Genomic DNA, 56,147 nt, shown 5'->3' with positions numbered 1-56,147 from the left:
GGCCGCGACGGAGACCAGCAGCCAGCCCCAGGTCATGCCCTCGGAGAGCTCGTCCAGGGGGACGGGCACGACATCGGTCTCCGCGACCTGGACGTCGGTGAGGACCAGGCCGCCCCAGGGCATGCCGCGCAGCCCCATGCGCGGGATCTCGTACCGGTGGACGCCGGGTTGCCGCAGGTCCACGAACGCCAGGCACCAGTCGGGACCGTCGTCGCCGGGCCCCTTCTCCCGCCGGGCCAGGGTGACGGCGAGATCGGCGTCGGGCGCGTTGGTGATCCGGGATTTCTCCCCGTTGACGACGAAGCCGCCGCCGGGCGGCCCTGCGCGGCGCACGGTCGTGCGGTAGGTGCCCGCGTCGCTGCCCGCACTCGTCTCCACCACCGCGAAGGCGGCCAGGAGGCGTCCGGAGAGCAGGCCGTCCAGCAGCCGCGCGTGTGTGTCGTGATCGCCGTAGGTGGAGATCAGGTTGGCGCACAGCAGCGCGGACACGGTGGCCGACCAGTAGGTGCTGGGACAGGCCCGGGCCAGCGCCTCCATAGCCGCCACCTGGGCGGGGCCGTCGGCACCCGTGCCGCCGATCTTCCGCGGGTGGAACAGCCTCAGGTATCCGCTGTCCGCGATCTCCTTCCAGTTCTGTGCCGGTATGCGGGCCGCCGCGTCGGTGTCGGCGGCCCGCCCGGCGATGCCGGGGAAACTCGGTGCGGCGTCGGTGCCGCTTCGCTGGACGTTCATGTCGGTAGCTGCTCCTTCGTGTCGGTAGCCGCTCCTTCGGGCCGGCCGGGACCCGAAGTGCCCGGGCCCCGAGGGGGCCGGGTAAGGGGAGGCCGGGAGCCGGGACCCGCCCGGCGGGCGGGCCGGTCGAAGCGCCGGGCCCGGCCAGGGGCTCAGCCCAGTTCCAGCTCGGACGCCGCGATCACCGGCCGCAGCACCTCGTCGCCGCCGCCCACCGTGGCCAGGAACAGCGCGTCCCGGTGGGCTCGTCCGATCAGGCCGTCGCCACCGGTGAGGAGCCCGGCAGGAGCCAGGCCGGCCGCACCCTCGACCACCGTCCGGGCGGCCCTGGCCGTGAAGAGACGGGCGCTCGCCGCGTCCCGCTGCGAGGGCCGCCCGCCGCCGTCGAACTGCTCGGCGGCCCGGTGGAGCAGTACGGCGGCCAGCTCGCACCGTGTGGCCATGTCCGCCAGGGTGAGGCGCGCGGACTGGCCATGGGACAGCGGTCGGCCGAAGAGGCGGTGCTCCCGGGCGTGGTCCACGGCGTCCCGGGTCAGCGCACGCATCACCCCCAGCCAGGGAGCGCTGCAGAACACCCAGTCCAGCGCGGCGAGCAGGGGTTCCACCTCGGTCGCGGCGCCGCGTGGGGTACCGAGGACGGCGTCGTCCGGGACGTGGCAGTCGTCCAGCGTCAGCCGGCCCCAGGGACAGGTGCGCATCGCCTCGGACCGGGTCTCCGTCACCCGCACTCCGGCCGTGGCGCGGTCCACCACGAACGCGGTACGGCCGCCACCGCCGAGTTCGTCGGCGACGATCAGGAAGTGGTGGGCCTGCGGCGCGCCCGCAACCAGCTCGAGTTCGCCGTTGAGCACCCGGCCGTCCGCCGCGGAGCGGACGGTGACCGCGGGAGCGAGGGCGGCACCCTGCGTCTGGTGCAGGGAGAGGGCGCCCCGCCACTGGCCGGAGGCCATCCGGGGCAGATAACGCTGCTGCTGCCGCGCGGTGCCGAAGACGCGCAGCGGCACGGTGGCGAGGACCGCGTGCACGGCCGTCGCGAGGGCGAGACCCGGATCGCGGGCCCCCTCGCCGAGGCCCTGGAGCAGGGCACACGTCTGGACGGCGGACAGGCCTCCGCCGCCCAGGTGGCGCGGTACGAGAGGACCGGCGAGGCCGGGCCCGGTACGGGCGCCGGCCAGCTCGGCGAAGAGGGCCGGGTCCCACTGACGGGCCCGGTCGCGGTCGGCGGTGGTGGGACGGGCGACACGGTCGGCGAATTCCCGGGCTTTTTCGGCCAGCGACGGCTCCGAGCCGGGTTCTCCAGGAGAATGCGGAAACACCATGGTATCCCTTCTCTGCCCTTGTCCAGGGGTTCCGTGTACGGCCGGACGGAAACACGGAACGAAATGTTCGGGTGGTACCACGTTAGTCATCCGGGAGCTTACCGGGGTGTTCCGTCGGGTGATTTTTCGCGAGCCCCCTCAAGAATTGCCGGAGATTTCCCTTCATAACATTCCGACACAGTGCTTGACGTACCTCTGACATGGGATCCGTTGTTTCCTCACACGGACCCCTTTCAAAATGTTCACCTATCCGCACCGCATCACCTCCGTTCGTGGAGCGGAAAGGAGAGCGCAATGGAAACTGCACAGCACGAGGGCGGTCCCGGGCAGGGAACGCCGCGTCTGTCGGACGCCACGCTCCGGGACTCCGCGCACATGGCGGGTGTCGAGTTCGGCCCCAAAGACGCCGCCGCCATCGCCCGCCTGCTGGTCAGGACCGGTATCGAGCTGGTCGAGGTCGGAATGGTCTCCGGCCCGAACTCGAAGGACGCCGATCTCGTCCTGGCCACCCATGAGGCCGTCGGTCCCGAACGCAGCATGACGCTCGTGGTCGTACGTGACCGCCAGCAGGTCGCCAAGGCGCTCGACGAGGCCGAGCGGCTGGGTGTGCGCCACATCATGTACTCCATCCCCACCTCCGAGCAGCACGCCGGACTCAAGCTGGGCTCGCCCAGCCCCAAGTTCCTTCAGGCACTGGCCCGTTCGGCGATCTCACAGGCCAAGGAGCGCGGCTTCCACGTCACCTTCAGCGGCGAGGACGGCGCCCGCACCCCCAGGGAGCGGCTCGTCCCGTACGTCACCGCCGGCTTCGAGGCCGGGGCCGACCGGTTCCGCCTCGCGGAGACCGTGGCGTACCTCTCGCCCTGGCAGATGGAGCGGGTGATCTCCGACCTCACCGCGATCGACGGCTCCGAGATCGAGATCCACTCGCACAACATGCTGGGCATGGCCGTCGCCAACTCGCTCGCCGCCGTCCGCGCCGGCGCGCAGTGGGTCTCGGTCACCGTCGGCGGCATCGGCGAGCGCGGCGGCAACGCCCCGCTGGCGGAGCTGCTCACCGCCCTGCGCGTCATCCACGGCGACACCCGCTTCGACCTGAGGCACCTCACGGAGCTGTCGCGGATCGCCCTGAAGGGGGCCGGTCTCGGCGACGCCTTCCAGTCCGGGCCGACCACGCCGCACGCCTTCGCCTACGAACTGCCGGGCCAGCTCACCCACCCGGAGGCGTACGAGACGCTGCCCGCCGAACTCGTCGGCAACCAGCGCGAGCTGCGTGTCCGCACCCGCCTGACGCCCAGCCTGGTCACATGGGCGCTGAGCGGATCCGGAATCCCCGTCGACCCCGACGCCCTCACGCCATGGCTGATCGAGCGGCAGAAACGCGACGGCCGTCCGCTGCTCGACCGGGACGCCATCCGCAAGGCCGCCGTCGACTTCCAGGCCGCATGACCCCGTCTTCCACCGGGTCGCCGGCGTCCTCAGCGCCTTCCCCGTCCCACCCACATCACCGATCCCACCCACACCACCCACCTCACCCCCACCGGGAGTCGTCCATGTCCACCGCCGCCCTTGCCGGTTCCTGCCCCGAGTGCGAGACCGACCTGACCGTGCCGCCGATGGTCCACGGCGAGACCCTGTCCTGCCCCGAGTGCATGCTCACCCTCCGTGTCGAGGACGTGCGCGACGGCGTGCTCACCCTCCAGATGGTCGAGGTGCAGCTGCGCGACTGGGGCCAGTGAGCGACAACCCGCGGAGGAGACGATCCATGGGTACCACCATCGCCATCGTCGCGGACCGGATCAGCTGGGAGGAGCGCCGGCTGATCCAGGTCGCGCCCGAGGCCGGTCTGACCGTCGAGTGGGTCAACGACGAATCACTGTGCCTCGGCGACGCGGACCCCGCGTCGCTGTCCGGGTACGACGCCGTCCTCGTCCGGAGCCGCAGTTACACCCGGGGCGGCCTGGTCGCCACGCTGGCCGAGGCGTCCGGCATCCGCACCGTCAACTCCGCCGCGGCCATCCGGGCCTGTGAGAACAAGCTCGAGCTGCGCACCGTCCTGCGCCGGGCCGGCGTCCCGGCCGCGCCCTTCCGGCTCGTGCTGTCCCGCCGGGACTTCGAGCGGGCGCTGGAGGACATGCCGCCGCCCGTGGTGCTCAAGCCCGTCTTCGGCGGCATGGGCAAGCGGGTCACCCTGATCCGGGACGCCGACACGGCCCAGTCCGTCTACGACTACGTCGAGGACCTCGGGCACGGCTTCGAGCAGGCCGCGCTGGTGGAGCCGTACCTGGACGGAGGCGCCTCCGTCCGGTGCTTCGTCGTCGGCCGCGAGCTGGTCGCCACCGCGCGGTTCGCGAGCGCCGGCGGGGACTGGCGCAGCAACGCGGCACTCGGCAATCAGAGCCGGGCCCTGGACCACGACCCCGCCATCACCAAGATCGTCGACGGTGTGGTGGACGCGCTCGGCGCCGGCATCTACGGCATCGACCTGTTCGAGACCCCCGAGGGGCACGTCGTCAACGAGGTCAACCACGCCCCCGCGTTCAAGGCGGTAGCCGAGGCGACCGGGGCGGACATCCCGCGGGCCATCACCCGCCACCTGCAGGAGGCACTCACGTGATCCGGGTAGGAGTCGTCGGCGCCTCCGGGCTGGCCGGCGGCGAACTCATCAGACTGATCACCCAGCATCCCGACCTGGAGCTGACCTTCCTCGGCGGCTCCTCCAACATCGGCAGGCGCCCGGCCCAGCTGCACCCGGGCCTCCGCCTCGACCTGGGCCTGACCGTGCAGCCGGTCACCACGGACATCGCCGACCGGGTCGACGTCGTCCTGCTGGCGACCCCGGCACCGGTCTCGGCGGAACTGGCCGCGCTGCTCGCGGACCGGGTTCCCGTCGTGATCGACCTCAGCGGCGCATTCCGCATCCGCACACCGGAACTGCACGACCGCTGGTACCCCGGGGTGAAGCGGCGCGACGACCTCGTGGACCGCTTCGTGTACGGGGTGCCGGAACTGGTCGGCGACCAGATGGCGGACGCCTCGCTGATCTCGCTGCCGGGCTGCTACGCCACCTCGATCACCCTGGCGCTCGCCCCCCTGACCCTCGGACTGGGTCTGAACCTGAAGACCGTGGTGGTGGACGGCAAGAGCGGCTCCAGCGGCGGCGGCCTGCAGTTGCGCACCGCGGACCTGCACCCGCTGCGCAACGGCGCCATCGCACCGTACGCGCCCGTGGGCCATCGGCACGCCGCGGAGGTCGGCGACTTCCTGGACCGCGGCAAGCCGGGCACCGTCGGGCACCTGTCGATGTCCGCCTACGGCGTCTCGCACGTCCGCGGCCTGCTCACCAGTTCCTACGTCTTCACCGACGAGGACATCGACCAGCGCGAACTCCAGCGCGCGTACCTGCGGTTCTACAAGGAGCACCGGTTCGTGCGGGTCAGGCGGCACACGGAGACCCTGATCCCGGTGCCCGACCCGCAGGCCGTGCTCGGTTCCAACTTCTGCGACGTGACGGTCCTGCGGGACGAGGACGACCGGGCCGGCGGCCGGATCGTCGTCCTGGCCGCCCTGGACAACCTCGTCAAGGGCGCCGCGGGCCAGGCCGTGCAGGCCGTGAACAAGCGCTTCGGCCTGCCCGAGGAGACGGGTCTGGCGATGCAGCCGGTGATGCCGGCATGAGCGGACCCTCCCGTGAGCGGATTCCCACCGTCGTGAAACTGGGCGGCAGCTGCCTCGACGATCTGGCCGAGTCCTGGTGGGACGACCTGGCCCGGCACGGGCGGGAACACCCGCTGGTGCTCGTGCACGGCTGGTCCAGACCCCTCAGAGAGCTGAACCCCCGCTACCGCGACCCCTCGGCGATCCTGCGTGACCGGTACGGCAACCAGAGCAGGTGGACCACTCCCGAGGTCATCGCGGACATCAGGACCGTCAGCGCACGGCTGGGCGAGGAGGTCATCGGCCGGCTGGAGCGGTACGGCATCACCGCGGAGCGGCTCCTCGGCAGCGACGGCCTGGTCCACGCCGGCGAGGGCGAGCGCTGGTGGTGGCGGAACAAGCAGCTGGTCGAACTGGAGAACCTGGTCGGCCCGATCACCGCCGTGGACCCCTCACGGCTGAAGAACCTCCAGCCCGGTCACGCCTGCCTGGTGACCCCGCTGGCCCGCGACGCCGAGGGCCGGGAGGTGAACACCGACGCCGACCGGGCGGCGGCCGCCCTGGCCGCCGCCACCGGTGCCACCGACCTCGTCCTCGTCACCGACGTCGCCCATCTGCTGATCGACGGCGAGCCGGTGTCCCGGATCGGCGCACGGGCCGCGGCCGAGTTCCGCGACAAGGGCGCCACCGGCGGCATGCGCAAGAAGCTGCGCGCGGCCGGCGAGGCCCTCGACGGCGGAGTGGACCGGGTCGTCATCGGCAGCGCACCGGTCACCGACCTGCTCGCCGGCCGTACAGGAACCGTCATCACCCGTACGTGAGGAGTCCCGCGCATGGCGCAACCCCGTGTACTCGTCGTCAACAACGGCACGTTGTCCCTGAAACAGCTCCGCGCACGCTTCGAGAAGCTGGGGTCGCGGACCGACGCGGTGGACGTGGCGTCCGTGCCCGCCACCCTCGGCGGCCGCTACCAGGCCATCGTGTTGAGCGGCACCAAGGTACGGGCCTGTGACACCGCGTTCTACCGGCCACTCGTCGACCTCGTCATGGGGGCCGGCGTCCCGGTCCTCGGCATCTGCGGCGGTATGCAGCTCATGGCCGTGGCGGCGGGCGGCCGGCTGGCGGAGGGCCCGCAGCGGGTCGGCGGCTACGACGCCCAGGTCGACAAGGAAGAGCCGCTGTTCACCTACGTCAAACCCACCGTGACCGTCTTCCACCGCCACACCCTGTACCTGCGGGAGGCCCCCGAGGGCTTCCGGTCCATCGGCCGCTCCGGGCACGCACCCGTGGAGTTCCTGCGCTCCGACGACGGGAGGATCTTCGGCTCCCAGGCGCATCTGGAGTTCCGCAGCGACGGCCTGGAGATCCTGCGCGGCTTCGCCCAGCTCTACCGGTGACCGCCGCCGGCCGCGGACGCGGACCGGCACGCCCCCGTACTCGTCAACGCACCTCACCTACGCACCGAAGGACTTGGCAATGAGCGTTGTGGAAAACCCGCAGGATCCGGCGTTCACCGTGCGCCTGAACGGCAGCGGCGGCAGTCTGAAGGGCTGGGTCGTCGTCGACACGCTCGTCGACGGCCTGGCGATGGGCGGCACCCGTATGACCACCGGGGTCACCGAGGAGGAGGTCGCCGGCCTCGCACGGGACATGACCGAGAAGTTCACGCTCGCCGGGCTGCGCATCGGCGGCGCCAAGGCCGGCATCGTCTCCGACGGCAGCGACCGCGAGGAGACCTTCCGCACCTTCGGCCGTACCGTCAAGCCCCTGCTGCACGGCGGCATCCACCTCGGCATCGACATGGGCGTCACCCCCGCGGACCGGGCCGTCTTCTTCGCCGAGGCCGGTTACGACCCGCGCTACCGGCTGGGCGCCCCGGACATGCCGATCGACTGGCGCACCTACTACGAGCCGCTGATCGACGCCACCGGGCACGGCGTCGGGGTCGCCGCGCTCACCGCCCTGGAGGCGGGCGGCCGTATGGCCGCGGCGCGTGTCGTGGTCCAGGGCTTCGGCGCCGTGGGCCGCTCGGTCGCCCGGTTCCTCGAAGAGCGCGGGCACGTGATCGTGGGTGTCGCCGACGTGCACGGCACCATCAGCGCGGACCGGCTGCCGGTCGCCGACCTGGTCGCCGTCACCGACGAGTTCGGGCAGATCGACCGCTCCCGCCTGCCGCAGCACGTCACCGTGTCCGCCGAGCCGGACGCCTGGCTCGGACTCGACGCCGACGTGCTGGTCCTCGCGGCGCAGAAGCACGCGCTCAACGCCGAGAACGCCCACCGCCTGCGTGCCCGCCTGGTGGTGGAGGGCGCCAACCTCGCCTCGAGTGCCGAGGCCAAGGAGAAGATCCGGGCCGCGGGCACCACCCTGGTACCGGGCGTGATCGCCAACATCGGCGGAGCCGCGTCGGCCGCCCTGGCCGTCACCCGGGTCGTCCCGTTCGATCTCGCGGCCGACGCGCGCAAGGAATGGGTCTTCGGCTGGGTCGCCGACCGGGTGCGCCACAACACCCGGGCCCTGCTGGAGATCGCCGCCTCCCGGGCGGGCGACCCGCTGTCCGAACTGCTCGCGGTCCGGCGCGGGGAGCTGCGATGACGCCCACGACCACGGCCGTCCTGGCCACGGCGTCGGTGGCGGACCGCATGGCCGAGTACCGGCGGCGCGGATGGTGGCGGGACTCGACGTTCCTCGACGACCTGCGCCGTCAGGCCCTGGAGCGGCCGCGCAAGCTGGCCATCGCCGGACGCCGGCTCGGCGAGGCCCGCACCGACACCCTCGACTACGCCGAACTGTCCCGGCTGACCGACCGGTTCGCCGGAGCGCTGCTCGAACTGGGCGTCCGGCGCGGCGACATCGTCGCCGTCCAACTGCCCAACCGGTGGGAGATGGTGCCGCTGATGTTCGCCTGCATGGCGGTCGGCGCGGTCATCTGCCCCATCGCGCCGGTCTGCCAGGAGGAGGAGCTGCGCCACCGCCTCGCGCTCACCGAGGCCAGGGTGTGCGTCACCCTGCCGGAGTGGGAGGGCTACCCGCTGGCCGAGGCCATCAGCGCGCTGCGGGACGAGTTGCCGCTGGAGCACGTGGTGGTCGTCGACGGGCACGCCCCGCAGGGAGCGGTCGACTTCCACGACCACTTCGTCTCCAGGCACTGGGAGAAGCAGCGCACGGGCGACCTGGAAGGCCGCGCGCTGCGGCCCGACGAGCCGTTCGTGGTGCTGTTCACCTCGGGCACGACCGGTTTCTCCAAGGGCGTGGTGCACAGCCAGAACACCGTGCACTCGGGCGTGCGCGGCTACGTGGACACGTTCATGCTCCGCGACGACATGGTGGCCGTGGTCACCACACCGCTGGTGCACTACTCCGGCTTCGGCCAGGGAGTGCTCGCCGGAGTGATGCTCGGCGGGACGATCGTCTTCCAGGACGGCCACGACCACACCGGCCTGCTGGACCTGGTGGAGAGGTACCGCGGCACCCTGCTGTACGGACCGCCGCCCACGCTCTCCGGTGTGGCGGCCGCCCAGCAGACCGATCCGCACGACGTGTCCAGCCTGCGTCACACGGTCACCGGAGCGGCGCCGGTGCTCCAGGAGCTGGTGGACGAGCTGCGGGACACCTTCGGCGCCCGTACGTACTCGGTGTGGGGCATGTCCGAGTTCGGCCCGGTCACCATCAGCCGGCTCGACTACAACCAGGACTGGGCCGCGCACAGCCACGGGCGGCCGATCGACTCCATGGAGATCCGCATCGACCTGTGCCACGACCCCGGCAAGCGGGCCCCGGTGGGCCGGCTGCGGGTGCGCGGGGCCTCACAGGCCCTCGGCTACCACAAGCAGCAGGACGCCTTCGACGCCGAGACGACCGCGGACGGCTGGTTCGACACCGGTGACGTGGCGCGTGAGGACGGCCGCGGCGGCATCCGCATCCTGGGCCGGGCGAGGGACACCATCCTGCGTGACGGGATCGTCGTCCCGATGGCGGAACTGGAGGCGATCATCTCGCGGCACCCGAAGGTGACCGAGGCGGCGCTGGTCGGCCCCACCGGCAAGGTGGACGACCCGATCCTGGCGGTCGCCGTGCCCTGCGGCGGCGCCCGGCCCACGCTCCAGGAGATCCGGGACCACCTGCGGGACCACGGGCAGGACCCCCGGTTCCTCCCCGAGCGGCTGGAGGTCGTCGACGCGCTGCCCAAGACCCTGACGGGCAAGGTCCGCAAGGTGGAGCTGAGACGGCTCTACGCCGCTCGGTGACCGGGCCGGCGGACGTCGCCCCGCCCGTCCGCCGGCCCCGCAGAACGACCCCGTGCCGCCCCGGAGCCTCCCGTCCGTCCGGACCGGGGCCCCTCCGCCCGCCCTTTTCCGTCCGACCGGCCCCACCGCCGATCCGTCTGGAGGAACACCATGCTCGAAGCCCCGCCGGTGACCTTATCGGCGACACTGGCCGCCGACGAGGCGCTGGCCCGCCGGCGCGGTGCCGGAGAACGGGTCCTGTCCCTGGCGAGTGGGGAGATCGGCCTGCCGGTCCTCCCCGCGCTGCGGGAACGGCTCGCCGCGGCGGCGGGCCGCAACGCCTACGGCCCGGTCGCCGGCAGCCCGGCGCTGCGCGCCGCCGCCGCCGGGTACTGGGCGCGGCGGGGTCTGGAGACCGACCCCGGGCTGGTGGTGTGCGGGCCCGGCAGCAAGCCGCTGCTCTTCGCGCTGCTGCTGGCGATCGGCGGCGACGTGGTGGTGCCCGTGCCGAGCTGGGTCAGCTACGCGGCGCAGGCGCGGCTGGCCGGGGCCCGGCCGGTTCCGGTGCCCATCCTGCCGGGCCAGGGCGGTGTGCCCGATCCGGAGGCGCTGCGCGAGGCGGTGGGCCGTGCCCGCGCCGCCGGGCGCGACACGCGCTGTGTGGTGGTCACCCTGCCCGACAACCCGACCGGAACCGTCGCGGCACCCGCCACCGTGCGGCGCCTCGCGGAGGCGGCCCGTGAGCTGGATCTGATCGTCGTCTCCGACGAGATCTACCGCGACCTGGTCTTCGACCCGGCGGACCGGACGCCCTCCCCGGCCGTCTTCGCGCCCGAGCGCACGGTGGTCACCACCGGCCTGGCCAAGAACCTGGCGCTCGGCGGCTGGCGGGCAGGGGTCGCCCGGCTCCCCGAGGGCCCCCTCGGCCGCGGGACACGCGACCGGCTGGTCGCCGTCGCCAGCCAGATCTGGTCGAGCGCCGCCGCCCCGGTGCAGGCCGCCGCGGCCTACGCCTTCGAGGAGCCGCCCGAGGTGGTCGAGCACCTCGCCGCCGGCCGGCGGCTGCACGAGACGGTGGTGCGCGCCGTGGCCGAGCGATTCACCGCCGTCGGCGCCGAGCTGCCGCCCGTACGCGCGACCTGCTACCTGTACCCCGACTTCGAGCCGCTGCGCGAACACCTCGGCCGGGCGCACGGGGTGCACGACAGCGGCGGACTCACCACCCTGCTCGCCGAGCGGTACGGCGTGGGACTGCTGCCGGGCGCCGCCTTCGGCGAGCCCGAGCGGCACCTGCGCGTCCGTGCCGCCACCGGCCGGCTCTACGGCGAGACGGAGGCCGAACGCACCGGCGCCCTGTCCGCCGCGGACCCGCTCCGGCTCCCGTGGATCCGGGAGTCCCTGAACCGCATCGACGAGGTCCTGGGCGCCCTGGCGCGCTGACCGACACCCCTACCCCGACTCCACAGGAGGTCCTTACCAGCCATGTCCACCATCTTCGAATGCGAGTACCAGGGCCGGCGGTACGCGGGTCTGGGCATACCGGTCCCCGGCGAACCCCACACCCTCCACCGGGTGGCCGACGGCCGGCTGGCCGCCGCCCTCTTCGCGGGCGGCGGGCCCGAGGCCCTGAGCGCCGCCGTGGCGCGGGAAACCGAGACGGTCGAGGTGACCCTCGGCGACCCGGAGCTGCGCTTCCTGCCCCCGCTGCTGCCCACCGCCCCCGACGGCGGCCTGATCAACGGCTTCATGGGCACGCACCGCTCCAAGTTCGACCGCGACCCGGAGCCCGACGAGGAGTTCACCGCGCCCAACTACTACATCAAGGGCTTCGGTTCATGGCTGCGCATGCCGGACGAGCCGCTGACCACGCCCTCCGATCCGGTCTGGCTGCTGGAGGAGCCGGAGGTGGCCCTGGTGTACGTCAACGACGACCGGGGCGTCCCGCACTACGCGGGCTACACCTTCGGCAACGACCTCAACGACATCGGTCTGCACCTGAAGAACCCGTGGGCCTGGACCCCGTACGCGAAGCTGTGCGAGACCTCCCTGACGCCCTGGCTGTTCCTGGGACCGCCGCCGCGGACCGCGACCGGCCGGGTCGTCATCGAGCGGAACGGCCGGCCGGCCTGGGAGGGCCCCTTCTCGTGCGGCACCGACTCCCTGTTCCACCGCGTCGAGGACATGACCGGACACCTGTTCTCGTATCCGGCGCTGCGCCGGCCGGGCCTGGTCAACTACCTGCTGCTCGGCGCGGACAAGGCCACCTACCACGACGGGTTCCGGATCGAGGACGGCGACCGGATGGTCATCGACGTGACCAGCCACGGCGTCGTGCTGGCGAATCCGGTCCGATACGGTCAGGCGGAGACGGCCAGGCCGTAGTCCGCGACCGCCGGCCGCTCGGGCCCGCCGGCTCCGGCGGGCCGCTGGGCCCCGCGCACGGCCTCGAGGTAGTCGGAGATGGCGTCCCTGCTGCGGATCAGGCACTCGATCCGCTGGGTCATCCGCTCGCGCTCCCGCTCCAGCGTGGTGATCGTCTCCAGGGTCGCCCCGGCGACGTGGATGGCCCGGGGCTGCTTCAGGCACGGCAGGATCTGCTTGATGACCCGGGTCGGCAGCCCGGAGTCGAGCAGCCCCCTGATCTGCAGCACCCGATCCACACTGCGCTCGCAGTACTCCCGGTATCCGTTCGGCGAGCGGTCCGGTACCAGCAGGCCCTGTTCCTCGTAGTAGCGCAGCATCCGGCGCGGCGTCCCCGTCCGCTCGGCCAGTTCACCGATCCGCATGTGACCCACCTCACAGGAAATCGACTTGACCTTCACACAAATGTGAGGGTTGGAGGATAACAGGCATGTCAACGTCCGAAACAGACCTGCTGACCGGCGAACCACCGGCCCCGAAGCAGCAGAAGCTGCCTCTGTCACCGCTGCTGGCCCTGTGCACGGCGGCGTTCATGGGAATCCTCACCGAGGCCCTGCCCGCCGGCGTGCTGCCGGAGATGGCTCGCGATCTCTCCGTGAGCGAGTCCGCGGCGGGGCAGACGCTGACGATCTACGCGATCGCCACGGGCCTCTCGGCCATCCCGATGTCCGTGGCGACGGCCACCTGGCGCCGCAAGAGGCTGCTGCTGCTCGCCGTCACGACCTTCGCCATCGCCAACGTCGTCACCGCCCTCTCCTCCAGCTACGCCCTGACGATGGTCTTCCGCCTCGCCGCCGGTGTGGCCGCGGCCGTCGTGTGGGCCGAACTCGTCGGTTACGCCCGCCGTCTGGCCCCACCGCATCTGCAGGGCCGGGCGATCGCCATCACCATGGCCGGCATCCCGCTCGCGCTCTCCCTGGGCATTCCCCTGGGCACCTTCCTGGGCGAGCTGTTCGGCTGGCGGCTGACCTTCGGCCTGGTGACCGTGGTGTCCGTGCTCCTGCTCGGATGGATCTCCGTGTCGGTTCCCGACTACCCCGGCCAGCAGGCCGGGAAGCGGGCCCCGATCCTGCAGGCGCTCAGGCTGCCCGGTGTGGCGGCGGTGCTGTTCGTGGTCGCCGCCTACGTCCTGGCGCACAACATCCTCTACACCTACATCGCCACGTTCCTCGACGAGTACGACATGACCGCCTCCCGCGACGTCGTCCTGCTGGTCTTCGGGATCGCCTCCATGGTGAGCATCTTCATCACCGGCGCCCTGGTCGACCGCCGGCTGCGGGCCCTGACCATCGGCAGCACCGTTCTGTTCCTGGTGGCCGCCGGCATGCTGGCGGTGCTGGCCGACAACGCGGCCGCGGTCTACCTGGCGATGGTGCTGTGGGGCCTCGGCTGGGGCGGTGTGGCCACACTCCTGCAGACCGCCGTCACCGACGCGGGCGGCGACCGGGGACAGGCCCTGCTGGTCACCACGTGGAACTCCTTCATGGCCGGCGGCGGTGCGGTCGGCGGCATCCTGCTCGACGGCCTCGGCCCCACATCCTTCCCGTGGAGCGTCCTCCTGCTGCTGGTCCCCGTGCTGCTCGTCGTGGTCGGCGCCCGTGCGCACGGCTTCCCCGCCAAGCGCCCGAGCATGGTGACGACGGACTGACACCGCGTCACGGCAACCGGGTACCACCGGTCCGGCACCCCACCCCCGCGTGCCGGACCGGTTCCGTTCCCTCCGGCGGCCGGCCCCGGCCCGGTGGGAGCGGCCGGGTGGGAGCGGGCCGGGGCGGAACGCCTAACCCTCCCGGGCCGCCCCGCCGCCGTCCAGCCCCGCCAGCACCAGCGGCAGCCGGGAGGCGCCGTCCGCCGTGACGCGTACGGGCACGCCCCAGTCCTGCTGGTGGACGTGGCAGGCCGGGTACTCCGTCGCCGGGTCGTCGTCGCAGGATGCGGCCATCGCCGAGACGTGCAGCACGCCCTCGGTGACGCCGTCGGCGAGCACCAGCTCCCGGCTGAGGTCGGTGCCCCGGCCCGCGCCGTCCGCCAGCAGCTCCGGAGGCGTGGAGTCGACCAGCAGCCGGGTGGCGGGGCCGTAGCGCGTGTCCAGCTTCTGGCCGGGCGGGGCCTGGAAGACCACGTCCAGCCGGAGCGTGCCGGGCGCCACCTCGGTCGCCTCGCGCCGGGTGCGGTGGGCGACGGACTCCACGCGCACCGCCTCCTCGGGCAGCCGCAGCCGGGTCAGCCGGTGGCGGGCGGACTCCACGACCACGATGTCGTCCTCCACAAGGACGGCGTCCGACGGCTCGCGCAGGTCCGTGGCGAGCGTGGTGACCTCGCCGACGGCCGGGTCGTAGCGGCGCAGGGCGTGGTTGTAGGTGTCGCAGACCGCCACCGAGCCGTCGGGCAGCGCGGTGACGCCCAGCGGATGCTGGAGCAGGGCCTGGCCGGCCGCTCCGTCGCGGTGGCCGAAGTCGAACAGGCCGGTGCCGACCGCCGTGCGCACGGTGAAGCCCGTACCTCCGCCGTCGCCGTCACCACCGCCGTCACCACTGCCTTCGCCGCCGCCGTCGCGCTCGATCCAGCGCAGTGCCGAGGTCTCGGAGTCGGCCACCCACAGCCGGTCCCCGGCCGCCGCGAGCCCGGAGGGCTGCGCGAACCACGCCTGGTCCGCCGGGCCGTCCACCAGGCCCTCGTTGGTGGTGCCCGCCGCGACCGAGACCGTGCCCGCCGCGGGGTCGTACGCCCAGAGCTGGTGGACGCCCGCCATCGCGATCCACAGCCGGCCCTCCCACCAGGCGACGTCCCACGGCGAGGACAGGTCCACCTCGCGCGCCGGGCCGGAGACGGGCGAGCCCTGCCACCACTGGCGGCCCGTGCCGGCGAGCGTGGTGACCCCGCCGCCGTCCGGGTCCCACGCCCGCAGCGCGTGGTTGACGGTGTCGGCGACGGCCACCCGGCCGTCCGGCAGCAGCGCCAGGCCCTGCGGCTCGTTGAAGCGGGCCTTCTCCTCCGGACCGTCCGCCAGCCCGCGCGTCCCGTCGCCGATCCGCCGCACCACCGTCTCGCCGTCCGGCTCCAGCTCCACCAGCCGGTGCCGGGTGGTGTCGGTGACCAGCAGGTTGCCCGAGGGCAGGACGAGCGCCTTGCCGGGGAAGCGCAGATCGGTCGGCTCCGGCTCCGGCGGCACATACGGGCCGTCGCCGCGCCGCAGGGTGCCCTTGGCCTCGTGCTCGGCCTCCAGCTCCGCCACCAGCTTCTCGATGGCGTGCACATGGCCCTCGCCCGCGTGCTGGGCGACGACGTACCCCTCGGGGTCGATGACGACGAGGGTGGGCCAGGCGCGCACCGCGTACTGCTTCCAGGTCGCCAGCTCGGGGTCGTCCAGGACGGGGTGGTGGACCTCGTAGCGCTCGACGGCGTCGACGACGGCCCGGTGCTCGGCCTCGTGGACGAACTTGGGCGAGTGGACGCCGACGACCACCACGGTGTCCCGGTGCCTCTCCTCCAGCTCGCGCAGCTCGTCGATGACGTGCAGGCAGTTGATGCAGCAGAAGGTCCAGAAATCAACAATTACGCACTTGCCCCGCAGGTCGGCGAGGGTGAGTTCCTTGCCGCCGGTGTTGAGCCAGCCACCCTTGCCCACCAGTTCCGGGGCCCGTACGCGTGCGCGCTTCGTCATCCGTCCATCGTGCCTGATGGCCGGCGGGCCCCCGGACGCCGGGGCGGTCCGCCCCGGCGTCCGGGGGGGGGGAGCAGCGGTGCCCGGGGGGAGCAGCGGTGCCCGGTTTCGCGCGGCGCGCGGAGGGCGGCCGGTCGTCCACCCCGAAGCCGGGGCGTCAGGGCGTCAGGGCCTCGTGCGGCTTCCTGTTCCCTCGGGCACCCGCGCGGAGGGCGTCCAGCGACCAGCGGCCGGGCCCGAGGGCGGCTATCAGCAGGAAGGCCCAGCAGAACAGCGCGGAGGGCTCGCCGCCGTTCTCGATGGGGAACAGGCCCTCGGGCTGGTGGACGACGAAGTACGCGTAGGCCATCGAGCCGGAGCAGACCACGGCCGCGATCCGGGTCCCGAGGCCGGCCGCCACCAGGAGGCCGCCGGCGAGCTGGATGACCGCGGCCCACCAGGAGGGCCACTGGCCGGCGTCCGGGACGCGGCCGCCGTGCGGGCCGCCGAGCACGTCGAAGAGGGTGGCCGCGCCGTGGCAGGCGAAGAGGAAGCCGACGACGACGCGGAAGAGCGCGACGACGTGGTCGCGGCCTCCGTCCAGCAGGGCCAGGGGGGCGGCGGCCGGGACGGTGGTGGTCTGCCTTCGCATGGTGCGCTCCTGGGGTGGGGGGTCCGCGAGCTCTCCGGACATGCGACGAGGTGCGCCCGGACGGTGCCAGACCGGCGGGCATTGGTCTAGACCTAGCGCACCGTAGACCCGTGCCCGCCGGTTGTCCAGACCACTCGCGCGTACGTTCCTCCCTCTGTGCCGCCCCCTGCCACCCCCTACGGGCCCCGCGGGCAGCGGCCGCGCCGGGGCTCCGGTGCGGCCGCTGCCCGCGTGCGCCTCAGGGCGTCGGCCCGGCGGCCTTCGGTGTCCGGCGGGCGAACACGGCCAGCCGCAGCACCAGGAACCGCACCACGGTGACCGTGACGTACGCGGCGGCGAGCACCAGTGCCTCCGCGGCGGGGGTGGGGTCCTCCGCGATCTGCCGGTAGCCCAGGACCGCGGCCCCCGTCAGCAGATAGCCGAACACGAAGAGCAGCCCGGCGCCGACGTGGGCACGGACCGGGCCCGTGGCGGACCCGCGGAAGGTCAGCCGCCGGTTCGCCTCGGTGTTGGCGAGGGTGAGGACCGTCTGCGCCACCAGATTGGCCACCAGCGGCGGCCACCAGGTCCGCAGCAGCCAGTAGAGCAGGGCGTGCCCGACCGTCGAGGCGATCCCGATGGCGATGAAGCAGCTCAGTTCCCAGGTCAGGGCGCCGCGGCCGCCCCGGTCCGCGACGACGGCGTCGGGGTGCTCGGCCACCGGTCCGGGGCGGGGCGGCAGCTCCGCGACCGCCTCCCCCGCGGACTTCATCCGCGCCACGCGCCACAGGCCCCGCAGGTCCTTGACCGCGGTGCCCACCAGGTCGACCCGGGTGTCGAGGTCCTCGACCCAGTCGACCGCCACCTCGTGCACCCGCAGGCCGTTGTGGTCGGCCAGCAGCAGCAGCTCGGTGTCGAAGAAGAAGCCGTCGTCCCGGGTCAGCTCCAGCAGCGGCCGCAGCACCTCGGTCCGGGCCGCCTTGAAGCCGCACTGGCCGTCGCTGAACCGGACGCCGTGGGTGAGGCGTATGAGCGCGTTGTACGAGCGGGAGACGAACTCGCGGCGCAGCCCGCGCAGGGTGCGGGCGCCCGGGGCCAGCCTGCTGCCGATCGCCAGGTCGGAGTGGCCGTTGGCCAGCGGGGCTATGAGGGGCAGCAGACCGTCCAGGCCGGTCGACAGGTCCACGTCCATGTACGCGACGATGTCCGCGTCGCTGGCGCCCCAGACGGTGCGCAGCGCCACCCCCTTCCCCTTGCGGTCGAGGTGGACCACCCCCACGCCCGGCAGCTCGTCGGCCAGTTCGCGGGCCACCTCCAGGGTGCGGTCGGTGCTGGCGTTGTCGGCGACGGTGATGCGCCAGGGGTAGGGCAGCTCGTCGCGGAGCCGTGCGTGCAGGGTGCGCAGGCAGCCGGGCAGGGCCCGCTCCTCGTTGTACACCGGGACGACGATCTCGACGGTGGCGGTGCCCCGGGCGGCGCGGGGGAAGCGGACGGAGCTCTGGAACGGCCCCGGCCGTAAGTCGGCCGACTCGGAGACGGCGGACTGGGAGAGGGCGGACTGGGAGAGGGCGGACTCGGGGACGACGGGCTGGGAGGGGCCGGACTCGGAGGGTGCGGGCCGGGAGGGGGCGGGCCCGGACGCGGTGGCCGGCCGTCCGGCGGCTCCGGCGGCGGTGGTGCCGTGGGAGGTGTTCACCATGACTCCTCGTGTGGGTGCGGTGGACGTGCGGGTCTGCCGCGTCGAAGCCGGAAGGGCGGGGGCCGTTCGGCCCCCGCCCTTCCGTCGCCTCCGCGGAGGAGCGCGGGATCGGCTCCCGGCTCCGTGCCCGCTCTGTCAGGTGGTGCCGGCTCCGGCACGCTCGTGGACGGTGTCCCCGCCCTCCCCGGACCCCTCCGGGGCGCGGCCGTGCCCGGTGCCGTCCGCGGAGGACGCGGAGGACGCGGGGGAGGCGGGGGGCGCGGCGCCGTCCGCGTCCGGCAGGTTCCTCCTGATCCACAGGGGCCCGAGGGCGAGCAGCGCGAGACCGGTGAGCGGGTACGCCGCGGCCACCACCTGCTCCCACGCCGCCAGGGCCATCGGGGCCGGCGGGGACTCCTGGATGCCCACGAGCATGAAGACCCGGACGGTGAAGACGGCCACCAGCGCCGCCGTGGCCGCGGCCAGCGGCAGGGAACGCGTCCGGTGGGCCCGGACGGCCAGCCAGATCAGCAGCGGGATCACGTAGACCCAGTGGTGCTCCCAGCTCACGGGCGAGACCAGCAGGCCGGTGACCGCGATCGCCGAGAACCCCAGGAGGTCGGAGCCGCGGCGGAACGCGAAGAGGGCCACGGCCGTCCCCCACAGCCCGACCACCGCCATGACCAGCAGCCACCAGCTGGTGAACTGCTCGCTGGACAGCGCCCGCGCCATCGCGCCGGCCAGGGACTGGTTGGGGGTGTCGAAGACGCCGCCCGCGCGGGAGGAGTGGAACACCAGGCCGCCCCAGTACCGTGCCGCGTCCCCCGGCAGGACCAGGAAGCCGACGGCCACGGTGACCAGGAAGGCGGCCAGCGCGTTGCGGGCCGCGGCCCAGCGCCGGGTGACGAGGAGGTAGACGATGAAGATCAGCGGGGTGATCTTCAGTCCCGCCGCGATGCCGATGCCGACCCCTCGCAGGCGGTCGGAGCGGCGGCTGAAGTCCAGCAGCACGAGCAGCAGCAGGAACATGTTGATCTGGCCCGCTATGAGCTGGATCCGCACGGGGAGCAGGCAGGCCGCGAGGACGAGGCCGACGACGGTCAGCACCGACCGGGTCCGGTCGTCGCGCACGCCGGCGATGCCCAGCGACAGCCACACCACGGCGCCGAGGGCCACCAGCGAGGCGCTGTTCCAGACCAGCGAGGCGGCGCCCACGGGCAGGAAGGACAGGGGGACGAAGAAGAGCAGTGCGGTCAGGGGCGGGTACAGGTAGGGCATCTCCCCGTACAGGGGGGAGATGATGACGAGGTCGTAGAGGGAGGCGCCTTCGCGGACGGTCTCGCCGCTGGCCAGGTAGACGGTCAGGTCGACCGTCCACCGCCGGCTCCAGTAGTCGTCGCGGGTGTAGATCCAGGACGCGGCCAGGGCCAGCGCCACCGAGACCGCGACGACGGCGGACCAGGTGAGCAGTGTGCGGCGGTCCCTGCGGCGCTCGGGGGACACGGGGGTCGGGGTCATCGTGCCGCCTCTTCGGGTTCCGGGTCCGCCGCGCTCAGGCGGAGACGTCCTGGCCGGCGGCGTCGGCGACGAGCGAGCCCCTGGCCGTGGTGTCACGGCTCTCGAACAGTCGCGGGTGCGCCCGGCGTATGCCGCCCACGACCAGGTCGTAGGGGAAGTCGTCGAACTCGCCGTGCGAGCGGATGAACTCCATGTGCCTGCGCCCCTCCTCGTCGTAGGGGTGGTACATGCTGTCGCCGCGGCCGTCGAACTCCAGCGGCTTGATCTTGTAGAGGCGGCACAGCAGCGCGTTGAACACGGGCGTCACCTTCACCCACTTCCCGTCCAGCAGGAGGGTGGTGAGGCTGTGGAAGGTGAAGACCCGTCCGCCCATCAGCTCCTCCAGCTTCGGGGAGGCCAGATGGTTGCGGACGTCGCCGTAGTAGAGGCGGCTGGGTACGCCGACCGCCCGCATGGCCGCCGCGTACACGATGGACTTGTGGACGCAGAAGCCCATCCCGCGTTCGATGACGGAGCTGGCCTTCAGGCCTTCGCGGGAGAGGTCGGCCCCGTAGACCTCGTAGTGGATGCCGTCGCGCACCTCGTAGTAGAGGGCGCGGGCCCGCTCGATGTCGCTCATACCCCTGCCGCCGTCCGGCAGCACCCGGTGGACGAGGGCCTGTACGGCGTCGCTGTCGTGGTCGAGGAACTCGGTGGCCCGCAGCAGGCGGTCACCGGCGGTCGGTGCGGTCATGGCGGTGTCTCCTCACAGTCCGATCATGGTCGCGATGCGCTGGCGCTGGATCTCGGAGGTGCCGGAGTAGATGGTTCCGGCGACCGCGTTGCGCAGGTCCTTCTCCAGGCCGTACTCGGCCGTGTAGCCGTAGCCGCCGAAGATCTGGACGGCGGCGAGCGCGGTACTGACGTTGCTCTCGCTGGCCACCAGCTTGCTGATGGCGATGTCGACGGTGGCGTTCTTGCCGGAGTGGAGCTTGTGCGCCGTGTCGTAGAGCCACTTGCGGGAGGTCTCGACGGCCATCGTCATCTCGACGATCTTGTTGGCGACCGACTGGTAGGAGCCGATCGGCTGCCCGAACTGGGTGCGCGTGCGGGCGTACTCCACACAGCGCTCCAGCCGGTGCTGCATCTCGCCGAGGTTGATGACGAAGGAGCACAGGATCTCCCACTTCATCACGTGGTCCAGGATCAGGAACCCGGCGCCGGGGGACCCCACGACGTTGGCCGCGGGGACGCGGCAGTCGTCGAGGAACAGCTCGCTCAGCGGGGAGGTGCGCAGCCCCATCTTGGCGATGGGGCGGCCCACCGACAGGCCCGGTGTGCCGCGCTCCACCAGGAACGCGGTGATCGCCGCCGGGCTGCCCTTCCGGCCGGTGCGGGCGTAGACGACGAACACGTCGGCCACCGGGCCGTTGGTCACGAACGCCTTGCCGCCGTTCAGCACGTACTCGTCGCCGTCGCGCACCGCCGTGGTGCGCATCGACATGACGTCCGAGCCGCCCTCCGGCTCGGTGATGGCGTGGGCGCCGATCAGCGAGCCGTCGCAGACGCGCGGCAGGAAGCGCCGCTTCAGTTCCGCCGAGCCGAAGCGCTGGAGCGGGATGCCCGTGCTCACCATGTGCGTCGAGGCGGAGAAGCTCAGGCCGCCGTCCCGGCAGGCGTTCCCCAGCCCCTCCAGCACGTACATCGTGGTGGGCAGGGACTGGTCGAGACCGCCCCACTCGGTGCCGAAGGGCAGCCCCAGCAGGCCCGTCTCCCGCAGCAGTTTCCACGCGCCGGCGGAGAACTCGCCGCCGGCGTCCCGCTCGACGTGCCCCTCGCCGAGCACCGGGCCCAGCCGCTCGGCCGCCGCGCGCAACTCGCGCTGCTCGTCGTTCCACGCTGTCACTCCGCATCTCCTTCGTCGGTTCCGTCGGTTCCGTCGGTTCCACCGGTGCGCCGACTCCCTGGTGCCGGCCGGGCGGCGCCGGCGGGGCGGTGCCTGCGGGGCGGTCCCGCGCTCACGCGGTGGCGGCCGCGCCCGGGGCCGGGGCCGGGGCAGGTTCGGGCGCCGGTCGCGGACTCCGGGCCCGGCGCAGCGCGTTGCGGTCCACCTTTCCGGTGGAGGTCACGGGCAGCGGCTCGTCCGTGATCTCGAAGACCGCGGGGATCGCGGTCCTGGGCAGCGCGGCCGCGCAGTGGACGCGCAGTCCGAGGCTGTTCAGCCCCGAGCCGGGCGTACGGCGCACCACGGCGTGCAGGACGTTGTCCCCGGCGGCGTCCGGCACCGCCAGTACGGCGGCCTCGCCGACCTGGGGGTGGTCCATGACGACCCTCTCCACCTCCGCGAGGTTGGTGCGCACCCCGCGGACCTTCACCTGGTGGTCGCCCCGGCCGGTCAGGAACACCAGCCCCCGCTCGTCGCGGCGCACCAGGTCGCCGGTGCGGAACCAGCCGTCGCGCCACCGCTCCCCGTCCGGCGTCCGGCCGAGGTAGCCGTGCGCCTGGAAGGGGGTCGCCACCATCAGCTCCCCCGAGCCCGCGCCGGTCACCGTCCGGCCGTCGGCGTCCACGATGCGCGCGGCGACGCCGTCGACGGGCCCGCCGATCGGCACCGCGCCGCCCGAGCCGATCTCCTCGGGGGTGATGCGGTGCAGGAAGCTGTCGTTGGTCTCGGTGCAGCCGTAGACGTTCCACAGCCGCGCGGCGGGGAACGTCGCGGCGATCCGCTCCAGCAGGCCGGGCGGGGCGGCGTCCCCGGTGAGCAGTACGTCCCTGGCCTCGGGGAAGACCAGGCCGCGCACGGCCGCCACCTCGGTGACGAGCCGGAAGAACAGCGGCACCGCCTGGAGCACGTGCGGTGCGCGGGAGACGCACAGGTCGGCCAGGCGCACCCCGTCCACCCCGTGGTCGGGGTCGACGAGTTCGGCGCAGCCGCCCGCCGCGAGCGTGGCCCACACGTCCAGCAGGCAGAGGTCGAAGTTGAGCGGGGCGTAGTTGAGCACCCGTGTTCCGGGGCCGATGCCGAAGCGGCCCGCCGCCCAGGACATGAAGCGGTCGGCGCCCGAGGAGTCGAGCACCACCGTCTTGGGCGTGCCGGTCGACCCCGAGGTGGTCAGCAGCAGGCCGGCGCCGGGCGGGAGGTCACCGCCGCCGCCCGGCGCGGCGCCGGACGGGCGCGACACGACGGCGGGAGGGCCTCCCGGGCCGCCCTCGCCCGCGCTCAGGACGTGTGTGCAGCCGGCCCGCGAGCACAGGGAGGCGAGCGCCTGCGGGCCCAGACCGGCGGACGGCAGCAGGACCCGCCGTCCGGCCCGGAAGCAGGCGATGAGGAGCGCGACGGTCTCCGGCGACTTCCGCGCGGGCACGCACACCGGCGCGCCGTCGGCGATCCGCAGCGACACCAGCTCCGCGTGGGCGGCGTCGGCCCACGCGGCCAGCTCCGCGTACCGCAGTACGCGGCCGTGCCAGGACAGGGCCGGGGCGTCCGGCCGGGTCCGCGCCTGTTCGGCGAAGAGTTCCACGAACGATCGGGACGGCATGGGGGTCTTCCCTTCACGTCGGACGGGCGTGGCGGAGCGGCCCGGACGGACCGGCGGGGCGGGCCGTCCGGGCGGGCTCGGCCGGGGGTGCGGGACGCCGGCTCACACACCGGCTCACACACCGGCTCACACCGCGGCGGCCGGCCGGCGGCCCAGGAGCCGGCCGCCCCCGGGCACGGCGGCGTCCAGCCCTGTCAGGTCGAGCAGCTTCCACAGGCACGCCTGGTTGGACGTCACCACCGGTACGCCCAGCTCGTCCTCCAGCGGCTCGACCGCCTCGAAGGAGCGGAACCCGCTGCCCGGTATCAGCACGCCGTCGGCGTCCTTCGGGAACCTCCCGGCGACCTGGCGGCACACCTCGTCGGGGCGCACCTCCCAGCGGCCCCCGCGGTCGAAGAGCTGGTGGCGGCGGACCTCCCGCCACTCCTCGTCGAGCTGGTACTGGAGCAGGTCGGCGGCGCCCCTGCCGGCCGCCTCCAGATAGCCGCGCGCGGCGGCGAAGGTCGGCGCGGTGAACCACGGCGGCACCACGACCAGGGGCCGTTCCACACCGGTGGCGGCGAGGGCGCCCACGATCGCCTGGCCGGCCGTGTACACCTCGGTGCCGCCCGCCAGCTCGCGGGCCGCGGCGGTGAAGCCCTCGTCGAACTCCGGGCCGCCGAAGAAGCTGGCCGAGCCGAAGCACAGGCAGATCGCGGACAGGTCCATCCGGCCGAGCTGGCCCAGCCCCCGCCGGACGTCCGGCGACTCCACCATCTCCTTCCAGGAGGTGCCGGTGTACTCGGCGCCGCCGCTGGTCGGGCTCTCGAAGCGGGCCGCGTGGACGGTGACGCCGTCCGGCGCCATGGCCCACAGCTCGGCCTCGACCACGGGGTCGTTGTGGATGACCAGGACCCCGAGCTGCGCCACCCAGGAGTGCCGTCTCATGACAGCCTCCCTCCCTCGGGGGAGGCGGCGACCGCGCCCTCCTCCTGGGCGGTGTCCCGCCCGGTCCGGGCCGCGGAGGTGCGCGCCAGGCCGAACCACGCCAGCGCGGCGCCGAGGAGGGCGGCCACCGCCGTGGCGAAGAACGCCCGGCCGAAGTCGTCCTGACCGGGATCGATCCCGAGCACCAGGACCAGGACGGCGATGCCGAGCGCACCGCTCATGTACTGGGCGGTCGTCATCATCGCGCCCGCCACGCCCTGGTTGCGGTCCTCCACGTCGGCCGTGCCCGCGATGAACATCACCACGTACGTGACGCCGTGCGCGAAGCCGGTGACCAGCAGCCCGGGCAGCAGGTTCGCCACATAGCCGTCCCCGCCCACCTGGGCCGCGAGCAGCAGCAGGCCGGCGGCGTCGGCGAGGAAGGCCAGGGTGAGGGTCAGCCGCACTCCCAGCGCGTCGACCAGACGCGCCGCCACCGAGTTCGCCACGGTGATGGCCACGGCCATCGGGAGGAACGCCAGTCCCGCGGAGAGCGGGCCGTAGCCGCGCAGCTCCTGCAGCAGCAGCGTCACCACGAAGAACATGTTCCCGACGCTGGCCATGTAGAGCGCGGTCGAGCCGCAGCCCACCAGCAGGGACCGGGTGCGCCGGATCGCCGGGTCCACCAGCGGCCGCTCGCTGGCCCGCTCCCGCACCACGAACACGGCCAGCAGCACGGCCGCCGTCCCCAGCCCGGCGATCGTGCTCCAGTGGGACCAGCCCTGGCCGGACGCCTGGGTGAGCCCGAGGGCCGCGGCGAGGACCGTGCCGGTGCACAGCGCCCCGTTGGGCACGTTGAGGGTGGTGCCGCGGCGGGGCACCGCCGCCGACTTCGGCAGCAGCCGGGGCGCGGCCAGGACGCACAGCACCGCGATGGGCAGGTTGATCAGGAAGACCCAGCGCCAGGAGACGGTGGTCAGCAGACCGCCCGCCATCACGCCGGCCGCCAGGCCGGAGGCGCCGACGGTCCCCCAGACCGACAGCGCGCGGTTGCGCGCCGGACCCGCCTCGAACGAGGTGTTGATCAGTGCGATGACGGCCGGCTGGAGCATGGCCGCGGCGATGCCCTGGGCTCCGCGGGCGATCAGCAGGACGGCCGTGTCGGAGGCCAGTCCGCCGGCCAGCGAGGAGACGCCGAACAGCAGCATCGCGGCGACGTAGAGGTTGCGGGGGCCGAAGCGGTCCGAGGCCCGTCCGCCGACGATGAGGAACCCGGCGAAGAACACCGCGTAACCGCTGACGACCCACTGGACCGAGCTCTCGGTCAGGCCGAACTCCTCGCCGACGCTGGGCAGCGCGATGTAGACGATGGAGTAGTCGAGGGCGAGCAGGAACTGCGCCACGGCGAGGATCGCCAGTGCGGCGCGGGTGGCGCCGCGGGATGCCGCGGCGCCGGTGGTACCCGGTGAAGTCATGTGGATCATCCCTGGTCGGAGCCGAGTGGAAGGGGGGTGGGTGCGGTGGCGGCCGAGAGCGCCGCGCGCAGCTCGCCGACCGAACCGGACACCGACAGCGCGCCGGCGTCCGTCAGTTCGCGGGGGGTGGCGACGCCGAACCCGACGCCGAGTGCCGCCATGCCCGCGCCGCGCGCCATGCGCATGTCGTCCACCGCGTCGCCGACGACGAGGCAGTGTCCGGCGGACACGCCCAGCTCGCCGCAGGCGAGCAGCGCGAGGTCCGGGGCGGGCTTGCCCCTGGGGGTCATGCCGTGGCACGAGAGGGTGTCGAACCAGTCCAGCAGCCCGGCGGCCTCCAGCAGTTCGACCGCGCTGCGCCTGATCTTGCTGGTGACGACGGCCAGCGGCAGGCCGCGCTCGCGCAGTTCGGCGAGCATCCGCGGCACTTCCGGGAAGACCAGGTCGGCCGCGGCCGGGATGACCGTCTCGGTGAACAGGCGCCGGGCGCGCTCCACGGCGTGCGCCACCTCCGCGTGCTCCTCGGGAAGCCCGAGGAGGGTGGCGAACGAGGCCGCCAGGGGGCGGCCGACCGTGGCGCGCAGCCGCTCCCGGTCCACCTCCCGGCCCGTCTCCCGCACCACCGCGTCCAGCACCTTCGTCATGCCGCCCGGGGTGTCCACCAGGGTGCCGTCGACGTCGAAGAGCACCGCGCGGTACGGGCCGCTCACGCGGCACCCACCGGTGCGCCGTACCGGCTCATGGCGACGGCCACCTCGGCCGCGAGCGCGCTGGTGGACAGCAGCACGGAGCGGTTCGCCTCGGCGGTGCGGCCCTGGGTCGCGGCCGAGACCGCGCTCAGGATGCGCGGTGTCATCGCCGGGCCGCTGACGCCCTCGCGCTCGGCCTCGGCCTGCTTCTCCCGGATCAGCGCGTAGATGTGCTCCGAGGGCAGCGCGTCCTGCTCGGCGATCGGGTGGGTGACGAGGAACCCGCCGCGGTTCCCGGCCTCCCAGTGCAGGCGGACGGAGGCCGCGAGCTCCTCCATGTCGTCCGTGCGGCGCGGGTTGGGCCGTCCGCTGGAGACGCAGTAGTAGGCGGGGAAGTCGTCGCAGCGGTAGCCGACCACCGGGACGCCCTGGGTCTCCAGGTACTCCAGCGTCAGCGCCGGGTCCAGCACGGTCTTCGCCCCGGCGCAGACGGTGACGACCCGGTGCCGGGTGAACTCGATCAGGTCCGCCGAGACGTCGAAGCTGTGCTGGGCGCCGAAGTGCACCCCGCCGATGCCGGCGACCGCGAAGACCTCGATGCCCGCCCGGGCGGCGGCCACCAGCGCGGCGGAGACGGTCGTGCCTCCGGGCCCCTTGGAGGCCAGGGCGGGGCCGATGTCCCGGGTGCTGACCTTGGGCAGGTCCGGGGTGGTGGCGAACCGCTCCACCATGGCGTCGGACATGCCGACCACGAACCGCCCGCCGAAGAGGCCGATCCGGGCGGGTACCGCGCCGCCCGCCCGGATGGCCTTGTGCATGTCGAGCGCGGTCTCCAGGTTCATCGGGTACGGCAGGCCGTGGGCCACGCCCGAGGACTCCATCGCGACCACCGGCAGTCCCGACGCCACCGCGTCGGCCACCTCGTCCGATATAGAGAACAGTTCGGTCCGGTCGTGTGCGGACATCGGTCCTTACCTCCTTGCTCCGGCCCGTCGTCGGGCCCTGGGATGGGAAGCGCTGGTGGCTGTTGCGGTGGGTGGCCGGTGCGCCCGGGGAGGGAGCGGGCGCACCGGCCGGCCTCGCGGAGCCCCCGTGCCTGCCGGGGGCGGGTCCGCCGCCGGATCAGTAGTGGGAGTACTCGGCGGCGTCGAAGTTGTGCCGCTCGTCGCCCCGCAGCGGCGGGTTGAAGACGCTGACCAGTTCCAGGTCCCGGTCGGGCGCGGCGATCAGGTAGTGCTTGTCGTGCTCGTCGAGCGCGTAGAGGGTCCCGGGCCCGATCTCGTGGACCGTGCCGTCCTCGGTGACCACCTGGCCGCGGCCGGCGATGCAGTAGCAGGCCTCCAGGTGCCTCCTGTAGTGCAGGGGCGACTTCGAGCCGGCCTTCACGACGGTGTGGGCCACCGTGAAGCCCATCCGGTCCTTCTCGACGAGGAACCGGTAGCTCAGGCCGTTGCCCCAGTCGACGCCCTCGACCTCTTCTTTCCCGCGGACAATCATCCTTCTTCTCCTCTTCATGGTTCCGGACGCGACGGACCGCCGCGCCGAGTCATCCGACGCGCGCACTCCGGACGAAATCCGCAATGGCTTCGACCGAGCTGAACTGATGCGGCGCGATATCGAGGTCGGCGACCGGAATCCCGTACTCGTCACCGACCCAGGTGATGAGGCGCAGCAGACCGAGGCTGTCCACCACTCCGTTCTCCAGCAGATCGAGATCGGAGGAGAGCTGGTCGGCGGGGACATCGGGGAGGAAGTTGCTGATGACGAACCGCTTTATCTCACCTTCTGTGGACACGGTTCTCCTCTCGTGGTTTTCGCGGAGCCGGGCGGGTGCCGTGGCCATGGGCGGCGGTTCACGGCCGGCGCGGGAAGGAAACCCGCCGGTCAGGGAGGTGTGGCGAGCGCCGGCACCAGACGGTGCGGACGCTGGGCCGGGAGCGGGAAGAGGCGTCGCTCCGGGCGGGGAGAGCGGGGGCGAGGGGGATCCGGGGAAGATTTCCGCCGGAATCCCTGACGTTCGGGACCCCGGGGCACAGGTGTGCCGTGAGAAAAGCGTGACACCTCTCCCGGGCGCCCGTCAACAGCTTTCGAAATATTCCCCTGTTCAATTTTCCGGCGATTTTCCGGGCATACGGAAGGAATCCGTGCCGGGAAAGACCCCATGCCGGATCCGCTTTACGGAGTGTTATCCGATCCGCCTCAGCGCTTTCCCTCCAGAATCTCCCGGATTTCCTCCAGGTCGTACTCCGCGCGTCCCGGCCGGCCGTAACGGGTCAGTTTTCCGCGGCTGGCCCACTTGCGCACGGTGGCCCGGGACACCCCGGCCGCGAGCGCGGCCAGCTCCGTGGGCACCGTGCACCGCGGCCTCGCGGGCCGCCCGGACCTCCCGGACGCCACGGGCGTCACGGGCGTCACGGCGCGCTGCCCGAGGACGCGGCGGCGGGCCGCCGTCCCAGCAGGAGCCAGTGCCGGGCCTGCCAGGTGTGCCCGGCCTCGCAGCGCACCTCCGGCCGGCTGCCGGCGGCCGTCGCGCGTACCACCCGTCCGCAGCCGGGCACCGCACACGTCCCCATCTCGCGGTCCCGCGGGGCCGGCTCACGGTCCAGGACCGCGCACAGGGCCGCGTTCAGCTTCGCCGTCTCCCCGGCGAAGTCGGCCCCGGCGGGGTGCCCGAGCAGCCAGTCCAGGTTCGTCTCCAGGAACCCCACCAGTGACGGCACCCGCGCCTCCGGGGGCACCGGCACCGCCCGTTCGGCGGCGACCATCCCCGCCCAGGAGGTGAGGACGGCCAGCACCTCCGACCGCACGGACACGGCCCGGTCGTCCAGGGCGATGCCGCGGTGCCGGTGGGTACGGCGCCGGCCGGCCACGCGCTCCGCCGGCGGGCGGGCGGCGGACGCCTGCGCGGCGATGCTCTCCTCGTACAGGTCCCGCAGGCGCAGCAGGTCACCTCGGACCGTGTCACGGCCGGCCGGTGCCCGGAGCGGAGTGTTCGACATACGCGTGTCCTCACGACGGAACGGTTGGGGGGATGGGGCGCGGCCGTGGGACGCGTCCGCGCCCGGGTGGAACACACGGGAGGAGCTGGGGTGCCGCGGCCGTCAGCCGGGCGAGAGGGCGCCGAGGCCGTGGCGCAGCGCGGCCCGGTGGATCCGTTCCGCGAGCGCCACGTCCAGCCTCGTCTCCGGGGCCGTGCCGCTCAGGAGCTCCACCAGCAGAACGTGGTCGGCGCAGGCGCGGCCGGGGTGTTCGCCCGTGAAGACCTGCCGCAGGTCGGCCTCGACGCCGAGGCGGCCTCCCGCCGGAACGGGAACGCACCCGGCCACGGAGCCGGGGCAGCCGGGCCTGGGCCCGGCCCCGTCCAGCAGGCCGAGGTCGTCGACGTAGACGGCGCTGACGCAGCCCGTCGCCTCTTCCCTCAGACTGCGGCCGGTGGCGTTGACCAGCACGGACCCCGGGGCCAGATGTCCCAGGCACGGCTCGTTCACCACCGGTTCGGTGACGACGACCAGGCTGGCGCCGAACGTGGCCTCCTCCGGGCTCGCCGCGACGGTCAGCCCGATGCCCGTCGCCTCCAGGACGCCGGCGGTCCCGCTGTCGACCGGCGAGGCGTGCGGGCCTCCCGGCGAGTGGACGGCGACATGGCTGACGTCCGGTACGCTGCGCGCGATCACCAGCAGCTGTATGCGCCCGGCGGCGCCCGAGCCGATCAGCGAGGCGGTCACCACCCCGGGGTCCAGGAGCTGGTTCGCCGCCAGCGCGGTCAGGGCCGCGGCCCGGCAGGCGTACAGGCCCGACGCCGGCAGCGCGCACAGGTCGCCGCCGCCGGGATCCCGTAACACCGCCGTGTCACCGCGCAGTTCCAGTAATCGCCCGCCGGGTCCGGCGTGCCGCCCGGGACCGCCGTGCGGATGCGCCAGCAACTCCTCGGCGGCCGTCTGCGCGGAGTCGAACTCGGAGACGAGGGCGCACAGGTCCTCCGTGTCCAACCTGAGAAAGCGGCTGTCCATCAGTCGTGGCCTCCTCGCGTCCGGAGATCGTGCACACGACAATGAGGAGCAGGGCTCCCGATGCTCTGTCGATCCGCTCCCGGTGCGCTGAGTGCCCGCCGGGAGCGAGGGGATGGCGATTCGATGGAATCCTGCGCTCCACTCTTCTCACCGAACCGCACCACCACCACCGACCGGCACCATGGAGGGAAAAACATGTCCGCCAGACGCCGTTTCACCGCCACGCTCCTCGTCGCGCTCGCGGCCGTCCTCGGGCCGACCGCAGCGGGAATGGCGTCCCAGGCAGGTACGCAGGCAGGTACGCAGACGTCGGCGGCCGGGGTGTCGGCGTACGGCTGCCCCTCGGACGCCCTGGGGAACCCGCTCCCGGGCGGCTGCACGGATGACACCCACTGGTGATCCCCGGGCCGGTGCGGGCACGCGCCGCGCGTGCCCGCACCGGCCAGGCTCACACGGAGGCGGGTCCGCCGACCTCCGCGCCCGAGCCGAGCAGCTCCCCCGCCGGCAGGTCGGGGTGGGCGGCCCGCAGCTCCGCCAGCAGCTTCGCGGACTCGCGCGAGTCGACCGACGACAGCAGCCGTACGGCGCGCTCCAGGTCGTCCTGGGCGGAGGCCTGTCCGGCACGGACCTCCGACAGCAGGACGAGGGCCTTCGCCTGCCACAGCACCGAGCCCAGCTTCCCGAAGATCTCGTGGGCCGCCCGCAGGTGGCCGGCGGCGCTCGCCTCGCCTCCCCGCGCCAGCGCGATCTCGCCGAGCGCGTACAGCGCCTTCGCCTCGATGAGCTGCTCCCCCACCCGGCGGGCCAGCCCCAGGGCGTGCGCGAGGGTGGTCTCGGCGGTGTCCAGCCGGCCCTCGCGGTGCCGCAGCAGCCCCAGGCCGTAGACCACGTGCACCTCCCCGATGCGGTCACCGGTGTCGCGGACCATGCGCAGCACCCGGTGCAGCGCCTGGCGGGCGAGATCGATCCGGCCGGTGGCCATGTAGACCTCGGCGAAGCGGTGCACGACCTGCACCTCCATCCTCGGGCACGACACCTCCCGGCAGATGGCCAGCGCCTCGTCCAGCAGCTCGCCCGCGGTCTGCGGATCCCCCTCGCCCAGGTGGAACTTGGCCAGGCTGCGCAGGATGTGCGCCTCCCCCACGCGGTCGCCCACGGCGCGCATCGTCCGCAGCGACTCGTCGTACCTGTCGAGCATCCTGGGGATGTCGCCGTACAGGCCGTCGACGTGCGCGGCGTTGCGCAGCACCAGGGCGCAGCCGTGCGCGTCGCCCTCCGCCCGGAAGGCGGCGAGCGCGGCCTCGAAGCAGTACCGCGCCTCGGCCATCTGGGTCTGGAACATGTGCAGCGTCCCCAGCGAGTACAGCATCGCCGCCGTGCCCGTGCGGTTGCCGGCCCGCTCGGCGGCCTCCCTGGCGACCGTGGCGCACTCGCGCCAGTCGTCGAAGTAGCCCTTCGCCTCGAACAGGGTGACCGCGGTCAGCGCCAGGTCCCAGCACAGCTCGTCCAGCCCGGCCTGCGCCGCCTGCCGCACGGCGGCCGTCAGGGCGCGCCGCTCGGCCTCCCACCAGCACGCCGGCTCGCCCATGCCGTCCGGGTCCCAGCCCTCCGCCGGGCGCCAGCGCGGAGCGCTGCCGTGCAGGATCGTGTAGTCCCCGCCGTACTCGCTGCGGTGCGCCTCCTCCGCCAGGGCCAGCCAGCCGCCCAGCAGGCGGGACAGGGCCGCCGCGCGCTCGTGCCCGTCCTCCTCCGCCGACAGCCGCTCCCCGGCGTAGATCCGGATGAGGTCGTGGAAGCGGTAGCGGGGCGAGCGGGATCCCGGGTACACCACGACGTCCAGGAGCTGTGCGTCCACCAGCGTGTCCAGGAGCTCCCTGCCCTCGGCCGGCGAGACGTCCAGCAGCGCCGCCGCGTTCCAGTCCGGGAAGTCGAGGACCCTGACCATCGACAGACGCCGGAACAGCCGGGCCGCCGACTCGCCGAGCCCGCGGTAGGCCAGCTCCATGTTGGACCTCAGCTCCAGCCCGTGGTGGGCCAGTTCGTCCAGCCTGCGCGCCTCGTCGCGCAGCCGCCGCACCAGGCCCTCCATCTGCCAGTGGGGCCGCGAGGCCAGCCGCGCCCCGGCGATCCGCAGCGCCAGCGGCAGACCGCCGCAGGACGTCACCAGCTCCACGGCCGCCTCGCGCTCGGCCTCCACCCGGTCCTTGCCGACGATCCTGGCGAGGAGCTCGATGGACTTGTCGGTGTCGAAGACGTCGATGTCGAGCCGGTGGGCGCCGGTCAGGCCCCCCAGGCGCTTGCGGCTGGTGACGATCACCGCGCACGTGGGACTGCCGGGCAGCAGGGGCCGCACCTGCTCCTCCGAGGTGGCGTCGTCGAGCACCAGCAGCAGCCGTCTGCCCGACAGCTTGCTGCGGAAGAGCTCGACGCGCTCGTCCGTGTCCTCGGGCACCGCGGTGCCCGGAACGCCCAGCGCGCGCAGGAAGCGGGCCAGGAGGCGGGCGGTGCGGTCCTCGCCACCGGGGGTGCGCATGTCCGCGTAGAGCTGCCCGTCGGGGAAACGGGCGCTCAGTTCGTGTGCGGCGCGCACCGCGAGGCTGGACTTCCCCACCCCGCCCTTGCCGGAGATCGCGACGATCGGCACGCTCCAGCGCGCCCCTCCCTCCTCCCCGCCCTCCGTCAGCAGCCGCTTGATCTCCTCCAGGAGGTCCTCGCGCCCGGTGAAGTCGGCGACGCTGGGCGGAAGCTGCTGGGGGACGAGCGCGTTCCCTCCCGCGCGCGGCGCGGTGGAGCGCTGCTCATGTGCGCCGGGACCGGAGGAACGGGGCGGGGGCGGGCGGAGGTCCGCGGGCAGGTCGAGCGACGGATCGCGGTTCAGGATCGCCCGGGTCAGCTCCTGGAGCTCCTGACTGGGCTCGACGCCTATCTCCTCCACCATCACGGCGCGTGCCAGGCGCCCCGCCTCCAGCGCCTCGGCCTGGCGGCCCGCCCGGTACAGCGCCAGCATCAGGAAGCAGTGGAGCCGTTCACGTAAAGGGTGCTCCGCCACCAATGCGCGTAATTCATGACAGATCTCCTCGTGTCTGCCCAACGCGAGGTCGAGGCGCACGAGTTCCTCGACGGCGGCCAGCCGCCGGTCCTCCAGGACGGTGGCCTCGCGCCGCACCATCCCGCTGGGGACGCCGGCGAGCGCGGCCCCCCGCCAGAGGGCCAGGGCCTCGCGCAGCACCGCGGCCGCCCGCTCCTCGCATCCCTCGTCCGCGCGCGACCGGGCCTCGGCCACCAGGGCGGAGAAGCGCAGGACGTCGAGCTCCTCGGAGCCGATCACCAGCATGTACCCCGGCTGGCGCGTGGCGATGGCGTCGGGGTGTCCGGCGTCGCCGAGGATCCTGCGCAGCGCGGAGATGCAGGTCTGGATCTGCCCGCGTGCCGTGGAGGGGGGAGCGGTGTCCCAGACGGCGTCGATGAGCTGCTCGACGGGGACGACCCGGTTGGCGTTGAGGCCCAGAACGGCCAGTACGGCCCGCTGCCTGGGGCCTCCGAGGTCGACCGACCGACCGTCCACCACAAGATCGACCGGGCCGAGGAGCCTCAGACCCATTCAGCACCCCCCGTGCATGGCGAATCCGTGGCCGAGACCACCTTGACGGGCTTTGACGGTGCCCCATCTTCCGGCCCCTGTCAACGACGCCTCCGGGTGCCGGACGGGGCCCTTCCCGCCCGTCAGCGCCCTCGCCGGTCGTACCCCGGCCCGGAGGGGCGCGGCCCGGGGTGAACGCGCTCCGGGGTGAGCGCGATCCGGGCCGCGACCGGCAGGTGGTCGCTGCCGGTCGCGGGGAGGGTCCACAGGCGGGTGACGGCGGCGCCGCGGGCCATGACGTGGTCGATCCGGGCGACGGGGAAGGCCGTGGGCCAGCTGAAGGAGAAGCCGTCAGCCGCCTCCCGGCCGGTGGAGTCCACGCCGTTCAGGACGGGGGCGAGCCCGCGGTCGTCCAGGGTGGCGTTGAAGTCGCCCAGCACGATCACGCGGGGCAGTTCCTCCGTCCGCAGAGCCTCCCCCAGCAGAGCGGCGCTCTCGTCCCGCCGCCTCGTGTCGAAGCCGTTCGCGCGGATGCGCACCGAGGGCAGATGGGCCACGTGCACGGCGACGTCGCCGTGCGGGGTGCGCACGGCGGTGCGCAGCCCGCGGTTCCAGTCGGGGCCGAGGTCCGCGGGGCGGATGTCCAGCGGACGGGTGCCGGTCAGCGGGTGCCTGGACCACAGGCCGACGGTCCCCGCCACCGCGTGGTGGGGGTACTCCCGCGCCAGCGCCTCGCCGTAGGCGGGCAGGGCGGCGGGGGTCAGCTCCTGCAGCGCGACGACGTCGGGACCGGCGGCGGCCAGGGCCCGCGCGGTGGCGGCCGGGTCGCGGTTCTCGTCGCTCGCGTTGTGCTGGACGGCCGTGAGGAGGCCGGCACCGGCGGTGGCGCCGGCCGCGTCCCCGCCCCGGGGCGCCAGGGCGCCGTGGAAGAGGGCGAGCCAGACCGCCGACGGCAGCGCCAGCGCCGCCAGGGCGAGGGCCGAGCGGCGTACCAGCGCTGCGGCCAGCAGCACGGGGACGGCCAGGCCGAGCCACGGCAGGAAGGCCTCCAGCAGGCTGCCCAGACCGAGTACGGCGCCCGGCACCAGGGGGTGGAACGCCGTCGCCCCGGCCGTGAGCACGGCGAGCGCGGCGGGGACGCGGCCCCTGCTCCATGCGGTGCGGCCCGTGGCGTCCGCGCCCCGCCACCGCCGTGCCCCCGCCGTCCGTGCCACGCGCGCCCCCTCCCGGCCCTCCGGGCCCCACGGCCTCCCGGGAGCATGGCACGCCGCGGCTGCGCGGCCGGGCGGCGGGGTGGGGGTGGGGAGCCGGGGTCGGGATCGGGCAGTGGCTCGGGCGGGGCACGGCTCACAGGTTCTTGGGATCGAACGGGTCGTGCTCGGTGATCAGCTTGTCCAGCCGGGCCTTGTCCACGCGGGTGGTCACCTCCTGCATCTCCTGCCGGTCCCGCACGCACTTGGCCAGCGTGAAGGTGGAGGAGATCAGGAAGAGGACGCCGATCGCCAGGAAGCCGCGCTCCCACGGCCCCATCGGCATGTAGGCGACGCCGAGGCCCACGGCGAGCAGCGAGAGCGCGAAGGAGGCGACGGCCTGCACGAAGAACGCGGCCGTGGTGGGCCGCTGCACTGGTGTGGTCATGGCCACCACGGTGGCGCGGCCCGGCGGAGTCCGCATGAGTACGGCTACTCAGCATCTCCTGGAACGCGCGGGACGGGGGCGGGGCGGGGACGGGGGCGGGACGGCGGGTGGAGTGGACGGCGGGGGCGGGCGCCCGGGCCGGGGGCGCTCAGCGCAGCACCCGGTCCCGCAGGACGGGGAAGTCCTCGCGGACCTCGGCGACGTACGCCGGGTCCAGCTCGGCGGTGACCACCCGCTCCTCGGCGTCCGGCGCCTCGGCCAGCGTCTCGCCCCAGGGGTCGATGATCGCGCTGCGGCCCGCCTGGGGGACGCCCGCGTGGGTGCCGGCGGTGCCGCAGGCCAGTACGTACGCCTGGTTCTCCACGGCGCGGGCGCGGGCCAGCAGGGACCAGTGGGAGGCGCGGCGGGCGGGCCAGCCCGCCGGGACCACCAGTGCGCGGGCGTCCGCGTCGGTCAGCGCGCGGAACAGCTCGGGGAAGCGCAGGTCGTAGCAGGTGGCCAGGCCCAGGGTGATGCCGGGCAGGGCCACGGTGACCGGCTCGGCGCCGGCGGACATCAAAGTCGCCTCGCCGCGGTCGAAGCCGAAGCGGTGGATCTTGCGGTACACGGCGGCCCGCTCCCCGTCGGGGGAGAAGACCAGGGAGGTGTTGTAGAGGGCCGTGCCGCCGGCGTGCTCGGCCCGTTCCACGACGGACCCGGCGTGCAGCCAGACGCGCGCCTCGCGGGCCGCCTCGGACATGGCGCGCGCGGTGGGTCCGTCCAGCGGCTCGGCGCCGGACTCGAAGGAGTCGAAGGCGAAGGCCCCGACCGTCCACAGCTCGGGCAGGACGACCAGGTCCGAGCCCGCCTGCCCGCGTACGAGCGAGGCGGCCCGCACGCGGCGCGCTTCGACCGTTTCGTCCGGGTCCACACCGATCTGGATGAGGGAGGCGCGCACCGTACCACCGTCCATGGGTTCGAGGGGGCCAAACGCCGGTCGAAAGCCGGTCGAAAGCAGCCTACGATCGTCACCCGAAAGGCCTGTCAGGCTGCCCGCCCGCAGCGTAACTTGAGAGCACCCAGTCCGCGAACCCACACCATCCACACGTATTCAGCACGTATCCGAGGGGTCCTGTTGACCGACCACCCTAGCCTTCAGCCCTACGCCGACGCCTGGGCCCACTCCATCGAGGCGATATCCGAGCTGGTCTCCCCGCTGGTCGAGGGCGAGTGGAACCGCGCGACCGAGTGCCCCGGATGGTCGGTCCGCGACATCGTCTCCCACGTCATCGGGTCGGAGTGCGAGATGCTGGGCGACCCCCGTCCCATCCACTCCCTGCCGCGGGACCTGTTCCATGTGAAGGACGAGGTCAGCCGCCGCGTCGAGGTCCAGGTGGACGTGCGGCGCTGCCACACCGCGCCGGAGATGACCAGCGAGCTGGAGTACACGATCATCCGCAGGTCGCGCCAGTTGCGGAACGAGAAGCGCGACCCGTCGACGATGGTGATGACCCCGCTCGGCCGGGAGATGACGCTGGAACGGGCGCTGCGGCTGCGGGCGTTCGACGTGTGGGTGCACGAGCAGGATCTGCGCCGCGCGCTGGGCAGGCCGGGCAACCTGGACTCCCCCGGCGCGCACGTCGCGCGGGACGTGCTGCTGGAGGGGCTGCCCAAGGTGGTCGCCAAGGACGCCGGGGCGCCTCCGAACTCGGCGGTCGTCCTAGATGTGAGCGGGCCGCTGGAGTTCATGCGGACCGTGCGCGTGGACGCCGAGGGCCGGGGCACGGTGGACGGCAGCGTCTCGCTGGGGCCGGCGGTCACGCTGGCGACGGACTGGGAGACGTACCTGCGGCTGGCCTGCGGGCGGGTGCGGCCCGCGGCGGTGCGCGGGAACCTCAAGATCGAGGGCGACCAGGCCCTCGCGGACGCGATCCTCGCGCACTTCGCCGTCACGCCCTGAGCGTCCGGGGCGCGGGCCCGGAGTCCCGCGCCCCGCGGTCCCGGACCGGCACGCCCCCACACCGGCGCGCACTCACACCGGCACGTGCACCGCCTCGACGCGGCTGGCCACCACCCGCTCGCGCTCGCGGCGGTGCGCCCGGCCCCGCAGCCGGAGGATCTGGGCGGTGCCCAGCGCCTGGAGGACGAAGAGGGAGGCGAACGCGATCCGGTAGTCGTCGCCGGTCGCGTCCAGCAGGACGCCCACCGCCAGCAGGGCGGTCATGGAGGCCGTGAAGCCGCCGATGTTGACGATGCCCGAGGCCGTGCCCTGCCGCTCGGGCGGATTGGCGGGGCGGGCGAAGTCGAAGCCGATCATCGAGCCCGGACCGCAGGAGCCGAGCACCACGCACATCAGGACCAGCGCCCACAGCGGGGCCCGCCCGGGCCAGCACAGCACCATCGCCCAGACGGCGGCCGTGGCCAGCACCGTGCCGAGCGCGATCGGCGCCCGTGCGCTGTGGTGCCGGGCGATGACCTGGCCGTAGACCAGGCCGATGGCCATGTTGGAGAGCACCACCACGGTCAGCAGGGTGCCGGCCTCGGCGCGGGTGCGGCCCTGCGCCTCGACGAGGAACGGCATCCCCCACAGCAGCAGGAAGACCATGCCGGGGAACTGGGTGGTGAAGTGCACCCACATGCCCAGCCGGGTGCCCGGCTCGCGCCACGCCTCGGCGAGCTGGCGGCGTACGTAGCCGCGCTCGCGCACCGGTTCCGGCCCGGGCGCGGCGGCAGCGGGTACGGGGGCAGCGGATACGGGGGCGGGTACGGATGCGGGGGCAGGGGCCTCGGGCCGGTCCTTGAGGAAGACCAGGACGAGCACCAGGACCAGCACGCCCAGCGCGGCGCTGCCCGCGAAGGTCGGCGTCCAGCCGAAGGCGGCCAGCAGGCGTGCCAGGACCAGTGTGGTCAGCAGGTTGCCCGCCATCCCGAACAACGCCGCGACCTGGGCGATCAGCGGACCGCGGCGGGGCGGGAACCAGTTGGAGCCCAGCCGCAGCACACTGATGAACGTCATGGCGTCGCCGCAGCCCAGCAGCGCGCGGGCGGCCAGCGCCATGACGTAGGAACCGGAGAGCGCGAAGGCGAACTGGCCGGTGGTGAACAGCACTATGCCCAGGGTCAGGACCTTCTTGGTGCCCCAGCGGTCCACCAGCAGGCCGACGGGTATCTGCATCCCGGCGTAGACCAGGAGCTGGAGGATGGAGAAGGTCGACAGGGCCGAGGCGTTGACCTGGAAGCGGTCGGCGGCGTCGATGCCCGCGACGCCCAGGCTGGTGCGGTAGGTGATGGCGGTGAAGTAGACGGCGACGCCCAGTCCCCACACGAAGGCGGCCCGCGGGCCGCCGAGCCGCGTTCCGGAAGCCGGGGTTCCGGGCAGGTTCCCGCCGCTCACCGGACCTCACCGCGCAGCAGGTGCCGCACGGAGCCGACGTGGCCGCGCACCGCCTCGGCGGCGGCCTCCGCGTCCCCCGTGGACAGCGCGCGCAGGATCTCGGTGTGCTCGGTGATGTTCTTGGCGATCCGGTCGGGGTGGGAGTGCATCACGGCGACGCCCATGCGGAGCTGGCGGTCGCGGAGCTGGTCGTACAGGCGCTCCAGGATCTGGTTGCCGGCCGCCCTGACCACGGTGGCGTGGAAGCAGCGGTCGGTGGCGGCCACCGCCGCCAGGTCGCCGGTCTCGGCCTGGCGCCGCTGCTGCTCCAGGAGGTCGCCGAGCCGGTCCAGCAGGTCGCGCGGCGCGGGCGTGACCTTGCGCACGGCGTGCTCCTCGACCAGCAGCCTGGTCTCGACGACGTCGCCGATCTCCTGGACGGAGACGGGCAGGACGAGCGCGCCCTTCTTGGGGTAGAGCCTGATCAGGCCCTCGGCCTCCAGGCGCAGCAGCGCCTCCCGCACGGGGGTGCGGGAGACCCCGACCGCCCCGGCCAGCTCGCCCTCGGTGAGCAGGGCGCCGCCCTCGTAGCGGCGCTCCAGTACGGCCTGCTTGACGTGGGCGTAGACGCGTTCGGCGGCGGGGGGCGTCGGGGGAGCGGAGGACCGGGAGGGCATGGACACACCATAGATACAACAGGTATGCGTGCCCATCCCCGTCCGCCATGCGGGACGGGGCGGAAGGGAACGGGGCGCAGGCGGCCGGGACGGGAACGGACGGCGCCGGACAGGGCCGGACAGGGCCGGACGCACGGCGGGCGGGCCCCGCCGCACGGTGCGTGCGGCGGGGCCCGCCGTGGTACGCCGGGCCCCTCGGGTCCGTCGGGCCCGGGTGGTCAGGCGCAGGCGATCAGGCGCAGGCGATCAGGCCCAGGTGATCAGGCGCTTGGGGTGCTCCAGGACGGCCGCGGTGTCGGCCAGCACCCTGGAGCCCAGCTCACCGTCGACCAGGCGGTGGTCGAAGGAGAGCCCCAGGGTGGTGACCTGGCGCGGCTTGACCTTGCCCTTGTGGACCCACGGCTGGAGCTTGACGGCTCCGAAGGCCAGGATCGCCGACTCCCCGGGGTTGAGGATCGGGGTGCCGGTGTCGACGCCGAAGACGCCGACGTTGGTGATCGTGGCCGTACCGCCCTGCATGTCCGCCGGAGGGGTCTTCCCCTCCTTGGCGGTGGCCACCAGCTCGCCCAGCGCCCGCGCCAGCTCCGGCAGGGTCTTGGCGTGCGCGTCCTTGATGTTCGGCACGATCAGACCGCGCGGGGTGGCCGCGGCGATGCCCAGGTTCACGTAGTCCTTGTGGACGATCTCCTGGCTGGCCTCGTCCCAGGCTGCGTTGATCTCCGGGTTGCGGCGGATGGCGACCAGGAAGGCCCTGGCCACCAGCAGCAGCGGGTTGACCCGCAGGCCGGCCATGTCCGGGTCCTGCTTGAGCTCCTGCACCAGCTTCATCGTGCGGGTCACGTCGACGGTGATGAACTCCGTGACGTGCGGCGCGGTGAAGGCGCTGGAGGACACCGCCTGGGCGGTCGCCCTGCGCACACCCTTGATCGGCACCCGGCGCTCGCGCTCGCCGGTGCTCCACACCGGCGGGGCCGCCACCTCGGTCCGGGCCGGGGCCGCCTGGGGGGCGGCGGACGCGGCGGGCGCGGCGGCGGCCTCCTTCGAGGGCGCGGGGGCCGCGGCGGCGTGGACGTCCTCGCGGGTGATGGTCCCGTTCGGGCCGGTCGGCACGATCGCGGCCAGGTCCACGCCCAGGTCCTTGGCGAGCTTGCGCACCGGCGGCTTGGCCAGCGGGCGCTGCGGGGAGCGCTCGACCTCCGGGACGGCGGGCGCCGCCGCCGGGGGCGTGGTGGTGGCGTCCATCTCGGCCTGGACGGCGGCCTGCGCGTCCCGCACGTGGTTCTGCTGCTTGCGCGGGCGCCGCTTGGTCGAGGCGGTGCCGACGCCGTAGCCCACCAGCACCGGCTGGCGCTTGGCGCCCTCCTCCGCCTCCGGTTCGGCCGGGGCGGCCGGCTCGGCCGGGGCGGGCGCCGCCTCGGCGGGTGCGGCGGATCCGACGGGCCCGGCCGACGGGTCGGTGTCCACCGTGATGATCGGGGTGCCCACGTCCACGGTGACGCCCTCTTCGAAGCGCAGCTCGTGCACCACGCCGTTGTACGGGATGGGCAGCTCGACGGCCGCCTTGGCCGTCTCCACCTCGCACACCACCTGGCCGTCGGTCACCGTGTCACCGGGCCCGACGTACCACTTGAGGATCTCGGCCTCGGTCAGGCCCTCGCCCACGTCCGGCATCCTGAACTCTCGGATGCGCTGGGCAGCGGCCCCGGCGGCAGCCGTATCAGTCATCGTCACGACTCTCCTCAGCCCCTACTCTCAGTACGCCAGCGCGCGGTCGACGGCATCGAGCACCCGGTCCAGGTTCGGCAGGTACTCGTCCTCCAGCCTGGCCGGCGGATACGGCGCGTGGAACCCGCCCACCCGCAGCACCGGCGCCTCCAGGTGGTAGAAGCACCGCTCGGTGATCCGGGCGGCGATCTCCGAGCCCGTGCCCAGGAAGACCGGCGCCTCGTGGACGACCACCAGGCGGCGGGTCTTCTCCACCGACGCCTGGATCGCGTCGAAGTCGACCGGGGACATCGACCGCAGGTCCAGCACCTCCAGCGACCTGCCCTCCTCCTCGGCCGCCGCGGCGGCCTCCAGGCAGGTCTTCACCATCGGCCCGTAGGCCGCCAGCGTCAGGTCGGCGCCCTCGCGGGCGACGACCGCCCTGTGCAGCGGGCCGGGGATGGCCTCGGTGTCGACCTCGCCCTTGTCCCAGTAGCGGCGCTTGGGCTCGAAGAAGATCACCGGGTCGTCGCAGGCGATCGCCTGCTGCATCATCCAGTACGCGTCCGAGGCGTTGGACGGCGAGACGCACTTCAGGCCCGCCACGTGCGCGAACAGCGCCTCGGGCGACTCGCTGTGGTGCTCCACCGCGCCGATGCCGCCGCCGTAGGGGATGCGGACGACGACCGGCAGCTTGACCTTGCCCAGCGCACGGGCGTGCATCTTCGCCAGCTGGGTGACGATCTGGTCGTAGGCGGGGAAGACGAACCCGTCGAACTGGATCTCCACCACCGGCCGGTAGCCGCGCAGGGCCATGCCGATCGCGGTGCCGACGATGCCGGACTCGGCCAGCGGGGTGTCGATGACCCGGTCCTCGCCGAAGTCCTTCTGCAGGCCGTCGGTGATGCGGAAGACGCCGCCGAGCTTGCCGACGTCCTCACCCATGATCAGGACCTTGGGGTCGGTCTCCAGGGCCTTGCGCAGCGACTCGTTGAGCGCCTTGGCCATGGGCATCTTGGTGTTGGCCATCTCAGCGGCCCTCCTCGTCGGCGAAGGACGCCAGGTACTCGGCGAACTGGGCGCGCTCCTCGTCCACCAGCGCGTGCCCGTCGGCGTAGACGTTCTCGAAGATGGCCATGGTGTCCGGGTCCGGCATGGTCCGGATGGCCTCGCGCACCCGCAGCGCCAGCGCGTCGCTCTCCTGGTCGAGCCCGGCGAGCCAGTCGGCGTCGATCAGGCCCTCCTTCTCCAGGTAGGTGCGCAGCCGCAGGATCGGGTCCTTGGCCTCCCACTCCTCGCGCTCGGCGTCCTTGCGGTAGCGGGTGGGGTCGTCGGAGGTGGTGTGGGCGCCCATCCGGTAGGTGAACGCCTCGACCAGGGTGGGGCCCTCGCCGGCGCGGGCGCGCTCCAGGGCGGCCCGGGTCACGGCCAGCACCGCCAGCACGTCGTTGCCGTCCACCCGGACGCCGGGGAAGCCGAAGCCCGCGGCGCGCTGGTAGATCGGCACCCGCGACTGGCGCTCGGTGGGCTCGGAGATGGCCCACTGGTTGTTCTGGCAGAAGAACACCACCGGCGCGTTGTAGACCGCGGAGAAGGTGAACGCCTCGGCGACGTCGCCCTGGCTGGACGCGCCGTCGCCGAAGTAGGCGATCACCGCGCTGTCCGCGCCGTCCTTGGCCACGCCCATCGCGTAGCCCGTGGCGTGCAGCGCCTGCGAGCCGATGACGATGGTGTAGAGGTGGAAGTTGTTGCTGTTGGGGTCCCAGCCGCCGTTGTTGACGCCGCGGAACATGCCCAGCAGGTTGGTCGGGTCCACCCCGCGGCACCAGGCCACGCCGTGCTCCCGGTAGGTCGGGAAGACGTAGTCGTCGTCCCGCAGCGCCCGGCCCGAGCCGATCTGCGCGGCCTCCTGGCCCAGCAGCGACGCCCACAGGCCCAGCTCGCCCTGGCGCTGCAGCGCGGTGGCCTCGGCGTCGAACCGGCGGGTGAGGACCATGTCGCGGTACAGACCGCGCAACTCGTCGGGGGTCAGGTCCAGCGAGTAGTCCGGGTGCTCGACCCGCTCGCCCTCCGGCGTCAGCAGTTGTACGAGCTCGGGGCGCGCGGCCGACTGCGAGCGCTTCCTCGCCCCGCTCGTCGTGGTGCGCTTTCCGCTGCTGCGGCGCGGCTTGCTGCGCGCGGCAGTGCTCTCCACGGTCACTTGTGCTCCTCCGTCTGTCCGGCCCCCGGGGTCGCCGGGAAGCCTGGGGATTCCCCGCCGGTGGCAGGGAGAGGCTCGCCCGGATCCGTACGGCCCACGGGGTAGGTGCGGCGCGGACGGAACCGAGCGGTGACAGGTGTCCCGTTCGACGGCCCGCTGCCAGCACGTTACCCAGTACCTCCGCACATGCGCGAAGGGTCCCTGACCTGCAATTTTGCTTGGGTTTCCAAGTAAATCGCAAAAGCCTGGAACGTCACTGGTCACAGCCTCGCAAGCGCCTGGGACAAGCGCACGTTATCCCGGTACCGAAGTGACGGGAAGAGCTGTGGAGGAGTGACGCGGAGATGGTGCGTGATCGGTATGTGAGACGGACACGGAGGGTGAAGGGGCGTACGGCACCGCAGGAGCCGCGTACCGCGCATACGCCGCCTACGCGCAGAAGGCGTCGCACACCGCCTCGTACCGGCCGGTCCACCACACCACCAGCGCGGAGGCCGCCGGGAACTGCGGGTCGGTGCGGCGGTCGCGCAGCTGGTAGCGCCAGCGCAGCATCCAGAAGTCGTTGAGCCGCTCCCACCACACCCGGTGGACGGCCGCGGCCATCTCGTCCGCCCCGGCCCCGGTGGCGGCGCGGTAGGCGCGGGCGTAGGCCCGGATCTTGGCCAGGTCCAGGGCGCCGCCGGGCCGCAGGAAGAAGATGGCGGCGGCCCGCACGGCCTCCTCGGCGCGCGGCTGCACGGCGAGCCGGTCCCAGTCCACGATCGCGGCGGGCTCCCAGGGGGCCCGGTCCCGGTAGAGCAGGTTGAGGGGGTGGAAGTCGCCGTGCACCCACCCGGCGACCGGCTCGGCCCCGGCGGGCGGACGGCGGTGGGCGTGGCGCTCCAGCAGGGCGCGGCGCTCGCGCAGCCGGTGGTCGGCCAGCTCGTCGAAGCAGTCGCGCCGGGCCCGGGTGCGCACCCGGGCCAGCAGCTCGTCGATGAGGCCGAAGGTCACCTCCGGATCGGCGCTGGGCCCGGCGGCGCACTCGGCCGCGGGCACGGGCGCGACCTGGCCCAGCCTCACGTGCACCAGGCCCAGCAGCGCGCCCAGCCGGCGCGACTGCCCGCACGACAGCTCCCCGCCGCCGCGGTGATGGCCGTCCACCCACGGGTGGAGGGCGTAGCAGCGCTCCTCCACCACGGCGACGGTCCGTCCGTAGGCGTCCTCGACGGGCGGTACGACCGGGACCCCGAGGTCGCCGAGACGGACGGTGACGCGGTGCTGGTGCTCGATGCGGGCCGGGTCGCGCGGATCCCCGTCGAGGTGGTGCTTGAGGAAGAACCGGCCCCGCGTGGTGGACAGCCGGTAGCCGCGGTTCAGCAGCCCCTGGGCCACCGGCTCGCAGGAGATCGGCTCCCCGGCGCCGAAGCGCCGCACCAGCGTGGCGAGGGTGGCGCGGGGGAGGTGGGGAGACTGCACGCCGGGAATCGTAGGTCACCGAGAGCGACCGCCCGGACGCGTTGTGCACCGGGGGCGCGGAGGTGGTATGGAGGCGGCACCGGCGGCCGGCACCGCCCGGGACCGCCGCCCGGAGCGGGGTCAGCCGCCGGCGCCGCCGCCGGTCCCGCCCGGCGCTCCCCCCGCCGTGGCCGCTCCGTCGCCGGTGCCGCCCGGGGTGCCTCCGGCACCGCCGTCGGTGGTGCCGGAGCCGGTGGTGGCGCCGGTGTCCGTGCCGCCGTCGACCGTGCCGCCGTCGGTGCCGCCCTCGGTGGCACCGCCGTCGGTGGCGCCACCGGTGTCGGTACCGCCGGTGTCCGTGCCTCCGTCGGTCGTACCGCCGTCGGTGCCGCCCTCGTCGGTGCCGCCGTCGGGCTCGCTGGGCTCGCCGCTGGGCGAGGGCTCGGGGCTGGGCTCCCCGCTGCCGGGCCAGTCGGTGCCCCCGCCGCCGTTCTGCCAGCCGCCGGTGCCGCCGGGCTCGGTGTTGCCGTCCTGGCCGGGCTCCTGCGTCTCCTCCTCCTCGTCGGGCGAGGGCTCCGCCGAGCTCTCCTCCTGGGAGGGCACGGAGGTGGGCTTCTGCGGCCCCTTCTGCTCGTTGCCGTCCCCGCTGCCGTTGACGGCCAGGAAGATGCCCGCGGCGATGGCGAGGACGGAGAAGAAGGCGATCAGCCCGTACTTCAGGCCGCTGCCGCCCCGGCGCCCGTCGCCGTAGCCGCCCGTGTCGTAGCCGCCGCCGTCGTACGAGCCGCCGCCGGGGGCGCCCATGAGCAGGGGCGGGCCGACCCGGGTCGCGGCGTCGTCGGGGTAGCCGCCCGCGGCGGTGGCGGAGGGGGTGTCGCCGCCCTGGTAGGCGCCCGGGGTGCCCATGGCGGGCGTGGCGCCGGTGGAGACCACCGCGCCGGTGTTCCACAGGCCGCCGGTGTGGCCGCCCTGCTCCTGGAGCATGCGCAGCGCGTACTGCACCAGGCCGCGCATCTCCTCGGCGGTCTGGAAGCGGTCGTCCGGGTCCTTGGCCAGCGCCCTCATCACCAGGCCGTCCAGCTCCGGCGGCACCGAGTCGTTCACGCGCGAGGGCTGCACCGGCTCGTCCTGGACGTGCTGGTAGACCACCGACAGCGGGGTCTCCCCGGTGAACGGCGGACGCAGCGCCAGCAGCTCGTAGAGCATGCAGCCCGTGGCGTACAGGTCGGAGCGGGCGTCCACCGTCTTGCCGAGCGCCTGCTCGGGGGAGAGGTACTGCGGGGTGCCCATGACCATGCCCGTCTGGGTCATGGTGGTGGACGCGCCGTGCAGGGCGCGGGCGATGCCGAAGTCCATCACCTTCACGGCGCCGTTGTTGGTGATGATGACGTTGGCGGGCTTGATGTCGCGGTGCACGATGCCGTGCTGGTGGCTGTAGGCGAGCGCCTCCAGCACCCCGGAGATGATGATCAGCGCCTGCTCGGGCGGCGGCGCGTCGGCGTTGAGGAGGAGGTCGCGGATGGTACGGCCCTCGACCAGCTCCATGACGATGTACGGCACGGTGTTGCCGCCGACCACGTCCTCGCCGGAGTCGTAGACGGCCACCACCGCGTGGTGGTTGAGGCCGGCGACGGACTGCGCCTCGCGCGTGAAGCGGGCCTTGGAGATCGGGTCCTCGGCGAGGTCCGCGCGCAGCAGCTTGACGGCGACGGTGCGGCCCAGGCGCACGTCCTCGGCCGCGAACACCTCCGCCATGCCGCCGCGGCCGAGCCGGCGCGTGAGGCGGTAGCGCCCGTCGCCCACCACACCGCCGCTGCCCCACGACTCGGGCGAATCGGACACCCCACCAGCAGTCTCGTCGGGCTCCGAAGGCCCTCCGGCGGCTTGTGTCTGTGCCATCAGTCCTCGCCGTAGATCAGGTCCGCGAGCCGCGGATCCGTACGCTCTGCTCCTTGTGCACGCTAACAGGGTCCGGGAGCCGTGCCCCTCGGCGAAGGCGAAGAGAGCGGCGCGGGACGTGGTACCGAGAGCGCTGGGGGCAGCAACGGACCATCCAACCCGCTCGGGCGTCCAACTGGCAAGTTACGATGTCGGGCGGCTCCCGCGAGCGCGTGTGAGGCGTATGCGCGCATCGGGTCACGGAACGGGCAACCGCCTTGACGTGTCCGGCCGCTGGGGCAGACTTGGCCCGGAAGTCCACGGGCGGGGTCCACGGGTGGACCGGTGTCCCGCCCGGCGTTCGAAGGCCGGCCGGCGGCACCGGGGGCACCGGCAGAGCAACCGTACACGCGCAGGCCCGAGACGGCAGTCCTGCGGCGCCGAGGGGGAAGCAGTCAGATGAGCGACGACGGCGCGCAGGCCGCGTACCGGGGCCGTACGGTCGGCGGCGGGCGTTACCAGCTGCGCGATCTGCTGGGCCAGGGCGGCATGGCCTCGGTGCACCTGGCCTACGACACGGTGCTCGACCGCCAGGTGGCGGTCAAGACCCTCCACACCGAGCTGGGCCGCGAGCAGTCCTTCCGGGAGCGCTTCCGCCGCGAGGCGCAGGCGGTCGCCAAGCTGACGCACACCAACATCGTCTCGGTCTTCGACTCCGGCGAGGACGAGATAGACGGCGCGCTGGTGCCCTACATCGTCATGGAGTACGTCGAGGGCAACCCGCTGCGCACCGTCCTCGACGAGGACGTGGCCCGGCTCGGGGCGATGCCGAGCGACAAGGCGCTGACCATCGTCTCCGAGGTGCTCGCCGCGCTGGAGACCAGCCACGAGATGGGCCTGGTGCACCGGGACATCAAGCCGGGCAACGTCATGCTGAACAGGCGCGGCACGGTCAAGGTGATGGACTTCGGCATCGCCCGCGCCATGCAGTCCGGCGTCACCTCGATGACGCAGACGGGCATGGTCGTCGGCACCCCGCAGTACCTCTCCCCCGAGCAGGCGCTGGGGCGCGGCGTGGACGCCCGCTCCGACCTGTACTCGGTGGGCATCATGCTCTTCGAGCTGCTCACCGGGCGCCTCCCCTTCGACGCGGACTCGCCGCTGGCCATCGCGTACGCGCACGTCCAGGAGGAGCCGCCCGTACCGTCGTCGATCAACCGGTCGCTGCCCCCGGCCGTGGACGCGCTGGTCGCGCGGGCTCTGAAGAAGAACCCCAACGAGCGGTTCCCGACCGCCGAGTCGATGCGCCAGGAGTGCGAGCGCGTCCGCAACTCGGTGGTCGCCTCGAACACCACCCCGCTGATCGCAGGCGGCGTCCCCGGCCCCAACAGCGGCGCGGCCGTCTCCCAGTCGGTCTTCCCGCCGGTGGACGCCCAGGGCACCCCGCCGCCGCCGGGCATGCAGCAGCCGTACCAGCCGCACTACGCGCCGACGGCCGGCTTCGGGGCCGCGGGGGCGGTCCAGCAGGGGTACTCCACACCGGCGCCGGGCCCCTACGGCCACCAGGGCGGCGCGCCGACCCCGCCGCCGTACACCATCTCGCCCTCGCCCCAGTCCTCCGGCGGCGGGAGGAACACCGGGGTGCTCGTCGGATCGGCGATCGCGGCGATCATCGTCGTCGCCGCCGTGATCATCGCGGTGTCGCTCAACGGCGGCGGTGAGGAGAGCCCGCGGGCGGGCGAGTCCCCGGGGCCCGTCCAGACCGCGGAGCAGCCCGCGGGCACCGGCGGGGGCGACTCCGGCGGCGGCACGGGCGGCCAGGAGACCGACGGCGCCGACACCGGCACGGAAACCGACGACAGCGGCGGTGACGACGGCGGTGAGGACGACGGCGGCGGCTTCAAGGACGAGGACACCTCCAAGACCATCGACCCGGCCAAGTGCACGGACGCGTCGGAGAGCATCTTCGACAAGGGCAAGACGAACATGCCCGACCTGACGTTCAAGCACCTGGACTCGGTGAAGGAGTGCGTCCGCGAGGCGGGCTGGATCCTGGAGGACGTCGAGTACGAGGACGAGAACCTGTACGGGAAGAACACCGTCCTCAAGCAGTCCCCGAGGGCCTACGAGGGCTTCGACCCCAAGAAGGACAAGATCACGCTGACCGTCTCCACCGGCCACCCGGCGGACTGACCGCGGCGGACACGCGCGAGGGGCCCGGCACGCGAATCGCTCGCGTGCCGGGCCCCTCGCGATCGGGGGGCCGGGGCCGCTCCTCAGCGGCAGGGACCGCTCAGAGGTAGGGGCCGCCGGAGCGGATCTGGCCGCCGCGCCCGTCGCCCTCCTCGTCGGGCAGCACGCCCGCCGGAAGCGCGCGGCGCATCTGCTCGAGCTGGGCGCGGGCCGCCATCTGCTGGGCGAACAGCGCCGTCTGGATGCCGTGGAACAGCCCTTCCAGCCAGCCCACCAGCTGGGCCTGGGCGATCCGCAGCTCGGCGTCGGTGGGCACCGCGTCGTCGGTGAACGGCAGCGAGATCCGCTCCAGCTCCTCGATCAGCTCGGGTGCCAGGCCGTCCTCCAGCTCCTTGACCGAGCTGGCGTGGATCTCCTTGAGCCGGGCACGGCTGGCCTCGTCCAGGGGGGCCGACTTGACCTCCTCCAGGAGCTGCTTGATCATGCTGCCGATCCGCATGACCTTCGCGGGCTGCTCGACCATCTCCGTCACGGGGATCTCGCGCGGCTCGTCGTCGGAGCCGCCGTCCCCACCCCTGGGAGCGGCGGTGCTGCCGAGGGCCATTCCGTCCGGCCCGACGACCAGGACGTGCTGGCTCTCCTGCGAGCGTTCGTTCATCGGCTGAGTCATACCCCCATTCTGCAATGCCCGTCCGGACGGCCGGAGGGCGATCCCCCGGGGCGCCACAACAGTGAGCACCTCCGTGAGCACCGCTCGTACCGGCGCCGGTCCCGGCTCCGGTCCCGGCTCCGGTCTCAGCGCCGCAGCCGCAGGGCGAGCGAGGCCAGGCCCAGGCCCAGGAAGGTCAGCCCGGCGCCGAGCGGCAGCACCGGGAGCAGCTGGCCGCCGGTGGCGGGCGTCGCACGGCTCTGGGCGTGCTCCTCGCCGCTCCGGCCGTCGTCGTACACGTAGTCGTCGTAGTGGTCGCCCGCGCCGGTCCGCCGGTCGCTGACCTGCTCGGTCCGGCCCTGCGGGGTCTGCCGCGGCGTGCCCGGCGGCTCGGCGGAGCCGGCGTCGCCGGGGCCGCGGCCCCCGTCGCCGTCCCCGCCGGGGGCCGTACCGGACGGTTCGCCGGAGGGCTCACCGGAGGTGGGCTCCGGCGTGGGTGTGGGCGTGGGCGTCGGGTCCGGACCGGGGGAGGAGCCGCCCGGCGGCCACGGCGGCAGGGTGAGCCGCGGGGGGCGCTCGGTCTTCTCCGGGTCGTCCGGCTCTCCCGGTTCGTCCGGGTCCTCGCTCTCCTCCGGGTCGTCGGGGGAGGCGGTGGGGGAGGACGAGGGCTTGCCCCGGTCCTCCGGTCCGGGCTCCACCCCGTCCTTCGCACCGCCGGGAACGGCCGTCACGACCGCGGACTGCTGGGAGGCCAGGGCGACGGGTGCCGGGACGAGCACCATCACGCAGGCCAGCAGGGTGATCGCGGCTTCCCTCACCGCTACGCCCCCTCCCGTACCAGGCATCGAATGGTGTAACAAGCGTCACACGAGCGCGCGGGCCCGGCATCTCAGACGGTCAGGACGACCTTGCCCACGTGATCGCTCTCCTCGAGTACCCGGTGAGCCCGGGAGGCATTACTCATCGGCACCGTGCGGTCCACGACGGGGCTCACCCGCCCGGCGGCGATCAGCGGCCAGACGTGCTCGCGCACCGCCGCGACGATCTCCGCCTTCTCCTCCGCGGGACGGCCGCGCAGCGAGGTGGCCGAGACCGTACCGCACTTGGCGAGCAGCGCGCCCAGGTTCAGCTCCCCCCTCACGCCGCCCTGGAGGCCGATGACGACGATCCGGCCGCCACGGGCGAGCGCCTTCACGTTCCGCTCCAGGTACTTGGCGCCGATGATGTCGAGGATCACGTCCGCACCGCGTCCGCCGGTGGCCGCCCGGACCTCCTCGGCGAAGTCCTGCTCGCGGTAGTCGATCAGGACGTCCGCGCCCAGCTCCGCACAGCGCTCCAGCTTCCTCCGGCTGCCCGCGGTGACCGCCACCCGCGCGCCGACGGCCTTGGCGAGCTGGATCGCCATGGTGCCGATGCCGCTGGCCCCTCCGTGGACCAGCAGGGTCTCGCCGGGGCGCAGCCCGGCGTGCATGAAGACGTTCGACCAGACCGTGCACACCACCTCGGGGAGGGCGGCGGCGGTGACCGGGTCGAGCGGGCCGTCGGGGGTGTCGGGCAGCGGCAGGAGCTGGCCGTGCGGCACGGCGACCTTCTCCGCGTACCCGCCGCCGGCGAGCAGCGCGCACACCTCGTCGCCGGCCTTCCAGCCGCCCACGCCCGGCCCCAGCTCGGCGATCCGGCCCGCGCACTCCAGCCCGGGATAGGGCGAGGCGCCCGGGGGCGGGTCGTAGAGGCCCTGCCGCTGGAGGAGGTCGGCGCGGTTGACGGCGCCGGCCGCCACCTCGACCAGCACCTCCCCCTCGCCGGGCACGGGGTCGTCCACCTCCGTCCAGACGAGGACGTCGGGACCGCCGGGTTCGGTGATGGTGATCGCGTGCATGGGGTGAAGCTACCTCCGCGGGTTCTCCGAGGGCATGACGGTGGTGGAGGGGGTGGCACGGCGGATGACGACGAGGCGGTCGGTGAGCTGCAGCACGGCCGCGTCCGGGTCGTCGTAGCCCAGCACCCGGTGGCCGCGCACCACGGAGACCACGAGGTCCTTGCACTCGCGCGGGGAGCGGCCGGCCTCGGCCTTGGTGACCGGGCGCTCGGTGAGGTTCAGCCCCGTGCCCTGGTGGATCAGGTCCTCCATGACCGCGCCCGCGCTGGGGCTGAGCATGGACATTCCGAGCAGACGTCCGGCGGCACTGGCGCTGGTGATCACGGAGTCGGCGCCGGACTGCCGCAGCAGCGGCGCGTTCTCCTCCTCGCGGACCGCCGCGACGATGCGCAGGTTGCGGTTGAGCTGGCGGGCGGTGAGCGTCACCAGCACCGCGGTGTCGTCGCGCTGGGTGGAGATGACCACCTGGGCCGCCCGCTGCACCTCCGCCTTCAGCAGGACGTCGCTGCGGGTCGCGTCGCCGACGACGCCGGTGTAGCCATCGGCGTTCGCCGCCTCGACGACCTTGCGGCTCGGGTCGATTATCACGATCCGCTCCCGGGGGACCCCGGTCGAGATGAGCGTCTCGGCCGCGGAGCGGCCCTTCGTGCCGAAGCCGATGATGACGGTGTGGTCTCGCAAGGAGGACCTCCAGCGGGCCAGGCGGAACTGCTGGCGGGTCCGTTCGGCCAGCACCTCCAGGGTGGTGCCGATCAGGATGATCAGGAACAGGACGCGCAGCGGGGTGATGACCAGGACGTTGACCAGCCGGGCGCTGTCGCTGACCGGGGCGATGTCGCCGTAGCCGGTCGTGGAGAGGCTGACGGTGGTGTAGTAGAAGCAGTCCAGCAGCGAGACCTCGCCGTCGGCGTTGTCGCTGTAGCCGTCGCGCTCCAGGTAGACCAGCATGGCCGTCACGACCAGGACGACCAGCGCGGCCAGCAGCCGCCGCAGCACCTGCCGCAGCGGCCCGGCCGCGGGCTCGGGGAGCTGCACGAAGTGCTGCAGTTCTTCGGGCGAGGTGTGGTTCATTCCGTCACGCCCACGGGAGTCTCAGGAGGTGTACGCCGGCGCCGGTGGCGGCGCCGCCGGGTGGCACGACCGCCAGGGCGGTGGCCGCCGCGATGCCGCGGAGCATCGCGGGGCCGCTGAACCGCAGCGGCCGTACGCCACCGCCATCCTGCACGACCGGGACCAGCCGTGTGTCACGGGGGTGGCCCTGGACCTCGCCGAGGAGGGCGGCGGTGGGCAGGGTGTCCCGCCCGGCGGGCGATCCGGCGGGCGGCCGCGCGGACGGTTCCGCGGCGGTGGCGGCCCGCAGCAGCGGTTCTGCGAGGGTGAGCAGCCCGGACACGGCCGCCAGCGGATTGCCGGGCAGCCCGACCAGATGCGCCCCCGAGGGCAGCCGCGCCAGCAGCATCGGGTGGCCGGGGCGTACGCGTACCCCGTCGACCAGCAGCTCCGCTCCCAGCCCGCGCAGGGCCGGATGGACGTGGTCGACCGGGCCGGAGGCCGTGCCGCCGGTGGTGACGACGAGGTCGGCGGTGGTCTCCCCCAGCGCGGCGTACAGCGCCCCGGCGTCGTCGCCGAGACGGCGGGTGGCGGTGACCTCGGCGCCCAGAGCCGTCAGCCAGGGGCCGACCATCGGGCCGAGCGCGTCGCGGACCCGGCCGCCGGACGGGAGGCCGGAGGCCAGCAGTTCGTCGCCCAGCACCAGGACCTCGGCGCGGGGGCGGCGTACGACCGGAAGCTCGTCCCAGCCCGCGGCGGCGGCCAGCCCCAGCACGGCAGGGGTGACGGGCGTACCTCCGGGCAGCAGGTGGTCGCCCGCGCGGCACTCCTGGCCGCGCGGGCGGATGTCCGCGCCGTGCTGGGGTGCCGCGTTCGCCCGCAGCCGCCGGTCGCGGACCTCTCCGTACTCGGAGCGCAGTACGGCGGTGGTGCCGGGCGGGATGCGGGCACCGGTGGCGATGCGGACGGCGCGGCCGTCCGGGAGCGGGGCCGGGCGGTCGTCGCCGGCCAGGATGCCGTGCCGGGTGCCGGGTGCCGTGCCATCGGTGCCGTCCGCCGTGCCGGGGGCTGTGTCGCCGGCGTCCCGGGTGCCGTCCTCGGGGTCGAGCGGCTCCCACGGGCCGGGTCCGGAGACGGCCCAGCCGTCCATGGCCGAGGTGTCGAACGCGGGCAGGTCGGTGAGCGCGGTCAGGGGTGCGGCGAGACGGTGGCCGAGGGCCTCCTCCAGGGGGACGGCGGCGGGCTCGGAGCGCCGCCCGGCCCCGGCACGGGCGGCGGCGGCACGGGCGGCGGGCCAGTCGCGGTGCCGCGCTCCGTCCCGTGAGCCCTGCGGGCCGTGCGGTCCCTGCGGGCCGCTCTCCCGGGAGTCCGGGGAGGGTTCGTGCCCCCCGGACCGGCCGCCACCGTGCGCGGTGCCGCGTGCGCCGCCGCGTGTGCCATCGCGGCCGTCGGCCAGGGCGAGGGCATCGGCCAGCTCGTCGCCGCTCATCCGGCGTCCGTTCCCTCTCCGCCGCGGGCCTCTCCGGCCTCTCCGCTCCCGCCGGTCTTTCCGGTCTCCGCGGTCTCCGCGGTCTCCGCGGCCCAGCGGCGGGCCAGTTCGGCGGCCTTGCGCGCGGTCTCGGCCACGTCCTCGGGGCTGCCGCCCGCACGCGCCGCCGCGTATCCGACGAGGAAGGTCGTCAGCGGGGCGGCGGGCCGGGCCACACCGTGCGCGGCGTCCCGCGCGAGATCGAGGAGGGCTGCGGTGTCGACGTCGAGGTCGATGCCGAGTTCGGCCTTGACTGCGGTCATCCATTCGTTCAGCACGCGTCCATGCTCCCTGATGTGCGAGCGGGCCGAGGCGAGTTCCTCCCAGGTGTCGCAGTCGCGGGCCTCCTCGGGACCGGCGGGGGCGATGCGGCGCAGTACGAGCTCGTCGGTGAGCAGCCGCAGGGGCAGGTTCGCCGGCTGCCCGTGCTCGGCGGCGAGCAGGGCCAGCTCGCGGCGGAGGGACTCGGTGCGGTAGGCACCCAGGAGGGGCTGGGCCCGCCCGTCGTCCACGATCGCCCCGTCGGGGCCGCCGGGGCCGTCGGGGCCGTGGGAGCCGCCGGGGCCGGTGTCCGTGCCGTACGCGCCGTGCAAGCCGTCCAGCAGCGCCCGCACGGTGGCGGGCGTCAGGAACGGCAGGTCGGCGGAGAGCAACAGCACCGTCCCGCTCCCGACGCGGCGCAGTCCGGCGTCGAGGGCCGCCAGCGGCCCGCCGCCGGGCGGCTCCTCGCGCGTCCAGTCCACCGGCCGGGCCGTCGGCCTGCGCGGGCCGACGACCACCGTCCGCGCCGCGTCCGCGCAGGCGTGCAGCACCCGGTCGAGCAGCGTCCGGCCCCCGACGGTGAGGGCGGGCTTGTCCGTCCCGCCGAGCCGGCGGGCGGCACCGCCGGCGATGACGACGGCGTCGTACACATGGGTCATGCCCCGAGTGTGACCCCCTCCGCCCCGGCCCGGGTGAAGGGGGCCTCCGGCCGGGGACCGCGGCCGGCCCGAACCGCCCCTTCCGGGGCGGGGGGGACGCAGCGGGCCGGCCCCCGCTCCACCGGGCGGAGGCCGGAGGCCGCTACAGGCTGCGCAGCAGTACCGCCGGGTGCTCGACGCAGTCCGCCACGTACCGCAGGAAGCCGCCCGCCGTTCCGCCGTCGCACACCCGGTGGTCGAAGGTGAAGGACAGCTGTACGACCTGGCGCACCGCCAGCTCGCCCTCGTGCACCCACGGCTTGGGGGTGATGCGGCCGACTCCGAGCATCGCCGCCTCGGGGTGGTTGATGATCGGGGTGGAGCCGTCCACCCCGAACACGCCGTAGTTGTTGAGGGTGAAGGTGCCGCCGGTCAGCTCGGCGGGCTTCAGCCTCCCCTCGCGTGCGGACTCGGTCAGCCGGGCGATCTCCTCGGTCAGTTCGGCCGCGTTGCGGGTGTGGGCGTCGCGTACGACGGGGACCACGAGCCCGCGGTCGGTCTGCGCGGCGAAGCCCAGGTGGACCCCGGGGAGCCGGACGATCTCGCGCGCGGCCGTGTCCACCGTCGCGTTCAGCTCGGGGAAGCGGGCGAGGGCGGCCGTACAGATCCGGGCGAGGAGCGCGAGCAGGGAGATCTTCGGTCCCGCGGCGTTCATCGCCCGCCGGGCGGCGAGCAGTTCGGTGGCGTCGGCGTCCACCCAGCAGGTGGCGTCGGGGATCTCGCGCCGGGAGGTGGAGAGCTTGTCGGCGACCGTACCGCGCAGCCCGCGCAGCGGGATCCGCTCGCCGTGCGCGGCGGCGCCGGCGGACACGGGGGCGGCGCCGGCGGACACGGGGGCGGGTACGGGGGAGGTGGCGGACGCGGGCGCGGCTCGGACCGCCGCCACCGCGCGCTCGACGTCGGCGCGCAGGATCAGTCCCCGCGGGCCGGAGCCGGCGACCCGCCGCAGATCGATCCCGTGCTCCCGCGCGAGCCGCCGCACCAGCGGTGAGATCACCGG

51 protein-coding genes (1 of these 51 running past the window's edge) are annotated in these 56,147 nt (G+C 73.7%); 14 read left to right on the top strand and 37 right to left on the bottom strand.

Going from position 1 to position 56,147, the window contains the following annotated elements; all coding sequences use genetic code 11:
- Both ACLIYP_RS02975 and ACLIYP_RS02970 read right to left on the bottom strand, forming a co-directional pair.
- Positions 1–732, bottom strand: the 5' portion of a protein-coding gene (locus tag ACLIYP_RS02975; protein WP_412711564.1) for an acyl-CoA dehydrogenase family protein. It extends 489 nt beyond the left edge of the window; 732 of the gene's 1,221 nt are visible here — the first part of the coding sequence; its start codon is at positions 730–732; the stop codon falls past the left edge of the window.
- 152 nt (positions 733–884) lie between these two features.
- On the bottom strand, positions 885–2,051 hold the full coding sequence (locus ACLIYP_RS02970; protein ID WP_412711563.1) for an acyl-CoA dehydrogenase family protein: 1,167 nt from the start codon (positions 2,049–2,051) through the stop codon (positions 885–887).
- Positions 2,052–2,345: 294 nt separating this feature from the next.
- Between ACLIYP_RS02970 and ACLIYP_RS02965 the strand changes: the two genes are divergently transcribed.
- The 10 genes from ACLIYP_RS02965 to ACLIYP_RS02920 all read left to right on the top strand — a co-directional run bounded on the left by ACLIYP_RS02965 (position 2,346) and on the right by ACLIYP_RS02920 (position 12,316).
- The gene (locus tag ACLIYP_RS02965; protein ID WP_412711562.1) at positions 2,346–3,500 is read left to right on the top strand and encodes an isopropylmalate synthase; all 1,155 of its coding nucleotides are present in this window, start codon (positions 2,346–2,348) and stop codon (positions 3,498–3,500) included.
- A 104-nt stretch (positions 3,501–3,604) separates the two neighbouring features.
- A complete protein-coding gene (locus tag ACLIYP_RS02960; protein WP_093850969.1) occupies positions 3,605–3,790 on the top strand; it encodes a lysine biosynthesis protein LysW in 186 nt (61 codons plus the stop codon).
- Positions 3,791–3,816: 26 nt separating this feature from the next.
- The gene (locus ACLIYP_RS02955) at positions 3,817–4,668 is read left to right on the top strand and encodes an ATP-grasp domain-containing protein (protein ID WP_412711561.1); all 852 of its coding nucleotides are present in this window, start codon (positions 3,817–3,819) and stop codon (positions 4,666–4,668) included.
- On the top strand, positions 4,665–5,729 hold the full coding sequence (gene argC, locus ACLIYP_RS02950) for an N-acetyl-gamma-glutamyl-phosphate reductase (protein WP_412711560.1): 1,065 nt from the start codon (positions 4,665–4,667) through the stop codon (positions 5,727–5,729). Before ACLIYP_RS02955 ends, argC begins: the two co-directional genes overlap by 4 nt.
- A complete protein-coding gene (locus ACLIYP_RS02945; RefSeq protein ID WP_412711559.1) occupies positions 5,726–6,529 on the top strand; it encodes an amino acid kinase family protein in 804 nt (267 codons plus the stop codon). Before argC ends, ACLIYP_RS02945 begins: the two co-directional genes overlap by 4 nt.
- A 12-nt stretch (positions 6,530–6,541) precedes the next feature.
- Positions 6,542–7,105: a type 1 glutamine amidotransferase gene (locus ACLIYP_RS02940; protein ID WP_412711558.1), complete on the top strand. Its 564-nt coding sequence runs from the start codon at positions 6,542–6,544 to the stop codon at positions 7,103–7,105.
- Between the two features lie 79 nt (positions 7,106–7,184).
- On the top strand, positions 7,185–8,303 hold the full coding sequence (locus ACLIYP_RS02935) for a Glu/Leu/Phe/Val dehydrogenase dimerization domain-containing protein (RefSeq protein ID WP_412711557.1): 1,119 nt from the start codon (positions 7,185–7,187) through the stop codon (positions 8,301–8,303).
- Positions 8,300–9,955 carry an AMP-binding protein gene (locus ACLIYP_RS02930; protein WP_412711556.1) on the top strand — a complete coding sequence of 552 codons (1,656 nt, stop codon included), beginning with the start codon at positions 8,300–8,302 and terminating at the stop codon, positions 9,953–9,955. The genes ACLIYP_RS02935 and ACLIYP_RS02930 overlap by 4 nt, the downstream gene beginning before the upstream one ends.
- 150 nt (positions 9,956–10,105) lie before the next feature.
- Positions 10,106–11,374: a pyridoxal phosphate-dependent aminotransferase gene (locus tag ACLIYP_RS02925; RefSeq protein WP_412711555.1), complete on the top strand. Its 1,269-nt coding sequence runs from the start codon at positions 10,106–10,108 to the stop codon at positions 11,372–11,374.
- A 42-nt stretch (positions 11,375–11,416) separates the two neighbouring features.
- Positions 11,417–12,316, top strand: a complete 900-nt coding sequence (locus ACLIYP_RS02920; RefSeq protein WP_412711554.1) for a fumarylacetoacetate (FAA) hydrolase — start codon at positions 11,417–11,419, stop codon at positions 12,314–12,316.
- Here the strand turns inward: ACLIYP_RS02920 and ACLIYP_RS02915 are convergent.
- Positions 12,292–12,720, bottom strand: coding sequence for a MerR family transcriptional regulator (locus ACLIYP_RS02915; protein ID WP_412711553.1), 429 nt, complete (start codon positions 12,718–12,720; stop codon positions 12,292–12,294). The two genes, ACLIYP_RS02920 and ACLIYP_RS02915, sit on opposite strands and share 25 nt — an antisense overlap.
- A 65-nt stretch (positions 12,721–12,785) precedes the next feature.
- Here ACLIYP_RS02915 and ACLIYP_RS02910 point away from each other — a divergent pair, with 65 nt between their 5' ends.
- Entirely contained in the window at positions 12,786–14,003 is a 1,218-nt protein-coding gene (locus tag ACLIYP_RS02910; protein ID WP_412711552.1) for an MFS transporter, read from the top strand.
- A 132-nt stretch (positions 14,004–14,135) separates the two neighbouring features.
- Here the strand turns inward: ACLIYP_RS02910 and ACLIYP_RS02905 are convergent, their stop codons facing one another.
- From ACLIYP_RS02905 to ACLIYP_RS02830, 16 genes are all read right to left on the bottom strand, one after another.
- Entirely contained in the window at positions 14,136–16,019 is a 1,884-nt protein-coding gene (locus tag ACLIYP_RS02905) for an NHL domain-containing thioredoxin family protein (protein WP_412711551.1), read from the bottom strand.
- Positions 16,020–16,176: 157 nt separating this feature from the next.
- The gene (locus ACLIYP_RS02900) at positions 16,177–16,650 is read right to left on the bottom strand and encodes a DoxX family protein (protein WP_412711550.1); all 474 of its coding nucleotides are present in this window, start codon (positions 16,648–16,650) and stop codon (positions 16,177–16,179) included.
- Positions 16,651–16,888: 238 nt separating this feature from the next.
- Complete coding sequence (locus tag ACLIYP_RS02895; protein WP_412711549.1) at positions 16,889–18,328, bottom strand: bifunctional glycosyltransferase family 2/GtrA family protein; 1,440 nt, start codon at positions 18,326–18,328, stop codon at positions 16,889–16,891.
- 135 nt (positions 18,329–18,463) lie between these two features.
- Positions 18,464–19,825: a glycosyltransferase 87 family protein gene (locus ACLIYP_RS02890; RefSeq protein WP_412711548.1), complete on the bottom strand. Its 1,362-nt coding sequence runs from the start codon at positions 19,823–19,825 to the stop codon at positions 18,464–18,466.
- A gap of 34 nt (positions 19,826–19,859) precedes the next feature.
- Complete coding sequence (locus ACLIYP_RS02885) at positions 19,860–20,558, bottom strand: transglutaminase-like domain-containing protein (RefSeq protein WP_412711547.1); 699 nt, start codon at positions 20,556–20,558, stop codon at positions 19,860–19,862.
- A 12-nt stretch (positions 20,559–20,570) separates the two neighbouring features.
- On the bottom strand, positions 20,571–21,710 hold the full coding sequence (locus tag ACLIYP_RS02880; RefSeq protein WP_412711546.1) for an acyl-CoA dehydrogenase family protein: 1,140 nt from the start codon (positions 21,708–21,710) through the stop codon (positions 20,571–20,573).
- A 112-nt stretch (positions 21,711–21,822) separates the two neighbouring features.
- Complete coding sequence (locus ACLIYP_RS02875) at positions 21,823–23,343, bottom strand: AMP-binding protein (RefSeq protein WP_412711545.1); 1,521 nt, start codon at positions 23,341–23,343, stop codon at positions 21,823–21,825.
- Positions 23,344–23,469: 126 nt separating this feature from the next.
- Positions 23,470–24,270: a maleate cis-trans isomerase family protein gene (locus ACLIYP_RS02870; RefSeq protein ID WP_412711544.1), complete on the bottom strand. Its 801-nt coding sequence runs from the start codon at positions 24,268–24,270 to the stop codon at positions 23,470–23,472.
- A complete protein-coding gene (locus ACLIYP_RS02865; RefSeq protein ID WP_412711543.1) occupies positions 24,267–25,724 on the bottom strand; it encodes an MFS transporter in 1,458 nt (485 codons plus the stop codon). Before ACLIYP_RS02865 ends, ACLIYP_RS02870 begins: the two co-directional genes overlap by 4 nt.
- 5 nt (positions 25,725–25,729) lie before the next feature.
- A complete protein-coding gene (locus tag ACLIYP_RS02860; RefSeq protein WP_412711542.1) occupies positions 25,730–26,434 on the bottom strand; it encodes an HAD family hydrolase in 705 nt (234 codons plus the stop codon).
- Positions 26,431–27,378, bottom strand: a complete 948-nt coding sequence (locus ACLIYP_RS02855; protein WP_412711541.1) for a pseudouridine-5'-phosphate glycosidase — start codon at positions 27,376–27,378, stop codon at positions 26,431–26,433. Before ACLIYP_RS02855 ends, ACLIYP_RS02860 begins: the two co-directional genes overlap by 4 nt.
- 157 nt (positions 27,379–27,535) lie before the next feature.
- The gene (locus ACLIYP_RS02850) at positions 27,536–27,910 is read right to left on the bottom strand and encodes an ectoine synthase (protein ID WP_412711540.1); all 375 of its coding nucleotides are present in this window, start codon (positions 27,908–27,910) and stop codon (positions 27,536–27,538) included.
- A gap of 49 nt (positions 27,911–27,959) precedes the next feature.
- The gene (locus ACLIYP_RS02845; protein WP_245769939.1) at positions 27,960–28,208 is read right to left on the bottom strand and encodes an acyl carrier protein; all 249 of its coding nucleotides are present in this window, start codon (positions 28,206–28,208) and stop codon (positions 27,960–27,962) included.
- 404 nt (positions 28,209–28,612) lie between these two features.
- On the bottom strand, positions 28,613–28,765 hold the full coding sequence (locus tag ACLIYP_RS02840; RefSeq protein WP_245769940.1) for a MerR family transcriptional regulator: 153 nt from the start codon (positions 28,763–28,765) through the stop codon (positions 28,613–28,615).
- Between the two features lie 59 nt (positions 28,766–28,824).
- Positions 28,825–29,412 (bottom strand): hypothetical protein, encoded by a 588-nt coding sequence (locus ACLIYP_RS02835; protein ID WP_412711539.1) that lies wholly within the window; start codon positions 29,410–29,412, stop codon positions 28,825–28,827.
- 102 nt (positions 29,413–29,514) lie between these two features.
- Entirely contained in the window at positions 29,515–30,423 is a 909-nt protein-coding gene (locus tag ACLIYP_RS02830) for a hypothetical protein (RefSeq protein ID WP_412711538.1), read from the bottom strand.
- A 195-nt stretch (positions 30,424–30,618) separates the two neighbouring features.
- On the opposite strand from ACLIYP_RS02830, the gene ACLIYP_RS02825 reads away from it, so the two are divergent.
- The gene (locus ACLIYP_RS02825; RefSeq protein ID WP_412711537.1) at positions 30,619–30,822 is read left to right on the top strand and encodes a hypothetical protein; all 204 of its coding nucleotides are present in this window, start codon (positions 30,619–30,621) and stop codon (positions 30,820–30,822) included.
- 49 nt (positions 30,823–30,871) lie between these two features.
- Here ACLIYP_RS02825 and ACLIYP_RS02820 read toward each other — a convergent pair whose 3' ends face one another.
- The 4 genes from ACLIYP_RS02820 to ACLIYP_RS02805 form a co-directional block, all read right to left on the bottom strand.
- Positions 30,872–34,024, bottom strand: a complete 3,153-nt coding sequence (locus ACLIYP_RS02820) for an AfsR/SARP family transcriptional regulator (RefSeq protein ID WP_412711536.1) — start codon at positions 34,022–34,024, stop codon at positions 30,872–30,874.
- 122 nt (positions 34,025–34,146) lie between these two features.
- Complete coding sequence (locus ACLIYP_RS02815) at positions 34,147–35,217, bottom strand: endonuclease/exonuclease/phosphatase family protein (RefSeq protein ID WP_412711535.1); 1,071 nt, start codon at positions 35,215–35,217, stop codon at positions 34,147–34,149.
- Between the two features lie 133 nt (positions 35,218–35,350).
- Positions 35,351–35,641 (bottom strand): YiaA/YiaB family inner membrane protein, encoded by a 291-nt coding sequence (locus ACLIYP_RS02810; protein ID WP_093657765.1) that lies wholly within the window; start codon positions 35,639–35,641, stop codon positions 35,351–35,353.
- 148 nt (positions 35,642–35,789) lie between these two features.
- A complete protein-coding gene (locus ACLIYP_RS02805) occupies positions 35,790–36,578 on the bottom strand; it encodes a carbon-nitrogen family hydrolase (RefSeq protein ID WP_412711631.1) in 789 nt (262 codons plus the stop codon).
- Positions 36,579–36,755: 177 nt separating this feature from the next.
- Here ACLIYP_RS02805 and ACLIYP_RS02800 point away from each other — a divergent pair, with 177 nt between their 5' ends.
- On the top strand, positions 36,756–37,580 hold the full coding sequence (locus ACLIYP_RS02800; RefSeq protein WP_410537652.1) for a maleylpyruvate isomerase family mycothiol-dependent enzyme: 825 nt from the start codon (positions 36,756–36,758) through the stop codon (positions 37,578–37,580).
- A 72-nt stretch (positions 37,581–37,652) separates the two neighbouring features.
- Here ACLIYP_RS02800 and ACLIYP_RS02795 read toward each other — a convergent pair whose 3' ends face one another.
- The 7 genes from ACLIYP_RS02795 to ACLIYP_RS02765 form a co-directional block, all read right to left on the bottom strand.
- On the bottom strand, positions 37,653–39,014 hold the full coding sequence (locus ACLIYP_RS02795) for an MFS transporter (protein WP_412711534.1): 1,362 nt from the start codon (positions 39,012–39,014) through the stop codon (positions 37,653–37,655).
- Positions 39,011–39,670: a GntR family transcriptional regulator gene (locus ACLIYP_RS02790; protein ID WP_412711533.1), complete on the bottom strand. Its 660-nt coding sequence runs from the start codon at positions 39,668–39,670 to the stop codon at positions 39,011–39,013. The genes ACLIYP_RS02795 and ACLIYP_RS02790 overlap by 4 nt, the downstream gene beginning before the upstream one ends.
- A gap of 246 nt (positions 39,671–39,916) precedes the next feature.
- Positions 39,917–41,395, bottom strand: coding sequence for a dihydrolipoamide acetyltransferase family protein (locus ACLIYP_RS02785; RefSeq protein ID WP_412711532.1), 1,479 nt, complete (start codon positions 41,393–41,395; stop codon positions 39,917–39,919).
- A gap of 27 nt (positions 41,396–41,422) precedes the next feature.
- Positions 41,423–42,403, bottom strand: coding sequence for an alpha-ketoacid dehydrogenase subunit beta (locus tag ACLIYP_RS02780; protein WP_410537647.1), 981 nt, complete (start codon positions 42,401–42,403; stop codon positions 41,423–41,425).
- Position 42,404: 1 nt separating this feature from the next.
- Complete coding sequence (pdhA, locus tag ACLIYP_RS02775; RefSeq protein WP_093657037.1) at positions 42,405–43,574, bottom strand: pyruvate dehydrogenase (acetyl-transferring) E1 component subunit alpha; 1,170 nt, start codon at positions 43,572–43,574, stop codon at positions 42,405–42,407.
- A gap of 429 nt (positions 43,575–44,003) precedes the next feature.
- Entirely contained in the window at positions 44,004–45,032 is a 1,029-nt protein-coding gene (locus ACLIYP_RS02770; protein WP_412711531.1) for a phosphotransferase, read from the bottom strand.
- A gap of 120 nt (positions 45,033–45,152) precedes the next feature.
- On the bottom strand, positions 45,153–46,910 hold the full coding sequence (locus ACLIYP_RS02765) for a protein kinase domain-containing protein (RefSeq protein WP_412711530.1): 1,758 nt from the start codon (positions 46,908–46,910) through the stop codon (positions 45,153–45,155).
- Positions 46,911–47,348: 438 nt separating this feature from the next.
- Here ACLIYP_RS02765 and ACLIYP_RS02760 point away from each other — a divergent pair, with 438 nt between their 5' ends.
- A complete protein-coding gene (locus ACLIYP_RS02760) occupies positions 47,349–49,082 on the top strand; it encodes a Stk1 family PASTA domain-containing Ser/Thr kinase (protein WP_412711529.1) in 1,734 nt (577 codons plus the stop codon).
- A gap of 100 nt (positions 49,083–49,182) precedes the next feature.
- Here the strand turns inward: ACLIYP_RS02760 and ACLIYP_RS02755 are convergent, their stop codons facing one another.
- From ACLIYP_RS02755 to ACLIYP_RS02725, 7 genes are all read right to left on the bottom strand, one after another.
- Positions 49,183–49,752 (bottom strand): bacterial proteasome activator family protein, encoded by a 570-nt coding sequence (locus tag ACLIYP_RS02755; protein ID WP_412711528.1) that lies wholly within the window; start codon positions 49,750–49,752, stop codon positions 49,183–49,185.
- A gap of 125 nt (positions 49,753–49,877) precedes the next feature.
- Entirely contained in the window at positions 49,878–50,549 is a 672-nt protein-coding gene (locus ACLIYP_RS02750; RefSeq protein ID WP_412711527.1) for a hypothetical protein, read from the bottom strand.
- 71 nt (positions 50,550–50,620) lie between these two features.
- Complete coding sequence (locus ACLIYP_RS02745; RefSeq protein WP_412711526.1) at positions 50,621–51,610, bottom strand: NAD(P)H-quinone oxidoreductase; 990 nt, start codon at positions 51,608–51,610, stop codon at positions 50,621–50,623.
- Between the two features lie 9 nt (positions 51,611–51,619).
- A complete protein-coding gene (locus tag ACLIYP_RS02740) occupies positions 51,620–52,681 on the bottom strand; it encodes a potassium channel family protein (RefSeq protein WP_412711525.1) in 1,062 nt (353 codons plus the stop codon).
- A 4-nt stretch (positions 52,682–52,685) separates the two neighbouring features.
- The gene (locus tag ACLIYP_RS02735) at positions 52,686–54,149 is read right to left on the bottom strand and encodes a molybdopterin molybdotransferase MoeA (RefSeq protein WP_412711524.1); all 1,464 of its coding nucleotides are present in this window, start codon (positions 54,147–54,149) and stop codon (positions 52,686–52,688) included.
- On the bottom strand, positions 54,146–55,108 hold the full coding sequence (locus ACLIYP_RS02730) for a DUF6457 domain-containing protein (protein WP_412711523.1): 963 nt from the start codon (positions 55,106–55,108) through the stop codon (positions 54,146–54,148). Before ACLIYP_RS02730 ends, ACLIYP_RS02735 begins: the two co-directional genes overlap by 4 nt.
- Before the next feature lie 142 nt (positions 55,109–55,250).
- On the bottom strand, positions 55,251–56,147 hold an 897-nt coding region (locus ACLIYP_RS02725; RefSeq protein ID WP_412711522.1), incomplete at its 5' end, for a dihydrolipoamide acetyltransferase family protein.

It is taken from the genome of Streptomyces nanhaiensis, from assembly GCF_046614825.1.
Taxonomy (GTDB): Bacteria; Actinomycetota; Actinomycetes; order Streptomycetales; family Streptomycetaceae; genus Streptomyces; species Streptomyces radiopugnans.
The sequence above is the reverse complement of the archived record's forward strand: the minus strand, read 5'-3'. Positions and strand labels throughout refer to the sequence as shown.

What these genes read in the sequence shown, in the direction of transcription:
- ACLIYP_RS02970 (WP_412711563.1), bottom strand. Translation starts at nt 2,051, where the DNA reads ATGGTGTTTCCGCATTCTCCTGGAGAACCCGGCTCGGAGCCGTCGCTG.
- ACLIYP_RS02965 (WP_412711562.1), top strand. Translation starts at nt 2,346, where the DNA reads ATGGAAACTGCACAGCACGAGGGCGGTCCCGGGCAGGGAACGCCGCGT.
- ACLIYP_RS02960 (WP_093850969.1), top strand. Translation starts at nt 3,605, where the DNA reads ATGTCCACCGCCGCCCTTGCCGGTTCCTGCCCCGAGTGCGAGACCGAC.
- ACLIYP_RS02955 (WP_412711561.1), top strand. Translation starts at nt 3,817, where the DNA reads ATGGGTACCACCATCGCCATCGTCGCGGACCGGATCAGCTGGGAGGAG.
- ACLIYP_RS02945 (WP_412711559.1), top strand. Translation starts at nt 5,726, where the DNA reads ATGAGCGGACCCTCCCGTGAGCGGATTCCCACCGTCGTGAAACTGGGC.
- ACLIYP_RS02940 (WP_412711558.1), top strand. Translation starts at nt 6,542, where the DNA reads ATGGCGCAACCCCGTGTACTCGTCGTCAACAACGGCACGTTGTCCCTG.
- ACLIYP_RS02935 (WP_412711557.1), top strand. Translation starts at nt 7,185, where the DNA reads ATGAGCGTTGTGGAAAACCCGCAGGATCCGGCGTTCACCGTGCGCCTG.
- ACLIYP_RS02930 (WP_412711556.1), top strand. Translation starts at nt 8,300, where the DNA reads ATGACGCCCACGACCACGGCCGTCCTGGCCACGGCGTCGGTGGCGGAC.
- ACLIYP_RS02925 (WP_412711555.1), top strand. Translation starts at nt 10,106, where the DNA reads ATGCTCGAAGCCCCGCCGGTGACCTTATCGGCGACACTGGCCGCCGAC.
- ACLIYP_RS02920 (WP_412711554.1), top strand. Translation starts at nt 11,417, where the DNA reads ATGTCCACCATCTTCGAATGCGAGTACCAGGGCCGGCGGTACGCGGGT.
- ACLIYP_RS02915 (WP_412711553.1), bottom strand. Translation starts at nt 12,720, where the DNA reads ATGCGGATCGGTGAACTGGCCGAGCGGACGGGGACGCCGCGCCGGATG.
- ACLIYP_RS02910 (WP_412711552.1), top strand. Translation starts at nt 12,786, where the DNA reads ATGTCAACGTCCGAAACAGACCTGCTGACCGGCGAACCACCGGCCCCG.
- ACLIYP_RS02905 (WP_412711551.1), bottom strand. Translation starts at nt 16,019, where the DNA reads ATGACGAAGCGCGCACGCGTACGGGCCCCGGAACTGGTGGGCAAGGGT.
- ACLIYP_RS02900 (WP_412711550.1), bottom strand. Translation starts at nt 16,650, where the DNA reads ATGCGAAGGCAGACCACCACCGTCCCGGCCGCCGCCCCCCTGGCCCTG.
- ACLIYP_RS02895 (WP_412711549.1), bottom strand. Translation starts at nt 18,328, where the DNA reads ATGGTGAACACCTCCCACGGCACCACCGCCGCCGGAGCCGCCGGACGG.
- ACLIYP_RS02890 (WP_412711548.1), bottom strand. Translation starts at nt 19,825, where the DNA reads ATGACCCCGACCCCCGTGTCCCCCGAGCGCCGCAGGGACCGCCGCACA.
- ACLIYP_RS02885 (WP_412711547.1), bottom strand. Translation starts at nt 20,558, where the DNA reads ATGACCGCACCGACCGCCGGTGACCGCCTGCTGCGGGCCACCGAGTTC.
- ACLIYP_RS02875 (WP_412711545.1), bottom strand. Translation starts at nt 23,343, where the DNA reads ATGCCGTCCCGATCGTTCGTGGAACTCTTCGCCGAACAGGCGCGGACC.
- ACLIYP_RS02870 (WP_412711544.1), bottom strand. Translation starts at nt 24,270, where the DNA reads ATGAGACGGCACTCCTGGGTGGCGCAGCTCGGGGTCCTGGTCATCCAC.
- ACLIYP_RS02865 (WP_412711543.1), bottom strand. Translation starts at nt 25,724, where the DNA reads ATGACTTCACCGGGTACCACCGGCGCCGCGGCATCCCGCGGCGCCACC.
- ACLIYP_RS02855 (WP_412711541.1), bottom strand. Translation starts at nt 27,378, where the DNA reads ATGTCCGCACACGACCGGACCGAACTGTTCTCTATATCGGACGAGGTG.
- ACLIYP_RS02850 (WP_412711540.1), bottom strand. Translation starts at nt 27,910, where the DNA reads ATGATTGTCCGCGGGAAAGAAGAGGTCGAGGGCGTCGACTGGGGCAAC.
- ACLIYP_RS02835 (WP_412711539.1), bottom strand. Translation starts at nt 29,412, where the DNA reads ATGTCGAACACTCCGCTCCGGGCACCGGCCGGCCGTGACACGGTCCGA.
- ACLIYP_RS02830 (WP_412711538.1), bottom strand. Translation starts at nt 30,423, where the DNA reads ATGGACAGCCGCTTTCTCAGGTTGGACACGGAGGACCTGTGCGCCCTC.
- ACLIYP_RS02825 (WP_412711537.1), top strand. Translation starts at nt 30,619, where the DNA reads ATGTCCGCCAGACGCCGTTTCACCGCCACGCTCCTCGTCGCGCTCGCG.
- ACLIYP_RS02820 (WP_412711536.1), bottom strand. Translation starts at nt 34,024, where the DNA reads ATGGGTCTGAGGCTCCTCGGCCCGGTCGATCTTGTGGTGGACGGTCGG.
- ACLIYP_RS02810 (WP_093657765.1), bottom strand. Translation starts at nt 35,641, where the DNA reads ATGACCACACCAGTGCAGCGGCCCACCACGGCCGCGTTCTTCGTGCAG.
- ACLIYP_RS02790 (WP_412711533.1), bottom strand. Translation starts at nt 39,670, where the DNA reads ATGCCCTCCCGGTCCTCCGCTCCCCCGACGCCCCCCGCCGCCGAACGC.
- ACLIYP_RS02785 (WP_412711532.1), bottom strand. Translation starts at nt 41,395, where the DNA reads ATGACTGATACGGCTGCCGCCGGGGCCGCTGCCCAGCGCATCCGAGAG.
- ACLIYP_RS02780 (WP_410537647.1), bottom strand. Translation starts at nt 42,403, where the DNA reads ATGGCCAACACCAAGATGCCCATGGCCAAGGCGCTCAACGAGTCGCTG.
- ACLIYP_RS02765 (WP_412711530.1), bottom strand. Translation starts at nt 46,910, where the DNA reads ATGGCACAGACACAAGCCGCCGGAGGGCCTTCGGAGCCCGACGAGACT.
- ACLIYP_RS02760 (WP_412711529.1), top strand. Translation starts at nt 47,349, where the DNA reads ATGAGCGACGACGGCGCGCAGGCCGCGTACCGGGGCCGTACGGTCGGC.
- ACLIYP_RS02755 (WP_412711528.1), bottom strand. Translation starts at nt 49,752, where the DNA reads ATGACTCAGCCGATGAACGAACGCTCGCAGGAGAGCCAGCACGTCCTG.
- ACLIYP_RS02745 (WP_412711526.1), bottom strand. Translation starts at nt 51,610, where the DNA reads ATGCACGCGATCACCATCACCGAACCCGGCGGTCCCGACGTCCTCGTC.
- ACLIYP_RS02740 (WP_412711525.1), bottom strand. Translation starts at nt 52,681, where the DNA reads ATGAACCACACCTCGCCCGAAGAACTGCAGCACTTCGTGCAGCTCCCC.
- ACLIYP_RS02735 (WP_412711524.1), bottom strand. Translation starts at nt 54,149, where the DNA reads ATGAGCGGCGACGAGCTGGCCGATGCCCTCGCCCTGGCCGACGGCCGC.
- ACLIYP_RS02730 (WP_412711523.1), bottom strand. Translation starts at nt 55,108, where the DNA reads ATGACCCATGTGTACGACGCCGTCGTCATCGCCGGCGGTGCCGCCCGC.